The organism is Mariniflexile aquimaris (assembly GCF_042676825.1).
GTDB lineage: Bacteria > Bacteroidota > Bacteroidia > Flavobacteriales > Flavobacteriaceae > Mariniflexile > Mariniflexile aquimaris.
Genome location: NZ_JBHTIB010000037.1, coordinates 1 through 57,671 on the forward strand (window position 1 = coordinate 1; position 57,671 = coordinate 57,671).

Consider the following 57,671-nt stretch of genomic DNA (forward strand, 5'->3'; position numbering starts at 1 on the left):
TTAGCGCAAAAACATTCGAATTAAAAGTCTTAAGGTGAAGTTGAGCTATTGCTTCACAACGGTCTCGGCTATGAGTAGTTGCGTGGGTTAGTACTTAACTTTGCAAGTACGCACCAAACTGAAAATCCGCAAGGATTTTCAGAAGTAGGCGAGAACAAACAATTACTTATAGCCAATGTTGTGTGGCGTATTTTTTTTCAGATTTTCAAAATCCGAATTGGTTAATATTTTTATGTTACAATTTTTATTTTCGTTCAGTTCGTGTACTTTTTGGATTTTCGACCAACCAAAGTCAGCTCCGATAATAACATAATCGACTTTGCTTGTAATTCCAGATTTTATTATTCCGCCATTTTGTTCGATAAATTTTTTTGCTTCACTTCTGTCTGTCGTTATTTCTCCAGTAAAAATGAAACCTTTGTCTTTAATCTCAATTTTTTCGAGTTCTCCGTCTTTTAGAGAATAGGCTTGTACATAATCAAGATTTTGATTTTTAATTTCTGCTGTTTCTTTTTGTTGAGTTATTTTTTCTTGAATTTCTCCGAAACTCAAAGTTTTTATTAAACTCTCATAGTCAGGATAAAGTTTTGCAAGTTCTCCAAACACATAAGCACAAACTTTTGCATCTTGTTCAGGATTGTGTTTGTCAATATATTCAATGTCAAATTTTTCTGCGAGTTCAGCTAACTTTTTTGAATTTCCTGTTTTCTCTGCAAGTTGCATTGTGTCCAAATAGTTGATATTGAAATCTGAAATTGAATAGTGTTCAAAGAGATTTTTTAAAACACTCAAATCCATACTTGCGTTATGGAAAACAATTAAGTTTTGATTAAAATATTTTGAAAGTTCAAATTCCCAAAGTTCATCGAAAGTCATTGCGTAATCTACGTCTTCGGCTGTAATTCCGTGAATTCCAATATTTCTACTTGAGAATTTTTCGGTTTCTGGTGGCTTGATATGAAAACTTGTTTGATAAGCTATTCTGTCATTTTTTATGAAAACCAAGCCTAAAGCACAAGCACTAACTCTGTTTTGGTTTGCTGTTTCAAAGTCGATTACAATATGGTCAAATTTACCGCCGAAATATTCTGGAAAACTGTGAGGATTTTTAAATTCAGATGTTGATACTTTTTGTTTAATCGCTTGTTCGTATTGCGGTTTAAATTGAATTCCGTTTGCTTTTGCTTTCTCGTACCATTTTTGCAAATGAGATGCAAAAGTCAATTCCACAAAGTTGTAGAACAGAAATTCATTTTCCGTTTGAGGATTTATTCCGCTAACTGAAATTTCAATCGGATTTTCTATTTTTTCTTTCTTTTTAAACCAATTAAACATTGTTAAATTCGATTTTCGGTTTTTTGGTCAATATGACACACAACGTTTATGTGTATGGAAAGTTGCGTGCTTGTGTGCGAGGATTTTCCGAAGGAAAATCAGATGCAAGCGAGCAAAGCAACTCACATTGGTTAAGCTAAAAATAGCAATTTTTTATACACGGTGTTGTGGTTAGTGTTTTTTTATTCAATGGTATAGTTTTTCCAGTTTTCAATTACTTCTTTTCGTGTTAACGTGTCATTTTTAATATAGTAATCTAAAATTTGCATTTGATGTTCAGATTTATAGTCCAGTTGCATTTGTTTTAAAACACTATCAGCGCTTTTATTTTCGTTCACTAACTTTAAAGCTCCTGCAAATTCCAATGTCAAATTGAAATCACTTGAATCAGTTTTAAGTAAATTTTTGTATTGATTTACACTTTCTGTATATAGTTTGAAAGCGTTAACACTGTCCTTTTTCAAGTCGTAAACGAATCCTTTTGTTAATTTCCAATAAGGTTGATTTGGTCTAAGTTCGACCATTTTATTAATACAACTAAACATTCCATCTATGTCTTTTTTTTGGCTTAATAAACCATATTTGTTTTCATAAGCCTTGAAGTTATTTTTATCTAATTCGATGGCTAAATTCAGGAGCGTTAATGAGCTATCAATACGAGTTTTATTGTCCAAGTTATAGTCGGTAAAGACTACCATAGCTTGCTTAGTAAGTTCTTTTGATTTTTCATTTTTGTTACAGCTTATAACTGAAAAAATCAAAATTAAAATGAGTAAAGTTTTATTCATTTAGCAGGTTTTTGGACATTAACCACAACAATTGGATATAGACAATTGTCTATATCCTTCAAAAGGTACAATTGTTTATATCCACATTATAAAACTAAGATAGTAAATCTTTTATTTCCATAAACGATTTATTTGCTACATGTGTGTAAATTTCTGTCGTTTTGGTAGAACTATGTCCAAGTAATAGTTGTATATGTCTAATATCTGTTCCGTTTTCTAATAGATGAGTAGCAAAACTATGTCTTAGCATGTGGGGTGTTACCTTTTTACGTATTCCCGCTTTTTTAGCCGCTGTAGAAATAATATTTAATACACTTGTAACACTATATTTATCCCCTTTTTGACCTTCAAAAAGATATTTTTCGGGGCGGTATTCTTTGTAATATTTTTGTAAATCTTTTAAAATACTCGGGCTTAAAACCGAAATGCGGTCTTTATTTCCTTTTGCATTTTTTATAATTACAACCATTCGTTTACTATCTATATCGGTCACATTAAGGTTTAGCAGCTCAGCTCTTCTAAGTCCAGAGGAATATAACAGCCCTACAATACATCGGTGCTTAATGTTGTTGGTATTATTTATAATTTTAATAATTTCTTCTTTAGATAAAACCTCAGGTAATTGCTTTTCTTTTCTGGGTCTTTCAATAGAATAAAATCTATTAGGCATTCCGTGAACAATTTCATAAAAGAATTTTATACTATTAACGGCAAGATTAACATAGGAATTAGACTTTCCATCCTGTATGAGTTTTTGCAAATATTTTCTAACATCATTTTCATTTAAATTGATTGGGTCTATCTCATAATAGTGATTAATGAAAGATTCAAAGCAAGCCACATAGTTGCGAACAGTGTTGTCTGAATATCGTTTTAGTTCTAATTTTAGTAAATATTCTTCCGGGCAAAGTTTAAAGCCTTCTTTCGGCTTCCTTTTTCTGTAACGTTCTAAATTAAGAATAGGATTGTCTTCGTTTATAACTTTTTCAGTAAAGAAATAGTTGCCATTTACCCAAGCAACACCATGAAACGTCTTAAAAATTTGTTCCAAATTATTTTTATTATTTGGCAAATAGAACATGCCAAATTCTTGACTCCATGCAATATTTGGTAGCGTATCAACAAGTACTTGAATAACTTTGTTGGTCGTAAACTGAAGTCCAATACATTTTTTTTGCTCAACAAGCAAATGTTTCAAAGTGATGCTTTTCTGTAGTTCCATAAATATTTTTTTACTAATTTAAAGTATATAAATGATTTAGTCGTATCTTATTCGAATATGATTCGTATAAAATACGGTTAAATTTAATTTCATGAGAATTTATAAGGAATGTTTACATTGTGGTAAAGAATTAAAAGGAAGAACCGATAAGAAGTTTTGTGATCCACAATGTAAAAGCGGGTATCAATATCAAAAAGAAAAGCAAAATCCAGAACGGTTTTATAATAAGGTAGACAACCAACTGAAGCTAAATAGAAAAATACTAAAAGAATTTAATAAAGGAGGTAAGGTTACCGTAAGGGCTGAAGTGTTAAACGAATCGGGGTTTAATTCCAACTTTTTTACACATTATTGGAAAAACTCCAAAGGAGATGTTTACCTGTTTGCATACGAATATGGATTTTTAAAAAGAACAGAGAATACTGTTGAAAAATACATTTTAATACAATGGCAGGATTATATGGAAAAATAGTTTCTTGTTATCCTAAAATTTATTAATTTCATCAAATATTATTACTAACAAAAGTGAACATAAAACGGAACACGTTTTAGAACACGATTTTCAAAAATAACATCGGGAAAGCCCAGTGTTTGCGTTAACTACAAACCCTGATTAGAGCTCATAACCCGAAGGTTACTGGTTCGAGTCCAGTTCCCACCACTCGTAGTTCCACCAGTTTTTTTGTTGAAGTTCCTTTTAGATAAACGATAATTGATTTGCCTGTTGTTATTTAGAGAAGACTGAATTAGACGTTTTATACTTTTTGTAATCAAAGACATATATAGAAATCATCCCGAAAACTATCATTGATGTAGTTGTTTCAATAAAATGGGATATTCTAACCATTTCAGGGAATATCGGATTTGGCAAAATTATTTGAAATCCAAAGCCACCGAAAATGAGGGCAAGAATAATTGACTTCTTTAACTTTGAACAATTTAGCATGGTATAAAATATATATCCTGATAGCCCGAATAGTATTCCTCTAATAAAATGAACTATTACAAATTTAGGATCGCTAAAATTAATCCATAACATTGTAAAAAAATCTTTTAATTCAGAAGTGCCAGTGTAATAAATTCTTGTTGCCTCAAATTGCCATGCCACAAAATATCCGAATATATTATAAAGCAATATATAGATCCCACCTATTAACAAAAGGCGTTGAGTAAGCAACTTTAAATTCAATAAGTTTTTTCCGTTCTGGTCTGTTGTATTATTCTGTTTGTACAATAACGATAAGTAGGTTGAAAACAATGTAAAGGTTATAAAATACCTGAAAAATATTTTAACGTATTCATTATTATCAACAACCTTTAGTGAATCTAACCAAAAAGAGGATTCGATGAATCCCATAAGAGGAAATAATAAAAATGTTGCAGCAACCAATTTTATATAAACTGAAAGTTTACTTTGATTAGTGTTTTTTATCAATAACCAATAAGAATAGGAAATATATATGGAAAATGTAAGCAGTAAAGGGAAAAATAGTTCCATTTCTTTCGGGTTTATCCTTTCTAAAAGTGATTTAGAAACAGGAAGGATCGCAGTCGGAGTAATAAATAATAATATAAAGACAAGGACAATTGAAATAAATTGAATTGCAGAAATTAATTTTTTCATCATGATATTGGTTTTTTATTTTTTGTTAGCTTTCAAATAAACTTGGTAAGTAATTTAGGCACATTATTATTTCCTTTTTTCAATAAGATCTAATTATTCATTTTAAGGGCTTATTTTCTCTTTACATTATGCCTATTAATTTTTGGTAAAATAGATAGGGTAGTCATGATAATTTTGTACTCATTTTTAATCTTCAATTCTGCTCAAATTATATTTTACACTTTTGTATACCAACTCTCCGTATATAAATTCTCCATCAGGTTTTTGATAAATTAGTTGTGCCCTGCTTGGTAATAAATATCCATTTATCATTTTGTAGTCTTCAACCGGAGTTGCCCAAGGGTAACTGATGTATTTTTTACCATCTGTGTGGTAGCGGTCATTGCTAATGAAGTTTACAAGTTCACCTTTTTCATTGAAATAGAGCATAGCACTTATGCTGATACTTCCAATTTTAAATAGAACTTTTACCGAACTGTCATTTATCGTTTCCCAAGTTATTCTGCGGTCTATTAATGTTGCTGGGGCGAGTACACACATATCATTTAGTAGTGTGACCGTTTCTGCCTGATTCATTTTGTCTCCTTTGGAATCTACAACTTTAAACCAATGCAAAAGTTTGACTTCAAATGTCGCCGTTTCGGTTTGGTATAGATGTAATCCCGTTGCGGGTAGCCCCATTTTGCTTGCAGTCATATAAAAATAGCGAGATGGTTTCTGGTAAAAGTTATACTGCAAAGATTGTAAGGTCATAAACTCATCATTCGGTGCGGAACGCATACCCCCTGTAAATTCAGCCCTGAAATTCTTCACTTTAGGTTGTCCTACTGATTTGGTATAATGCAGATACTTCTGCACAACAATTGGCAAATGCGCTATGTCGGTTTCAGTCAGCAGTTCAGTGGAAAGCTGATTGTTTTTCTCGAAATCATCTTTAACACGACTGGTAAACTCACTATGTAGCAAATAAGAGCCTAAACCCACCAAGGCAACAATTAGGATGATCAAATTAGGAATTGTACCAAACCTAGCATCTTTCCAAAAGTAAAAGATTAATATTTGAGAAACGATCACAGCAATAATTGCTATAAGCCAAGCTTGTTTATTATTAATAAAGTATAGAATGCCATATATTAGGAATAAAATGGCCCCAATAATCCAAAACGTTCCTTCTAGTTTGGAAACGGGAAGTGTTAACTCTTTTATTTCTTGAAAATTAAATGCTTTTATAAATCCAAGCAAATGAATTAGTCCGTGCAGTAAAACGATTACTAAAAATATTGTTCTCATTGTCGTTCACTATTTCTTCATTCAGCATTATTTTTTAAAAATGTTCGTAATAAAACTATTGAAAGTCCTAAAAAGTAAATTGTTGTAAAAATCAATTTATTATTTCTGGCTAGCCAATTAGGTAGAAAAATATCGAAATTATCTTTTCTGGAATTTGAATATTTTCTTGCCATAAGGGTCAGTGGGCAAAACATTTTGAATACCAAAAGTACTATTCCCTCCAAGATTATCAATCCTATGCCAATCCAGGTATATGTATTAATGCTGTCGGAAATTCCAGAATATAAAATATAGAAGATCACGACTACAAAGAATAACCAGATTAAAGTATGTATCAATTTTATCGTGAAAAGTTTATTTGCTTGATTCATTTCTAAAGAAAATCAAATGATATACAACAATTGAATCTAGACACTATAGATACTCAAAAATAGAATCTTATTGGAAAATATTATATGATAAAAATCATGTATTTCGATGTAATCACTTAAAAATCAATATTGTAAATCGCTTAATAAAATGTGTTAAAGAATACCGTGTTAGTACTATTTTAAATTTGGAAGAAGACTCGTTAAGACCATTATACTTTTGAATTATAGGGTCACGTCTATTTGTAGCAATTCTATAAACGAGTCAACATTTAATTTAGACGCCTTATTAAAATAATCCCTTAGCCACTTATCACATATTTCTAAAAATACAATAACTCACATGGTTGAAAATAAAAAAAAACATTAGAATACTATTCATACAATATCCCCGAAAATTAAACTCGCAAAATATTTGCTTTCAAATTTGTCCGCATTAAAAATCGGGACCCCCTGAAGGTTTCCCCCAATTTTTCACTTGAAAATTTGAGACAAAATTTTGTCTTTCGTTTAAGTTGATCTCAAATATTGTTTAACTTAAAAATTTCCATCATGTATTTAGAAAATTTACAGCAAGATGACATTTTCGTGGCTACCCAAATGGCATCTTTAAAAGACTTAACAGGAATTCAGCCTCGAAGAGGATTGGAACATGCTATCCTTTCCAATGACAAAATTGTGAACATTGTGTCCAAGAGCTATGGGCACATTCCGAATGAACTGTTTTTCAAAAATGCAGAACAGATGCTTATAGATGCCAAGCTGAACTTCATGAAAAGGAGCGTTAATAGAATGGACCGAGCCTTCATCATGGATTTCATTATCGCTGACGGCAACCAGTTTTCATTGAAACATTCAGAAGATTTAATCCTACCCATGCTACGCTTTAAAAACTCCTATGACGGCAGTGAAAAAACGTCAGGGCATTTTGGATTCTATAGAAAGGTATGCTCTAATGGATTACATGTGTCTGAAACTAAAATAGAGTTTTCAATACGGCATACCAAAAACAGTACCGATCTTATTATGCCTAAGCTAAACCAATTATTCGATAGGTTTTTGGATAACGAGTTTTACAGCATAATGAACAAGTTCGATAAAATGAAAAGCGTCGAGATCATGGATACCGAAGCATTTGTTAGGGCCATTTTGGAAGAGACCAAACTATTTCGATATGAATGTAGCGATAAGAATGATAATCCTTCCAAGAGATCTCGTGAGGTGATAGATATACTTTCAAACGAAGCCATACTTTTAAATGAAGTCCCGAATCTTTGGTTGGGATACAACGCCTTTAATTCGGTACTTCATAATACTCTTAAAAAAAGTTTTTACCAACAGGAGAAATTGGACAGGCAACTGTTCGATACCGTATTTGCGATGACGTGAAAAGGTCCGACTTAGTAAAAGGTTGCTCCAGTACCTCATAAACTGGAGTATTTTACAATTGGTAACGAACTACTAAACCATTGCAGCACATTCCCCTACATGGCGCGAAGGGCTCCATTCCGGGAAAAGCGCTTCATTAAAAATCTTGGACACCATCCCGAAATTTTAGACCTACACTCTGTTCCTCCCGCCGCATAAGGCGGGAACACGTCGTTCCGGGTCTAAAATTTCGGAAAGGAGTCCGCCTGCGCAGAACACACATCAGCCCGTCGTTTTCAGAAATCACAACCCCATATTTTATTAACGCCAGTATCGGCAAAGTCTTCTCGGAACTTTGCTGGATTCTGCCTAAAAATATGGAGTCGCTCTTAAACATTTTAAGGGGTTTTATAATGGATGGCGCCCTTGGTTGTTTTTCGGGGCATCGAAAAACAGGCGGGACATAAGCACTCCTAATAAAACCTTATTTGCTTTTGTTGCTTAACAACCGGTACACCCCAACACAAACAGGTTTTAAAAGATTGCTAATGCCCCAGTGGAACTTGTCAAGCCTGTACAAGTTTTAAAAAAAAATAAGGTATCCACTTTCTTGAAAACCCAAGGGTTTTGCTACGTCGCAGACCCTCCTGATTTTGTTTTAAAAGCCTTGACAAAACCCACGCCATCCATTGGTTCGTTTCACGAGAGAAATTGAACAAAACGCCCCTTAAAATGGCATCCGTTTGCCATCCCATCGGGGAAATATAAACCATTTAAATTTTAACATCATGAGTACATTAAGAAACAAAGTACAGTTGATTGGGCATGTAGGGGCAGACCCCGTTATGACCAATTTGGAGAATGGAAAGAACCTGGTTCGATTTTCATTGGCAACCAATGAGACCTACAAAAATGCCAAGGGCGAAAAACAGTCCAATACCGATTGGCACCAGATCGTAGCATGGGGCAAAACTGCAGACATTATCGACAAGTATGTAAGCAAGGGCAAGGAAATCGCCATTGAGGGCAAACTGACTTCAAGAAGTTACGAAGACAAGGACGGGGAGAAACGTTACGTGACCGAAGTGGTAGCTAATGAAATCCTGTTATTGGGAGGAAATCAATAGGCCGGCCATGGAAGATAAAGAGGGTACTCCCTTTAACATAGTACCCTCTTTTTATTTGATTCATCATTAACACTAAAATTAGAAAACAATGAACAACAAAAATATAACATTACAGGAAAGCCTGCAACAATTTCATGGGAGTGAACAATTTTATCAATTGGCACTCATCCAAACACGCTTTACAGATGGTGTGCACTATTTGGCGGAAAAAGCAGCCTGCTTTTGGTTGGTAACCGATGCCTCAGTGATCGCCAAGAGCCTAACGGACATAAGCTATTTTATAACCATCGATTTTAAGCGCCTATCTAAAGCTGAACAGGAGGAGCAAGGCTGTGAAGCCATAATAACCTATGGTGATGGCAACGATACTATTTTGGAAACGCACCGCTATAACGTGACCGATTTTCCATTGGACACCTTACGGTTGTTCTTTGTAAACAATACCTTGATGCTACCCAGCGAATATTGAATTTAAAACATCCAATTATGATTTATTTGAATTACAATAATCTCGATTCAGAAACTCAGGAGCGTTTGTTAGCAAAATCGAAAGAGGAAGTGACATATAGACTTGGAGAGGACCTAAAACGCTTCGCAGAAAAACACCATTTAGATTTTGAAGCGCTGTTGCATGAAGAAGCCGTTAAGAACCTATACAGTTACACCTATGTGTTTAACATTTGATTGGGATTAACTAAAACAGGAACATAGTAATAAGGCCTTTTGAATATCAAAGGGTCTTATTTTTTTTTGTTTTCACCCGCCTATTTTAGAAAATCTGACGTCCGAATTCCAATATTTTAAGGAAATCATTTTTTTCAGTACCAAACCCCACCATTTGAAAGCAAACCCCGTTTGGGCGTCAGAAGACATTCCTATATCTTTAAATGAGCAGGAAATCAAAGAAAAGCAACTTGGTTATTAAAACTAAGTTGTTTGGAGATTTTGGTCCCTGCGGGACAAAATAGGAATAGCAAGAGGGTAACGCGCGATGCGACGTTACAGAAAACAGTATTTAGCGCAATCCCTTGCTATTAGCGGGATTGAAAGTTTTTAATTTGAGACCGTCATAACGTCTTTTTACTAAAAAACCGCCGCAGCCCAATAAAAACCACAAATTTTTTACTAAAAAATGGACAAAGGGTATGAAAAAGAGAAATTTGAAACCATCAAGATCAAAACTTCGGTGGTTAAACGCTTTAGAACCTATTGTAGAAACATTTCCAAATCGCAATCCATGACCTTGTACCACATGGTAAATTTTTTTGAAACCAATGGCATATCCCCAGAAGACGATTTAGGAGATACCATTTCAGCACTTAAAGGTCAGATCATTAAACGTTCCAATGCAGTGATTGCCATCATCAAGAACATTGAAAAGATACATCACAAACCGACTACGGCCATTTTGCAGTCCCTTTTTGAAGAAACCGCATCTATTGAAAAGGAATCTGACACTCTTTTTGATTTTGGAACACCTACGCTGATAACGGAAAACGAAGAACTGACCTATTACAAAAATGCCTATTACAGGTCTCAAGAGACCCACAATCAAATGAAACGGGAAACCAAGGAATTGCTCAAAAAAGTAAAATACGTCAAGAACAATTTTGGCATCGGGCATTATAGGTGGAACATCACCACGGACACTCTCGAAGCCTATAAGCAAAAACTAGACTGATTATGTACATTACCATAACACCACAAAAATTGGGCGATAGCTACGCAGAATCCGTAGCCGATTTCGTGGCCTACCTCGAAAAGGAAAACGAGGACAAATCCGTGGAGGACATCGAACCTTTTTTTAACCAATATGGAGATGCTATTTCCAGCAAACAGGTCATCCATGATATAGATGGCAATACCTCCAAACTCAAAAAGAATGAGCCCAAATTTTATTCCATTACCCTCAATCCAAGCCAGTATGAATTGAAGAAACTCCAAAACCATTCCGAAGCCTTAAAAGAATATACCCGGGAGGTTATGAAAAGCTATGCCGCTTCCTTTAACCGCGAGATCAATGGCAGACCAGTCACTGTGGATGATATAAAATATTATGCCAAGATTGAGCATGAACGTACGTATAAAGGAACCGACAAAGCCATTCAGGAAAACGCCCCATACCATAAAAAAATAGTAGCCTTGAAAAATGAGATACAACAAATAAAAAGTGGTAGGCAAACAGGGGACATTACAGAAAAGCAACAACAAATCAAGCAATTGGAAAAAGAAGCACCCCGTAAAATCAATGGACAGTTGATTGTTCAAGGCATGGCAAAGGAAGGTTCACAATCCCACATCCACATCATCGTCAGTAGAAAGGACCAGTCGAATCGTTATAGCTTATCTCCAGGAAGTAAGTATAAAGCTTCGGAGGTAAAATTAAACGGCAAAACCGTAAAACGCGGGTTTGATAGGGATGCATTTTATAAAAATGCGGAAACCACCTTTGACAAATTATTCGATTATAAACGCAACTATGTAGAAACTTATCAAGCGAGAAAAACCTTTGTAAAACAGCCACAGCAGTATTATATGAGTATTATGGGGTTGCCAGCGAATGAAAAGGCGATTGCTTTTAAAATGCTTGGTAAGGCTGGACTCAGTACACCCCTTATGAACATTCCAACCAATAAAGTTCAACTCGTAATGAAAGCTATAAAACAACTAAAACGTGGCATGGGCAAAGCCATCGAATCGGGTTCGATAGGGATATGATAATGATGATTCAACATATGTACATGTACATCTTTTTGGCAATGCTCCTAATAGGGTTGCTACTGTATGTATTGTTGGATAAAGACCATCAAACAATCCATAAAAAATATCGAGTTTATTTTAAATTGAAGTCTGGTAGATTAAAAATAGATAATGTTAAACGTGGGGTATCCATTATTGGATCTGCCGGTAGTGGCAAAACCGAATCTGTGGTCTATAACCTATTACAGCATTTTAGCAAACAGCAATTTTGTGGCATCATCCACGATTATAAGGATTTTGAACTCACTGAAATCGCGTATCCCTTATTCAGAAAAAACACAGAAATAAAGTTCTATACCATTTCGTTTGATACCATATATTACAAGGTCAATCCCATAGCACCTCGATACCTGCCTAATGAAGAAAGCGTCAACGAACTGTCACGGGTTCTTATTGAAAATCTATTGGAACAGGGTGAATCCATGAACGCCACCACACGCTTTTTTAACGATGCTGTGGAAGGCTTGTTGGCGGGTCTTATTTGGAAACTCAAAACCGACTACCCCAAGTTTTGTACTTTGCCACACCTTATTGCCATATTTCAAAGCATGGATACAAAAAAACTTGTGGCGTTTCTTAGTTCTAACTTAACTTCCAAAAGTATGTCCAGTGCTTTTATCAATGGCATCGAATCCGAAAAGCAAACGGCAGGAGTGAAGAGTACCTTGGCCAATGCCTTTAAGAAAATAAGCTCCCAAAAACTGTTTATGGTTTTGTCTGAAGATGAAGTGCCATTGAATATTAACCATGAAGAGAACCCATCCATCATTTCAATCATAAACAACCCCAAATACGAATCGGCTTATGCCCCCATAATTGCAACCATCATGCATACGGTCATCAAACAAATGAGTGTTAGAAACCAAAAGAGTTCCTTTGTGCTTATGGAAGAAGCGCCGACCATAAAACTGTTGAACATGCACCGCATTCCAGCAACGCTTAGAAGCTATGATATTGCTACCGTTTATGTGATGCAGGATAAAATACAAAATGATATGCTTTATGGTGATAAAGCCAGTAAAGCCATTTTGAGTAATTTATCGTATCAGTTCTTTGGAAAAGTGAACGACCCTGACACCGCTAAGTACTATGAACAGTTTTTTGAACTTATCAAAGTTCCAACCAGAAGTGTGAGCAGAAGTAGTGGGTTGACTCTGGAAAGCCGTATTACTAAGGGGGAAAAGGAAGTATCAAAAAGGCGTGCCAGCATCTTTTTTACATTAAAACAAGGTGAGTTTGTGGCTTTTGCGGATGGGAAGGATCGGAAGGTTAAATTTAAGTTGCAACGGATAGAAAAACATATACCAGATAGTAATAGCAAATATTCTGAAGAAAAATTGATTTTAAATTATGACAGCATATATCGAGAAATAGGATTACTGTTTTCGAAAAAACAAATTCCTCAAAAATAATAGTGCCTTGAGATAGTCTCTTTAGGAAAGTAAACATATCTATTTTTAAGTATAAGTTTCTAAAAAAAGTTCAGTATTTCAATCTGAAAAAATAAAAAAATAATATTGTATTGAAAAATTATTAACTTTAGTATTATTAATTAACTGAAAAACAATGGTTTGTGTCATTACTTAAAGCTGTATATGATAAAGTATTATTCAATCAATTTTTTTATTCCGTTAAGACTTTTAAAAACTCTCTTTAGTTTATTGTTTTTACTATTCACACTGCATGGAATTAGCCAGAATAATGTCTCTTCTGTAAATCCAGACTTGCTTAAATCAAAGTCTTTTGAGGAGCTAAAAAACTTATGTAATCAATCATTGGTAAATGCTGATTTTGAGAAATTATCTAGTTACCGAAGTCATTATCTTAAAAGAGCAAAAAGTTTAAAGAATGAGATAGAAACCGCTCGTGCTTATTACTACTTTATTAGTTGGGAAAATTTAGAGCAAGATTTACTTTACTGTGATTCGATAATAAGAATAACCAAAAACAGTAAGCATGAAGCTTACCCAACCAATGGATACTTGCTTAAAGCAGATTTATATTATAATAATTCAGAATTTGATAAAGCATTGGATAATTATATTATAGCCAATGATTGGGCAAATAGGAAACATTATAAACCACTGCAATTGGAATCTTTACTTGGAATTGCGGCTATTAAAAATGTTTGGGGACTACATCAGGAAGCTCTTGATATTTATAGGGCTAATTATTTGGAGACCTTAAAATTGCCGGATTATTTAAAAAATCATTATGATGATTATATATTATTAGCTAATAATCTCTCATTATCCTATATTAGAAATGATGAACCGGATTCAGCTTTAGTAGTTTCCGCCAATGCGATGAATTATGCAAGAAGCGTTGGAGATATGAATTCTTATTTTGATTTAGGAAAAGCTCATGCTACTGCAAATTTTTATTTAAAAAAGTATCCCAACACGCTCGATTCACTCCTGAAATTTTCGAATAACTATTCGGATATCGAACTTGCAGATAGTTATTATATGCTTGCAAAAGTGTATCAATATAAAAATAACCATAAACAAGCTATACTATATTATAAAAAAATCGATTCCATTCATAAAATTATTAACGACCCATTTCCAGAATTAAAAGTGGTTTATAATGAGTTATATAAATATGCATCAAAATGGGACGATAATGATAAGCAGTTATATTATTTAAATCAACTAATAACCGTTGATAGTATTTTGGATTTAAATTATACCAAGGTCAATGAAAAAATGCGGTTGGATTATGATATTCCAAAGTTTAAAGAAGAAAAACAAAACCTAGCAAAGAAATTAAAGGAACAACAACAACAATTGTGGTTATATATTATCCTTTCAATTTTGTTTTTGACAGTAATAATCACGTTTTATTATAGCCGTCAGCGGAAATTAAAAAATAGACTACACAAATTATTGCAAACAGAAGTTATAGAAACTTCTGAATTAATATTGGAAAAACCAAAGACCAATTCTTTGGAAATATCAGAAGATATAATTAGTGACGTTTTGAAAGAACTCACCATTTTCGAAAAAACAAAAGGATATCTGTCTAAAGACATTACTCTTTATTCTCTAGCAAAAGAATTTAATACAAATTCAACTTATTTGTCAAGTATAATCAATCAAGAAAAACAAGTCAATTTCGCAACTTATTTAAAAAATTTGAGAATTATGAATGCTATAAATGAATTAAAGTCAAACAGGGAATTTCTTAAGTATTCGATGAATGGACTAGCAGAAGAATTTGGTTTTTTCACGGCAGAATCCTTTTCGAAGTCATTTCGAGAAAAAACAGGCATAAAACCTTCCTATTTTCTTGATGAATTGAGAAGGGAAAAAAGAAAATAATATACACGTTATTTATAAATGACGTGTAACAATATATGGATTGAACAACATGCTTTTATACATTTAAAAAATTATTAACCCATTTAATTATAAAAATAAGATGACGACAACAGAAAAAAAGACATTTAAGCTAAGTAAATATTTGAAACAGAAAATTAAAAATTCTGAGTCTATAATTGGAGGAGCGAGCGGTCCTATCGATAGGGATAAAGTTAAAAAACCAGATTGCAGATATAAATAAGATTCTTTAGCTAAGCTTAAAATGCGTATTATCAGTTTTGAGCTTAGCTAAATTAAATTAAGTTTTAAAATATGAAATTCATTAAACTCCTATTATATTTTATAGTTTTTCAAAGTTGTGTACAAAATATATCAAAACAAGATTTTAAGGAATACCCTAAAACAAAAACAAGTTCCGAAACGGATGATTATTTTGGAACCATAATTAAAGATGAATTTCGTCATTTAGAAAATCTGCAAGACACGACTGTTTTAAATTGGTTTAAAGCACAAGATGATCATGCCGAAAAGTTTTTAAGCAAGTTAGAGAACCAAGAACGTATTGCTACTCAAATACGAAGCTATTACTCAAAAGACAATTCTATCTATTCAAAAGTTAAATATGCCGATAATGGATTTGTCTTTTTTCTTAAAGCAAATAATAAGAACAGTATTCAGAAATTATTTTATAGAACGTCATCATATTCAAATGATATTGAACTTTTAGACCCGACGGCATTCCAAAAACAATTGAATAGAGAATACAACATTAATTATATCCAACCATCTTGGAATGGAAATCATGTATTGGTGTCCTTGTCCTATGATGGCATTTCGGGATCAAGCCTAATTATTATCGATGTTTTAAATAAAAAACTATTGCCTGAAGTCATCACTCATGCTGAACCAGATTCTTACTTGGGTGTTTCATGGCTTCCTAATTCCAGTGGCTTTTTATATTTATATATACCAGTATTGGATCCTAATGATGAAAACTATATGCTAAATTCCAGTACTGTGCTTCATAAATTAGGGGATGATCCAAACAAGAGACGTATCGTTTTTTCATCAACTTCAAGTTCACAAATAACTAATGAAGATTTACCAATCGCAAGAATTCTATCAAAGAATGATAACTATTTAATTGGTTATAAAGCTTCGGTTGAAAATTATTGGTCAGCTTATTATGCTAAGATTAGTGATTTGGATAAAGAAAGTATTGATTGGAAACTATTGTATTCATTAGATGAAAAGATTTATGCCGACTATGGTTATTTTTTGGGTGATGAATTCAAATTCATTTCAGGAAAAGAGGCTGATAATAGAACGATTTCCAGTTTTAATTTGAAATCTAAAGGCCCAAAACAAACCAACATTTTAGTCCATGAAAAAAAAGATGAAGTCATAACTTCCTTATATGTAGCCAATAATAATTTATATTATACCACCTCAAAGTTTGGGGTAGAAGCATTTTTATATGAGTACAAAGGAAATCATGAAGAGAAAATTAAATTACCATATATCACAGGTACTATTGAACTTAATAGCAGCTCGAATGAAAGTGAAAATCTATATGTGAATATGGATGGATGGACGAAAGACTTCACACGATTTATCTACAATAATGGACTATTTAGTTTAGATCCTTTATCGAATCATCAAACTTATTCTGAATTTAATGATTTTCAAGTAAAGGAAATTCAAGTAGAATCTTTTGATGGTGTTCAAGTACCTATGTCATTAATTTATAGAAAAGACATGAAGTTAGACGGGTTGAATCCAACCTTTATTTATTCTTATGGTGCCTATGGAGAATCTATGACACCATTCTTTTCTCCCATATTTTTAAATTGGGTGCAAAATGGGGGTGTGTTTGTTGTTCCACATATTCGTGGTGGCGGTGAAAAAGGTGATTCTTGGCATGAACAAGGGATGAAATCAAAGAAGTCAAATTCATGGAAAGATATTATAGCATGTACAGAATATCTAATCCAAAATAAATTTACATCTAAAGAAAAAACGGTGCTTTACAGTAGCAGTGCTGGAGCTGTTGCAACTGGTATGGCTATGGTTGAACGCCCTGATTTGTTTAAGGTTTTTATAGCCGATGTTCCAATGTTAAATCCACTAAGAAGCGAGGAACGCACCAATAATGCTTCTAATTATTTAGAATATGGTACGGTAAAGGATTCCACAGAATGTATGGCGCTTATTAAGATGGATCCTTATGTGAATTTAAAACCTAATGTAGACTATCCGGCATCGTTAATTATTTCGAGTTTTAATGATGCACGCATTGATCCTTGGATTCCAGGAAAATTTGCAGCTAAACTACAAGCATATTCGACATCCAAAGCTCCAGTCTTTTTAGATATTATATATGATGCAGGTCACGAAGGAGGAGATACCATGGAAGAACGCATTAAAGAGTACTCTAGAATATTTGCCTTTGCATTTTGGCAAACAAACCATACGTTAAAAATCTAAATATTAATCTGGTGTTCCCATCTTATAAACAATTAGATACGAAAGACTGTGGAGCAACCTGTTTAAAGATTATTGCGAAGCATTATGGAAAATCCATTTCCATCGAAGAACTTCGAAATCTTTCTGAAACAACCAGAACAGGAAGTAATCTAAAATTTTTGGCTCATACAGCTGAAGCAATTGGTCTAAAATCGCTTCCGGCTAAAATTAGTTTGAGGGAATTAGAAGATGCACCCTTACCCTGTGTTTTACATTGGAACAAGAACCATTTTGTGGTACTTTATAAAATAAAAAAGAACACGTTTTATGTTTCAGATCCTGCACAAGGATTGGTAACTCATCACAAGTCTAATTTTATAAAACATTGGATAGGAAATAATGCTAAAGATAATGATGACGAAGGTGTTGTTTTGTTAATGGAACCATCTTTGAATTTTAATAAAAATCAATTTGACGATAAAAAAGAACCATTGAATATTCCTTTTTTATCTCAATATTTAGTGCGCTATAAATCTTTTTTATGGCAATTGTTATTCGGACTAATTGCAGGAAGCATTTTACAGCTCATTTTTCCCTTTTTAACACAAAGTATTGTAGATGTTGGAATCCATAACCAAGATATACATTTTGTGTATTTGGTTTTGATGGCGCAATTGTTTTTGTTTATAGGAAGAACAGCAGTTGAAGTCATAAGAAATTGGATTTTATTGCATTTGAACTCTAGAATTAACATCTCTATGGTTTCAGATTTCTTTATAAAGCTCATGCAATTGCCCATTGCCTTTTTTGACACAAGACTTACTGGTGACATACTTCAACGTTTAGACGACCATGAACGCATTGAAAAATTATTGACTTCATCTTCATTGCAAGTCTTGTTTTCTTTAGTAAATCTTATCGTATTTGGGTTTGTGCTCATTTATTATAATATCAATATTTTTCTTATTTTTTTGTTTGGTAGTTTAATATATCTAGGTTGGATTCTATTGTTTCTTAAGAAGCGCAAGATATTGGACTACCAAGAGTTTTTAGAAACAGCAAAAGAACGGGGCAAGGTTATTGAACTGATCAATGGCATGCAGGACATTAAATTACATAATGCCGAAAAACAATTCAGATGGGATTGGGAACATATTCAGGCAAAACTATTTAAAATATCAATTGTAAGAATGACTTGGGATCAATATCAAAATATTGGTTCAGGATTCATAAACGAATTGAAAAACATTTTAATAACAGTATTAGCGGCTAAATTAGTAATAGACGGTGAAATCACACTCGGTATGATGTTGGCGGTAAGTTATATTGTTGGTCAACTAAACGCTCCAATTGTTCAATTGATTGATTTTGTTAGAGATTTTCAAGATGCAAAAATTTCTATAGAACGGCTATCTGAAATCCATACAAGAGATGATGAAAAACTCACAAGAAATATCGATATGTCAACGTTTAAAACTTCGGATATAAAGGTTAATAATATAACCTTTAGATATCCAGGAGTTTCATCCGCAACATTGAAGAACTTAAATTTAATGATTCCACACAATAAAGTGACTGCTATAGTAGGAGTAAGTGGCAGTGGAAAAACGACCTTGATGAAATTATTATTGAAGTTTTACGAACCCCAAGAAGGCACTATAAAAATTGGTGACTTATCACTTAAAACCATTCCCCATGATTATTGGAGAAACTACTGTGGGGTTGTTATGCAGGAAGGGTATCTTTTTAGTAACACCATAACAAGAAATATAACTATGGGTAATGATGATATTGATAAAGGCAAGTTATATGAATCAGTAAAATTGGCCAATATTCAAGAATTCATTGAATCCTTACCACTTTCGTATAATACGGTTATTGGTGCTGAAGGCGTTGGACTTAGTGCAGGTCAAAAACAACGTATTCTTATTGCCAGAGCTATTTATAAGAATCCTGAATATTTGTTCTTTGATGAAGCCACATCAGCATTAGACGCCAATAATGAAAAAGTGATTATGGAAAATTTAAAACCCTTTTTTAAAAATAGAACAGTTGTCATTATAGCGCACCGGTTAAGTACAGTAAAAGACGCAAACCAAATAGTAGTTTTAGAGGACGGTTGTATTAAAGAAATAGGGAATCATAAGACATTGATAGATGTTAATGGTTCCTATTATAAATTAGTCAAAAATCAATTGGAATTGGGGACATAATTATGGATGATCCATTCAAAAATATTAAGTTAAGAAACGAGGATATCAACGATATACTTAGCCAAGTTCCATCAAAATTGATTCGTTGGGGAAGTTTTATGTTTTTGGCGCTAATCATACTCCTTTTATGTTTGTCATGGTTAATTAAATATCCCGATGTCATTACAACAAAAGCTTATGTTACTACAGTAAACCCGCCTCAGAAAGTGTATGCCAAAGTAACTGCTAGGATAGATGCTATTTTAGTTTCAAATAACCAGAAAGTAATTAAAAATGAGGTGCTTGCGATATTGGAAAATACTTCAAACAACCAAGATGTATTGTTTTTGAAATCTATTATAGATACCATCACGATTAGTCAAAATCAGGTTGTATTTCCATTTGATAGATTACCAATTCTTTTACTTGGCGACCTTGAAACACCTTATTCAAATTTCGAAAACAGTTATTATAAATATATATTGAATAGGGATTTCAAACCCCACTCAAATAAAATAACAGCTAATATGTTTTCTTTGATTGAAGGACGTAATCGAATCAATAATCTTGTGGAACAACAAGCACTTAAAAACAAAGAACTGGATTTTATAAAAACAGATTTAGATAGGCATGAACAGTTATTAAAAAAAGGAGTTATCTCACAACAAACTTTTGAAAAGAAACAAATAGATTACTACGCTTCATTACGGGACTATCAAAATACAAATCAAATAATTTCTCAACTGAGACAATTGTTAAGTGATTCAAAAACGGCTACTAAAGATATCCAGTTTGATATGCTTAGGGATGAAACTCAGTTGCTAAAACAGGTACTTCATACGTTCAATCAACTTAAAAAAGCCATTATAGATTGGGAGTTAAAATATGTTTTAAAATCAAATATACAAGGAAGGGTTTCGTTTTTAGAATTTTGGGATACGAACCAAACAGTTGTTAAAGATGATTTGGTGTTTACCATCTCCCCAGCTATTAGCACGCACTATGTAGCTAAACTGAAAACACCAAAGTCCAATGCAGGAAAAATCAAAAAAGGGCAGCTGGTGAACTTGAAGCTCGATGATTTTCCAGACTATGAATTTGGCGTTATTCGAGGTCATGTAGATCATATATCAAACATATCAGATGATAAAGGCACTTATATTGTAAATGTTATTATTCCGAAGGAATTAAAAACATCTTATAATAAGCATATCGAATTCAAACAAGAGATGCAGGGAAGTGCCGATATTATTACTGAAGATTTACGGCTTTTGGAACGTTTCTTTTATCAGTTCAGGAATCTTTACTCCAGATAATCAATTAAATGCTTTAAGATAAATCTAACTTAGGATACTTTTATTAAAAGCTAAGTGTATTCGTATTCATCGTTATTTATAAATTACCACTTTTTATTTATAAATGCCATATTAAAGCATTTTTTAGAATGCCAATTTCTAACGAATTTTATCAAAAGTGTTCAAAAGAATACAAAACGATATCATTTGAATGATTAGAAATTCTGAGTAAAATGGATCATCCCTCAAAAGTAGAAAACTTTAAGCACCAACTAAGTGCTGTTGAAAATTCAAATACTTCAACCTTAAAAAAATCACAGGAAGCCATTATGCTATGCCGTGATTTATTAAGCGGACTTAAACAGGATATAAAACAGAACCCCTTTAATTCCATTGCCGATGAGATTGGATTCTTTAAGGAAACCAAACAAATTCCCCTGTCCAATTTGATATACCATCTGGAGATCTACGCTTTTGAAAGCCTGTTTTTAAAAGCAACTAAAAAAATGCAACAGAAGCTGCTTGAAAAAGCCCAAAACAAGGCACATCGGTTCTTTATAGACCATCTGGATTTCATGAATTATATCGAACAAGGACAAACGCATTTAGACTCCCATTATTTTACTAGAAACCATTCAAGCCATTTAAGTATGATGCAAGCGCAAGATTACTTTTTCGATATGGATTTTAACACTTCCCACGACCTGTTGTTGGGAAAAACAAACGCCTTCAAAAGGTTTTCGAGCTATTTAGCTAACCATAACACCTGCAATGGAAATTCCATAGGTCCAAAGGAAACTCAATTAAAATGGACATCCTCTAAAGTAGCATTAACGGAATTGATTTATGCCCTATACCATAGTCACGTTATCAATTATGGGAACAGTGACATCAAAGATATCGCTATGGTATTACAAAATAGCTTCAATTTTGAGCTGGGGGACTTTTACAAAACCTACTCTGATATCAGGGGGCGGAAAAATGACAGGACCAAGTTTCTGGACGAACTCTCAATTTCGCTGGTAAGCGCAATGGAACGTCGTGATTCCTAATTTTTCACCCAGTTTAAATGTTAAAAAAACACCGTACTCGGGTTCACCCCCTGCTTTTTGTTATTTGACCAAAAGAGTCATTCATTTTAGGGGTTTTTGGTTAGACAGAACCCATTTGAAAGTACCAAAATACATCAAAACACGCTAAAAATCAAAATGTTAAATTTTCACCCGACCTCGGGTCAACTCGGGAATAAAATACAATCAAACGCCACATCTTTGTCAAACGAAAGTCAAATCGAAGCAAAGTCGTCATTTAAAAACGAAAACCTTGGCGGCTTTGTTTTTTTAAACAAGAAAAATTATGGCAGCAACAATTATTACCACAGACGACCTTCGGGAGTTCAAAATGGAACTGCTCGATGACATTAAGAAATTACTAAGCAATAAATCTGGCCAGATGACCAAAAAATGGTTAAAATCACCAGAGGTCAGAGAACTGTTAGGCATCTCTCCAGGAACATTACAAACCCTAAGAATCAACGGCACATTGCCATATACCAAAATGGGAGGTGTCCTGTATTATGATTATCAGGAAATCATGCAAGTTTTGCAGAAAAACAAGATTCACAATAAATTCTGAGTCTGTATTGGAATCCATGAATTATATCAAGCATCTTAATAGTGTTTTGGAAAGGTTTTCTAATGATAATCGCTTAAATCCTTCGCATATAAGTCTGTATATGGCACTCTTCCAGATTTGGAACAATTATCATTTCAAATCAGGGTTTTATATCAATCGTGCCGAAGTGATGGATCTATCAAAACTAGGCTCAAAAACCACTTACCATCGTTGCATCAAGGAACTGAGCAGTTGGAGCTATCTGTTGTACAAACCATCCCATAATCCGTTTCGAGGGAGTCAAATTAAGATGTTCGTTTTTGGGACAAGCGATGAACTACCTTTGGACCTCTCCCGTACCAATATCGTGACAACCAATGGACAAGCGCTGGTATCTAAAGATAAACATATCAAAACAGGAATAAACAATACAAACCTATCAAAACAAAAAATTAAAAATAAAAAAGTTTTTGAAAAAGGAAGCAAACAAAACACAACTGTGCCATATCAGGACAACCTAAGGACAAGTTCAGATAAAAATTACAACGAGCCTTTATGAATACCACGAATCCACATATCATCATAGAAGGCCCCAATGAGTATACTTTAGGGGAACTTAAGGGCAATGTAATCGTTTATAATTTTAATGAAATTCTTAGGTATCTGAATGCCAAAGGGAAGTTGCTTTTTGGAACTGATTTTAAAACAGTCATTGACGATAGGGACGTCCTGTTTAAGCTATGTAATTATTTTATCAAGGACGAAGCAAACTGTAAAAAGTTGGACATTGACATTCATAAGGGCATTCTTTTAACCGGACCTGTTGGCTGCGGTAAAACAAGTTTGATGAAACTGCTCAGGCATATCGTACCACATCAAAAAGCCTATAAAATAATCCCCACCAGAAATATTGTGTTTGGCTTTAATCATGTGGGGTATAAGACTATCGAAGATTATGGGAGCACCAATTACTTTTGTTTCGATGATTTGGGTGTCGAACCCATTGGAAGGCACTATGGAAAGGATTGTAATGTGATGGGTGAAATCCTGTTGTCTCGTTATGAATTTTTTTTAGATCATAAGGTTAAAACACATGCGACATCCAATCTTAATGCACAAGAATTGGAGGAACGTTATGGGAATCGCGTACGTTCCCGGATGCGGGAGCTATTTAATTTGGTAGCCTTTGATAAGGGAAGTCATGATAAGAGGAAATAAAGTAGGACACTGACATAACACCGACACAACACCGACAATTTTTCGTGTTTGCTAACAGATGTAGGTACAAAATAATATATCAAGAGCTCAATAATTTAAATGTTACACTTTTAATTTAAATAAGGGCAATTATTGCCTTTGAATAAAAAACGAGAGTAATTTTTCGTTATATTTACACGCGTATTAATATCAAAGGTATTTTGTGCCTTCGTTCAAAATCGAAAATATGGAAGATAAAACAGCCTATAATCCAGAAATACCATATAATAAACTACCTAGTCTTCCACCAAAAAAGGAGATAGAAAGTACAACCATACTTAAAAAAACGATTACAGCAAGTAGGGCATTATCAGAATTAAAAGGAGCCATTACCAACTTGCCTAACCCCATATTATTTATTGATACCATAAATTTACAGGAAGCAAGGGCGAGTTCTGCAATAGAAAACATCATAACTACCCAAGACGAGCTATTTAAGGCCTCAATTGCAGATAAAAAAAACGACAATCTAGCAACTAAAGAAGTGATTCACTATAAGGATGCTTTATGGTTTGCTGTGGAAGAAATAAAGAAAAGACCAATACTTACAACCAACCTCTTTGTAGCTATTATGCGCATTATTAAAGAGAATGAATCTGGTATAAGAAATGCTCCAGGAACACAATTAAAAAATCCTAGAACGAATAAAGTGATTTATACGCCACCTGAAGGTGAATACATCATTAGGGAAAAGCTAAAAAATCTAGAGGATTTTATTCACGCAGAAGATAATATGGATCCATTGATAAAAATGGCAGTTATTCATTATCAATTTGAAGCAATACACCCATTCTTTGACGGAAATGGTCGTACAGGTAGAATAATACTATTACTGTACCTGAAATTAACCGAATTAATGGATTTGCCCGCATTGTATTTAAGCAGTTACATCATTGAACATAAAAACGACTACTATAAAAATCTCAGAAAGGTAACAGAAGAAGGCAATTGGGAAGACTGGATACTGTATATGCTCGATATGGTGGAGCAAACAGCCTTAAAAGGAAGGCAGCAAATATCGGAAATTCAAAAGCTAATGAATGCCATGGGATTGGATATTCAAGAAAAGCTCCCAAGGGTCTACTCAAAAGATTTAATGGAGCAGCTATTTAGACTTCCTTACACAAAAAGAAACCAATTGGAAAAAGCAGGATTAGGTAACTTAAAAACCGTTGGTAATTATCTCAAAGATTTAGAAAAAGCAGGTTTTTTAAAAAGTGAACAAGTGGGTAAAGAAAAACTATACCTAAATTTTAGACTTTTAGAGGTTTTGAAAGGGTAAGAAATGGTTCTTTTATTAATTAAAAGGGTAGTTAAGTGGGTAGAAAACAGCTATCATAATAGAACACGTATAGAAACTCTTGACTATAAATCAATTATATGCTGCCCTATGTGGGTAGAAAGGTGGGTGGTAAATGGATAATATGAAAATTTATTTAGCATTTCCATAAAGCAAAGAATCTAAAATTATATAACCTAGCTTAACTTTCAAATTATATTCAGTATCAAGCACTTTGGCTTTATTGCACATTTCTAATAATTTTGAAAGAGTGCTTGTTTCATTGTTATTTTTTTTTCTGGTTATTATAGCTAGAATTTTTGTTCTTAATCCTTCAGGATTTTTAATGGCTTTTACATTATTTAGCTCATTAATGAAGTTTCTATTAAATGGCTTAAACTATAAAAAGATTGTTATTTCAATTATAATTAGTGTATTTGTATGAAATAACAATCATTTAAATGATGGATGAGAAAAGTAAATGCCATTTCCAATACAGACGAACAACTTCGTAATCATGGTTTTATTCTAACAAGTCTAGGGTAGGTTTTGTCTCCAGCCTACGATTTAACCCATCCAAAGATAAAGATGGGTTGGCACTCAATACCGGCACAGATAACAATGCACTGGATTATAATTTGGCAAAAAGTGTAGGGACATTTTATCGTCTAGGAGAAGAGTAAATGGATAGCATAATAACTGAAGTTAGAGCTGTTGTTTCAACTTGGAAAAATGAAGCTGATAAAACAGGAGTAACCAAAAGAGAATAAAGTTTAATGGCTAAAGCGTTTAATGTTTAATATTTCAGATCATTTTTTAAGTAAAAGAATAAATTCTTTGATCGCAGTTTTAATTATCTCTTTTAAACTCTTCACGATCTCAATAAACAATTTTTCCATAATTCATTTTAAATAATTAAAAATACCAACCAGAATAGCCAAAGCCATAGCCCTAATATTTTCAGGCTTCAAAAAATAATCAGCTTCATCTTTATTGGTCACAAACCCCAATTCAACAAGAATAGTTGGACAAAAATTAGTCATTTCGCGTAAGACTTGAAAATCAGCAAACTTTACCCCACGTTTTTCAAACCCTAATTTACTATTGCTTTCATTTATAACTGATAACCCCAAAGCAATTGATTGTCTAATATTCAATTTTTCAGAATTATGCACATAAACTTCAATACCTTTGGAATAAGTTGGAGATGCATTACAATGCAAAGACACAAACACATCCGCCTTTAAAGCTTTAGCCAATCGACTTCTATCAGAAAGTGCAATAAACGTATCAGAGTATCTGGTCAAATAAATATCCATTCGATCATCTAAAATCGTTTTATTAAGCCTAATAATCTCCTTGGCAACATTTAAAACCACATCCTTTTCTTGGATGCCATTTATGCCAATGACACCAGAATCTTTTCCACCATGCCCCACATCAATAACAATTCTTTTTCGTCCATCCAAATTTTGACCAAAAAGGAAGCACATTTTTAGCATCACTAGAAGAAATACGACGTTTTTGAGCTTCATTTTCAAGTCAGTTTTCATAATTAGGTGTCTTTTTCGCATCCAAAATCATAAGATTTAATGCTCTTTAGTTGCAATTAAAAACAATTAAAACTAAATAATATTTTTTATATAAAATATTGATATTCAGTTGTTTAAAAGTAAATATATTGTAATTTTCATAAATCAAAACTATTAAAAACTTAAACTTTAATTCTTATGAAAAAATCAATCTATTTAACCTTGCTATTGGGTTTTATTTCAATTTCCATTTTTGCGCAAATTGGAGGCATTGAAGATTCTGTAAATGATGTTTCCGACACCATTAGAACCATTTTCCCCATCATTTTGGGTGTTATTTTCTTGGTAGGTTTCCTATTCAATGCCGGTCATTTCTTTGGAGAGAATGCCGATCTAAAAAAAGGCATCACTCGCGTATTGGTATTTGTACTCATTGCCGGCGCCGTGGTAGGCATCTTTACCTATTTAATTGGAATCGTAGTCTAAGTTGCTAAGCAACATTATATAATAAATCACGCAGCTGTGAAAACCTTTAAAATCTATAAAAACATCAGAAAACGTGCGATGATCATGGGATTGCCCATTTCATTGTTTGCACTGATGATGATCGCTATAATAGGATCCCTATTATTTATCATCTTTTCTTTTAGTTTTTCGGTCATTATTGGGGTGTTTCTTTTTAACGGCATATTGTATATCGCATTGACCCACTTTACAAAGAACCCATCTCTGTTGCATTTTAAAAAAGTGTTTCCACAAACCATTAGTAATAAAAAACAAAACCACTTGTATTATGAAGGCCATTAACCTTGCTGCATACCATCCCATATTGGACATTCAAGATCATATCTTGTTTGCAAACAATGGCAATGTGGTTTTATGTTATAAAGTAGAGTTGCCAGAAGTATACTCACTGTCAGAATCCGACTTTGAAGACATGCACGGGGCTTGGTTTCAAGGGTTTAAATCCTTGCCAACAAGTACCATTATCCATAAACAGGATATTTATCAAAAGAAACTCTATGAAGCAGATCAACTTCCCAATGAAAGCTTTTTAGAAAAGGCTACGCATGATTATTTTAAAGGAAGGGAATACATGCAACATAGTTGCTATTTGTATGTTGTCATGCCCTATAACAAAACTCTGAATGCCAACAAATTCAGCAATCCTTTCAGAAGCATAGAAAAAGGGATTCACAAGCAAATGGATCATAATGTCCAGGAGTTTATTAACTCTGTAAACGATGCAGTATCCTTTATCAATAACAGCCGAAAGTTGGCATTGATACCATTGAATCAAACCGACATACTAACTATTACGGCAGCTTACTTCAATGGATTCAATGAAGGTTTTGACACCGATATTCAACTTAAGAAATCCGAAATTGAAATCGGTGAAAACCATTTTGATGTATTGGCGGTCAATAGTGAACTCTGTTTTGGGGATATCGTACAGAGTAGCAAAACCAATGATAAGTTTACTTCAGACGATTTTGTGTTCCATCAAGGGTTTATCGATGGCTTAGGTTTGAACCTTAATGAAAACCATATCATCAACCAAATCATCTATTTGGATGATAAGCACAAATGGCGAAAACTGCTGGAGAAGAAAATAGAGGAACTCAACAAAAGCTCCAATTTCGGTACGCAGAACAAGGTGGTCTTAAAAAAAATCGAAGACATTGTAGATCAGATTAATGCGGATGATTCCTCACGAATTATACGAGGGCATTTGAACATCATTTTTTGGTCTCAAGAAGCCCAAGAGCTCAAACGCATAGCATCAAAGATAAAAGCCGAGTTTAAGGAACTCGATATCATACCGTATTATCCCAGAGGAGAAGAACGGAAGCAATATTTCCTAAATAGCTTTTGTTGTTTTGCTTCCAACTTCTCCAATGTGGATTTGTATGTGACCGATTTAAAGCACGCTCTGTGTTTATACATCAATAACACCAATTATCGCTCCGATGCTAAAGGCATCATTTTCAATGATAGACAGCATAATATTCCGGTACTTAAAGATGTTTGGGATGAGCAAAAGAAGCGCATCAAAGCCAGAAACTTTGCCATTTTCGCTCCAACGGGAGAAGGAAAATCTTTTCTGGCCAACAATATCCTACGGCAATACTTCGAGGCCGGCGTCCGGCTGGTGATTATCGATTTGGGAGGTTCCTATTCCAAGTTTGCCAAATTATATCCTAAGGACCATATTATTTTGAAATATGAACAAGGTAAAAACCTGGGCATTAATCCTTTTTATATTTCCGCGGAAGCTGATTTGACACCAGAACGATTGGAAGATTTGACGATGTTTCTTTTAGAGCTTCTGGCTTCAGGTAAAGTGACCACCAAAGCGGAACAAGTGGCCATGAAAAAAGTATTGTTACAGTATTATGCACAAACTCGGGAAGCACATTCACTAGCAACATTATATCAATTTGTGGATGGTGAAAAGGAGACGCTGATAAAGAAGTTGAACATTCAAGAAGAACATTTTAGTGTTTATAATTTTCTACATATTCTATCGGAGTATGTGGGTGACGGCCTTTATAGCTTTCTATTCAATATTAGCGAAGACCAAACCTACAAGATAGAGGACAAGCGATTGATAGTCTTTGAACTCGATGAAGTCAAGGACAACAAGGAAATCCTATCGGTGATGTTGAAGCTTATTAAATCGGCCATCCAACGTACCATTTGGCGAAACAAAGCCGAAAGAGGCATCATTTTATTTGATGAGTTTGCCAAACAATTGAAGTTTGATAATGTACTTGAAAGTGTCGAATTCTATTATCAGGCCATTCGAAAACAAAACGGGGCGATAGGTATTATTCTGCAATCCATAAATCAATTACCCAATAATTCCACATCGGCCAGTATTTTGGAAAACACCCAGGTTATTTACAGTCTCCGAAACGAAAAAGGGTATGAAGAACTTCAAAAGCGACTGAGTCTCTCTAGCCATGATCTGAACCAATTGAAATCCATACGGAACAACTTAACAGGCTCTAGGAAGTACACCGAAATGTTTATAAAAATAGGGAAGGAGAGCAACATTTTTAGATTGGAAGTACCTAAAGAAGTGTATGCAGCTTACCTGACAGATGGTAATGAATCAGAGACTATCATGAAACTCTTTGATGAACATCAAGATATGGAAAAAGCCATCAACATATTTATTAAGCAGCAGCCTTAGGCTGTTTCACTATTAGCACTTTAAACACTAAAAAAATGAAAAACAGCACCGTTACCATCACATTGATACTAACCGTCATCATGTTATTGCCTGCACGTGCCACGTGTCAGGGGATGCCGGTTTATGATAATACCAACTTTATAAGTTTGGCTAAGTCACTTGTAGAATCGGCAAAACAAACCTCGCAGCTTTTAAAGTCTGTTGAGTTTTTAAAACAACAAAAAGAAAACATTGAAAAGGTAAACAATGTAATTAAACAACTCAAAGCCGTCAAGGAATTGACCAAGAACAACCAGAAACTCTTTAATATGGTTCAAAATGATTTAAGGGACATTCTAAACTCTCCATATATCAAATCTGAAGAAGTGGATCGCATTTCAGAATCATTCAATAGTATTATAGAACAATCCTTGGATGACCTCGATTTTATAGGTCAGATTTTGGCAAGCGATACCATGAAAATGACCGACGCGGAGCGTGCCATGTTTTTAAAGGAAAAAGAACAACAATCCAAGGAAATGGTTGCAGAAATAGAACAAAAAACCAGACTGTATAAAGAAATTATCTCTTTTAGAAGCATGCAGGATAAAATCAATAATAGAGAAACCAATTATTAAACATGGCAGGTATTTTTTTAGGCATAGGATTGGAATATGTGGATGCTGTGTTTACCACGATCAAGAACAGTGATTTTTCACAGTATACGATTACAGGCATGAAAACCTTGGCGATTTTGTTCTTTCTGATCAATATCCTAAAAAAATATAATGAAGGCATTGCCAATAATGATGGTTATACCTGGGGACTGACCCCCACGGAACTTGCTAAGAATTTTGCGGTGGTCATACTAGTTATTTTCTCAACACAAGTGTTAGGTGTTTTTGATTCCATATTGGTGGCCATAGAGACCCAATATAGAGATACGGCTCCAGCACTCCTTCCATTGCAGATGCAGGATGTGGATTTGGAACAGGATGTGAGTGCTTTGGAAGCCGCCAGTAAAGCCATGTCTTTGCTTTATGAAGCACTGGTGACGCCCTTGTTCGGATTGAAGGTTATTGCCTTTATCATAGGTCTGTTCCTATGGTTGTTGGATCTGTTCATTTACCCATTGTTTCTGGCAGAACGCTACTTTTTATTAGGGATTATGCAAGCCTTTTTTCCATTGGTCATCAGTTTGGCGGTCTTTGAAAAGTTCAGAGGGCTGGCTTACAACTTTTTTAAACTGTATGCAGGTGTCTATATGTTAGTGCCCGCCTTTTTTCTAGTGAATGTCTTTATCAATAATCTATATACAGAGGTGAACACCAATTTTTGGTCGACGCTGTTTGGAACGGACTGGGGCAGTCAATTCTTTGCTCCCGTTATTCAATTGGGATCCATAGGCTTTGTGGTCCTGCTGAAGTTCAGGCTGTACCGAAAAGCTATAAGCTTCACACTAAGACTCTTTACGGGAGGCTAAATTATAAAACAAATGCAATTCAAATCAATAAATGAAAACACCTTATAAAAACATATATAACGTATTAAAGTTAAATCGCTTTATCGTTTTGGTGACCGTTATAGGCGCCGTACTTACAGGTATGACCTCTGTATTCATGGTTGTTAAATTGCATAAGGAACTGGTCAACAACGCCTTTGTAGTGAATACAGAGGGAAGTGTCATTCCTTTAAAACTGGTCAATCAACAGGAAAATTTGGAAGTAGAGGTCATGGCACATTTGGAACTGTTCCATACCTATTTTTATAATATCGATGCTTCAAATTATGAAAAAAACCTAGAAAAGGCACTATGGTTGGGCAACAGTTCAGTGGATGCTTTATATAGGCAGAAAAAAGCAGATGGTGTTTATAATCGTTTGCTCCAGTACTCATTGGTCCAAAAGGTATTGTCGGTCGAATCCAAATTGAAACTACAAAAAGAACCCTATACATTTGAAACTCTAACGGTATTTGAGGTGAACCGAGGAACGATAACGGACACCTATGAACTGGTCACTACGGGAAACCTGATCCATGTGGATAGAAACTTTCCGAAGAATACCCATGGACTGTTGATTACCAATTTTTTTGAAAACAGCTTACGAAAAATAGAAAGCCTATAAACACATTTAAAAACCAGAAAAAATGAAACTAGAGAAAAATAAAATCTTGATTATTGGCGTCATTATTTGCATCATCCTATTTATTGGGGTTTATGCCTCGATAGTATTGGGAGCCGATGAAGCACCTACCTTAGACAGCAACCAGATTCCTGTGCCAAGGTTAAAAGATGGACAAAAGGAATATGATTCGAAATTGGATGCCCTCAATGATCTAAAGGAAGTCAAGCAGACCAATGCACCAAGTATCTATGATGAACGCTTATTGGATTCTACGGGTATTTATGACCCAGATTTATTGGAAAAGGATAAGATGCGCATGGTGGATAGTATTTATAGCCAAGGGCGTATCAATTATTCTGAAAACGCATATAGAAATGAACCATCTAAAGTGCCTTTTAAGGTTGTCGAGCCAAAAACAGATTGCGTAGTATTAGAACCTATTATCTCAGTCAAGGAATTGGGATTAGAACATCAGCTCTTTTTTGCCTCAGATCCCAAAGAAAATAGAACTCAATATAAAGCCAATTCGATACCCGTCATTGTGGACGGTACACAAACCGTTAAAACAAATTATAGATTGCGAATGCGTTTAATGAAGGATGCCATTATCAATAATATCAAAATACCAAGAAATACTCCGGTGTATGGATTTGTGAGTTTTCAACCCAATCGAACTATCATTGAGATTGAAAATATTAACCATCAACCCACGAAGCTAAAAGCTTTTGACCTTCAGGATGGAAGCGAGGGTATTTATGTGGAGAATAGTTTTAAAGCTGATGCAACTCGTGAAGTTGTAGATGATGTGGTTCAAGATATAAATATAGCAGGCGTGCCACAAATTGGAGGCGTTAAGAAAATATTCCAACGCAACAACAGAAATATAAAGGTAACGGTTTTGAATAACTATCAATTAATTTTAAAAACTCAATAGTCAATTAAAATATACACATTTATGAAAACATTTATTATATATACAATACTCGTTTGGTCTTTGGCTATAAATGCCCAACAACCTCTGGACACGATTTTTGCTAATGACCAAATGAATGTCGCACTGTTTTTTCCAAATCAAATTCGTCAAGGAATTACTGGAAAAGACAATTTTGTGTTTACTTACAATAGGGAAAAGGAGCAATATTTTGGATTGTTACAGGCAAAGTCTGGAGAAGAAAGCAATTTATTGATCATTACAAAAGATGGTCTAGTTTACTCTTATATTTTAAAATACTCAAAGCAATTATCGAAGCTGAACTATTTCATTTCTGAAGACGAAAGTATAGGCAATGAAAAGCCTAAGTTCAATGATTCATTATATGTTGCAGATACTTTAAATAATAAAGATAAAGATCTTTATTACAAAAAGTTTTCGGAGTATCTATTAAAATCAAAGAGTTCTTCAATTACAACAAAAAGAAAAAAAGGTATTGTATTACGACTTTTAAAAATGGTTTATCACAAAGAAGAAGTGTACTTGGTTATAGAAATAAAGAACAATTCTGGTATAGATTTTGAAATTGATTACTTGAATATCTCAAGAGTGCAGGGTAATAAAAAACGAAAGGCTTCTTACCAAAGTTTAGAGCAAGAGGTCATTTATAAACACGACATGCCAAAAGCTGTCGTAAACAATAATGCCAAGCGATTGGTTTATGTACTTCCGAAATTTGTATTAGGTGAGAATGAGAAGTTAATTATTCAAGTCCAAGAACTTAAGGGTAGGAGGAGAATTACCTTAATGACCAAGTTATAAATTTAAGGTATTTCCAATATCTTATTGATTAAATTTAAGTCTTTTTCTTAAAGCTTTCATATCATCACTTACTTTCTTGTCTAATATTTTTGCATAATGCTGGGTCGTTTTTAATGATTTATGACCGAGCATTTTACTTACCGATTCAATTGGGACGCCATTACTTAATGTAATGGACGTTGCGAAGGTGTGTCTCGCCAAATGGAAGGTTAGGTTTTTGGTAATTCCACAAACATCGGCAATTTCCTTAAGGTAGGCATTCATTTTTTGGTTACTCAAAACGGGTATTAAAAATTTACTATTCATTATATCGGGATGAGAACTATACTTATCTATAATGGCATCAGCTATGGGTAAAATAGGGATGTTGCTCCTTGTATCGGTTTTTGTTCTTTTGGTTTTTATCCAGCGCTCTCCATCCATTCCGATAACAATGTCGTTACTTGATAATTTTTTAACATCGGCATAAGCCAATCCAGTGAAACAACTGAAAATAAATATATCTCTCACTAATTCTAAGCGTGAAATATTTACATCCTTTTCTATTATTTTTTGAACTTCCCACTCGCTTAAAAATTCACGTTCTACTGTTTTCCAATTAGCTTTCCAACGAAAAAAAGGATCTTTGGTTATCCAATCATTTGCATATGCTATTCTTATTATTTTTTTGAAGTTAGTGAGGTATTTAGTAATGGTGTTTTGGTTAGCAGTAAGCTCTATTTTTAGAAAATACTCAAACCCATTTATGAATTTCAAATCCACATCCTGAACAAAAATATCATTCAAATGGTATTCTTTTTGGATATAGCACTTTAAATGTTTACATGTTCTTTCATAACGTTTAAAACATCCCGAGGAATAATTTTTCCCAACCAATTTTTCTATTTGGTTATTATGCTCGTTGAAAATTGTTATAAGTGTTTTTCTTTCACTGTTTTTGTTTAGGAAAGTATTTTTTATCATTAAAGAAGTAAAAGGTTTACCTTCTATTAAGAACTTTTCCTGAATTTTATAGATTTTGACACTGATGGCGTTAATGTATCTGTTAATTCCAATGGCTTGTTCATTATTACCGTTCATTCTTCCTGCAACAGAGTTCCATTTTGCTGGGTCAATTTTTCGCTGTATGCTTAATTCACTGCGTTGGCCGTTAACCGTAATTCTAAGATAAATGGAAACTTTTCCGTCCTTACTTATGCTGTTTCCTTTTGGGAAAAATAATAATGAAAATCTATCATTCATAATTGAATCTATTTATATGATTAAGTTATATAATTTTTGGTCAAAAACAAAGTGTAATATGTTAAAAATCAATAAATTAACATTTATTCGGTGCGTGGTTTTTTAAAATTCAGAACACGCACCGAATAGCCCACTTTTTAGATGGTATTATTTGATATCAATTGAAGACAATAAAAATGAAAAAGCCTGAAAACATTATGTTTTCAGGCTTTTTGAATAATTCTAGAAGTGTTCTAGTGACCGGGCTGGGATTCGAACCCAGGACCCTTTCATTAAAAGTGAAATGCTCTACCAACTGAGCTACCAGGTCTTGTTTTTTATTAACTACTAACGTGTTGTTGTTAGCGGGTGCAAATATAAAATCTATTTTTAAAAAAACAAGGCTTTTTTTAAAGAATTTTTTGTTTTTTTGTGTCGCGGATACGTATGTTTTTAATAATCAATTTATAGCGAGAAAATGATTTTAGTTTTAATTGGGTATATGGCTTCAGGAAAGTCGACTTTTGGAAGGATTTTAGCAGAAAAGTTACACTATGAATTTATTGATTTGGATGATTATATTGAAAAGAACGAAAAATCAACGATTAGTGATATTTTTAAAATAAAAGGAGAAATACATTTTAGAAAATTAGAAACACAGTATTTAAAAGAGTTATTAGAATCAAAAAAAGATTTGGTATTATCTTTAGGAGGCGGAACACCATGTTATAGCAGTAATATGAATTTGATACTAGAATCTAACGACGTAAAAAGTATTTATTTAAAAGCTTCCATACCCACTTTAATGGCTCGATTAAAAAATGAGAAAGGTAAACGCCCTTTGGTGGCTCACATCGAAACAGACGACATGCTTGCAGAATTTATAGGAAAGCATCTTTTTGAGCGCTCACCGTTTTATAGTATGGCAAATGTTACCATTACTACAGATAATAAGTCTTTAAAGGCTATTATGGAAGAATTAGTTTTAGAGCTATTCTAAGGTAACTTCAAACTTCTTACCATCTAAAACCACATTTACGTGTTCGTGTAGCGATGTAGAAAAGGAAATCCCTTTAAAATCGGCTTTCACTGGGTATTTTTTGTGATTTCTATTTACCAATACGGCAGTTTTAAATTTTTTAAGCGGTACATTTAAAAAATGTTTCACACCATAAATTAAAGTGGTTCCAGAATTTAAAACATCATCAACAAGTACTAAAGACTTATTTTGGTAATCTTCTGCTGCAATCGAGGTTTTTATAGGGTTCTGTGGATTTCTTTTATCCATAATCACTTTACAAAGTATCGGATTGATATCGGATATTTTTTGAAGTTCCTTTTTTAATTTCTTAGCAAAAATATAACCATTGCTATCAATCCCAGCTAAAATAACTTCCTTTTCATCTACATTGCTTTCGTAAATTTGAAAGGCTATACGTCTTATTTTATGATTAATTTCGTTGTGGTTTAATATCACATTATCTGTAACGTCCATGTTCTTGCTGTATTGAATTAAAGTATAAAATTACTCATTTTATCTGTAACTAGTAATTTTCTAAGTTCTAAATATGTTAATCGAATTATTACTCTTCAGAATCAATTTCTTCAAAGTTATCGGTAGCGCCATCAGAAGTAACGTCGGTAAACCCGTCAATATCGCGTCTGTCTTTTTTAGTTGGCCTGCCCACACCTTTTTTTCTGTAATAATCTTTAGAATATTTTAATAATTCTTGTGCTTCAAATTGCTCTTTTGGCGTGGTATCGGTTCTGTAAATATCAACTAAATTGGCGCCAACACGACTTTCAGGAATATCATTTACAGTTAGTTTGTAGTTAATCTGGTCTTTTCTAAGTTCGATAACATCCTGAGCATACACCTCTCTGCTGGGTTTAACAATGTCTTGGTTTACTCTAACATGGCCTTTTTTACAAGCGGTAGTTGCTAGTGTTCGTGTTTTATAATATCTAACACACCATAAAAATTTATCGATTCGCACAATATTTTTGTTTTATTTACATTCAAATATAAGTTTTATTCATTAAAAAAGGACTTGACGTTAATATCAAGTCCTTTTTTATCTAAATATGAAAGTTAAAGAAAATTATCTAATAAGATAAAGAAACAGAACTAATTTCATCATTCCAATTACGACCCCAACTAGCCCTACGTAAGTTTTTTAAATTTGATATTTGAAGTAAAACACTACCTCTCGCGTCTAGAACAAATGATCTCCCTCCGAAGTTAGAGTCTTCATAGCAGCGTGCATAGCAGCTAGAAACTCTTATTGAGCTTATTTTGTCATTAGGATTATTTCCAATAAATTCATTACTACCACAAATATTCAGGAAACTTCCTTGGAAAACTTGCCACATACTTATATTTGAGAAATTTTGTAATCTTTCTGAGTTCGTTCCATACTCAAAATAACATCCATTTGGTATTGATGTATGATTGCCATTAGAATAAATAGGAGGGTAATTTGAATGCCATGTAACTTCATTATTGTAATCACTATTACTATATATTCTTAATGAGTAAGGAGAATCATAAGGATCCAAAAGTTTTGTAGATGTATTTTTATTCATACTTACTACTGGGCTTACATAAGCTAATAAATCTTTTTCATTTTCAAATAAAATAAAGTTAGTGTCATCTAATACATAAGTAATTAGCGATTCATTTATTTCATTGATTTCATTTAATAATTGAAATGAATCATTTTCAATAGGTACTAATTCACCACTTTTTTCATCTTTTGTCAATGAAATAGTGAGTATTTGGTTTTTGTATGTAAAAAAATGTCTTTCAACAATTTTATTTTCAATATTAATTGATGAAGTAGTTTCATCAGTAGAATCATTGGAGCAAGATAAATTAAGAAGAGTTACCATGAATAGAGTAAAAAGAGTGATTTTTTTCATTTGTAAGTTATTTTAATTATTTATTATGTTTTATATCTTACAATATTAGTAAAAAAAAGTGTCAATTATCTAAAAAAAGTAATATTTTTATTATAAAATTAAAATAGAATTTTGACTTGCGCAAACAATCTTTTGCTTATAGCTTTTTCCTAAATAGTCAAAAAGATTATAATTAATATTTTTTTATGTACATTAATTGTCTGATTAATTTACTTTTGTCAAAGCAAATAATAATATAATATTAGAATAAATGAAATTAAAAGAAATAACTCTATTTGTTTTATGTTTAACATTAGGTTTTATATCGTGTAAAAAAGATGATGATTCTGAAACGCTTACTATAGAGATAAGAGATCGTGCAGAGCAACAACTTGCAGACATGGAATCTTTAAACGATTATTTAGCAACTCATTATTATAATTCAGACGAAATAGCATCGCTTTCTAATCCAGGTATAAAAGATTTAGTTTTTTTTAAGCTTGAAGAAGGTGAAACAGTGCCAGTAGGCTCTACTTTATTAAAGGATGCCCCAGGTTTAGAAAAAAAATCGGTAACCTACGCAGAAACCGAATACGAGTTTTATGTACTAACCATTAATCAAGGCGGTGGCAGTGATACGCCTACTTTTGCAGATAATGTAAATGTAGTTTATGAAGGATTTACCTTAGATGACGCTGTTTTTGATAGTGCTGTAAACCCTGTGACTTTTGATTTAACCTCGTTGATTCCTGCATGGAGAAAAGTGTTGCCGCAATCATTTTATACGGCAGAAAGTTATGTTGAAAGTGGTGATGGAACCGTTGAATATGTAAATAAAGGTGTAGGGGTTATGTTTATACCTTCTGGTCTTGCTTATTTTTATAATGCTTCAACAGGTATTGATGCCTATTCTCCTTTAATTTATAAATTTGAATTACTTAAAACATCTCAAAACGATCATGATGGCGATGGCGTGCCAACTTATCTGGAAGATTTAAATGGAAATGGTGAATTAACAGATGATAATACCGATGGAGATACAGATAATTTTGGTAATCCGATTAATAATTACTTGGATCCAGACGATGATGGTGATGGTATTTTTACAATCAACGAAGATATTAATAACGATGGCGACCCTACAAACGACGATTCAAACGGAAATGGGATACCTAATTATCTAGACAAGACAGATAAAATAAGAAAGAGCTAAACGTTTTTAAAAACAAACAAAAAACCTCGCCATTTAGCGAGGTTTTTGTTTTAAATAAACTTTCTATTTTTAAAGTAGTAGCGATAAACTTAAAATTAATTGGTCGGGTCTGGTGTCTAATCTACTTGTTCCAATACCGTTATTATTTAAAAAAGTAGCTTCATTATCATTAAAGCCTCTTTCGTATCTTACATCAATACCAACGCTATTAAAGTTTAGGCCAATTCCAAAATTTACGCCAACAGAAAATTCGTTTTCAACATTATTAATAGAAATACCATCAAATTCAGTATCTAAAATATATTGAAACGCAGGGCCACCAAAAACACTTATTGGTCCGAGTACTTTTACCCCGAATAACATAGGAGCATCAATTTTTTGCATTTCAAAAGTATCATCGTTGTAATCGCTTTTTGTGCTGGTATACATGACTTCTGGTTTAAAATAAAAACGATTCCCTATTTTTCCAAATAGACCAAAATGATAGCCAACGTTGCGATCTGGGTGTTGTGCATTGTCACTAATAGATTCAAAATAATCACCATTAGCGTTATAATTTAAACCTCCTTTAAAGCCAATTCCCGTAGAGGTTTGCGCCATAATTGATGTAGGAATTAAAGCCATAAAAAATAAAATAATAAATAAATGTGTGTGATTGTTTTTTAAACTTTTCATAATTATTCGTTTTAAGATTTGGTTTATGATATCAAAAACGCTGCCAAATGAAATTTATTACACATATTATTAAAATCAAATTTTGTTTTCCAAATATCACTTTTTGTAAATAACAGCGTTTAAACCAGATATAATTAAGATTAAATTCAAATTAAAATTAAAAAAATATGTAGGTTTGCCAACTGAATATTTTCTTTTTTAAATGAACCTTCCATAACTAAATTTAGATGCTAGAAGGAATGATCATAAGGTAGCTCCATGTGGCCATTTAAAAATAATAGAAACAACACATGAAATTCGAATTAAACGCAAAAGACCCGCAAAGTAAGGCAAGAGCAGGTAAATTAATTACAGATCACGGAGTTATTGAAACACCTATTTTTATGCCAGTTGGTACTGTGGCAACGGTAAAAGGGGTGCATCAGCGTGAGCTAAAAGATGAAATAAACCCAGATATTATTCTTGGTAATACTTACCATTTGTACTTAAGGCCTCAAACAGATATTATTGAAAAGGCTGGCGGACTTCATAAGTTTATGAATTGGGATAGAAATATTTTGACTGATTCTGGAGGATATCAAGTGTATTCTTTGTCTTCTAACAGAAAAATAAAAGAAGAAGGTGTAAAATTCAAATCGCATATCGACGGGAGTTACCATGTGTTTACACCCGAAAATGTTATGGAAATTCAGCGCAGTATTGGTGCCGATATTATAATGGCTTTCGATGAATGTACGCCATATCCATGCGATTATAATTATGCAAAACGCTCTATGCATATGACGCATCGTTGGTTAGATAGATGCATCAATCATTTAGAAAAAACACCTTTAAAATACGATTACAATCAAGCCTTTTTTCCAATAGTTCAAGGAAGTACGTATAAAGATTTACGCCAACAATCTGCCGAATATATTGCGAAAGCTGGCGCTGTTGGAAATGCTATAGGAGGACTTTCGGTTGGTGAACCTGCTGAAGAAATGTATGCCATGACCGAAATTGTAACCGAAATTTTACCCGAAGACAAACCACGCTATTTAATGGGAGTGGGAACACCCATCAATATTCTAGAAAATATTGCACTAGGTATCGATATGTTTGATTGTGTGATGCCAACAAGAAATGCCAGAAATGGGATGTTGTTTACGGCTCATGGAACCATCAATATTAAAAACTTAAAATGGGCAGACGATTTTTCTCCAATCGATGAGTTGGGCATTACTTTTGTTGATACCGAATATTCGAAAGCCTACTTAAGACACTTGTTTTCAGTAAACGAATTACTTGGAAAACAAATCGCTACAATTCATAATTTAGGGTTTTATTTGTGGTTGGTTCGTGAAGCAAGAAAACATATATTAGCAGGAGATTTTAGAACATGGAAAGACCAAATGGTAAAACAAATGGATAATAGATTGTAAAAAGTTAAAAGTTAAAAGTTAAAAGTTAAAAGTTAAAAGTTAAAAGTTAAAAGTTATTTCAATTAACTAAAAACCAAAACGCCTCTCCTTTGGAGAGGTTGGGAGAGGATGAAAATACTAGACTGGTACATATTAAAGCGCTATTTGTTTACATTTTTTATGATGTTACTCTTGTTTATTCCTATTGGAATAACGGTGCATCTTGCAGAAAAAATTGGTAAAATACTTGAAAACGAGGTGCCTATCGGCGAAGTACTTGTTTATTTTTATGATTTCACTATTTATTTCGCGCATTTACTTTTTCCGCTGTTTTTATTTTTATCGGTAATATGGTTCACCTCTAAACTAGCCAATAATACCGAAGTTATTGCCTTTTTAAGTTCGGGTGTGTCCTTCACCAGATTTTTAAGACCTTACTTAATAGGAGCAACTATTGTTGGTATTTTGTCTATTGTTTTAGGTTTGTTTTTAGCACCAAAAGCCAGTGAAGGGTTTAACGATTTTACCTATAAATACTTAAAAAAAGGAAAAACAGCTTTCGAAGAAACTAATTTAAATGTATTTAGACAGATAAACGACAAGGAAATTATATATGTAAGTAGTTTTGATGTTGGAAATAAAATTGGGCGCGATTTTACTTTAGAGCATTTTGAAGGGAACAAGTTAAAGCATAAAATAACGGCGAGTAATATTAAGTACATTGAGGAAGATACAACGTATCGATTAACCAATTATGTGAAACGTATAGTAGGTAGCGATATTGATAGTTTAGAAATTCAACCTACCAAAGACACCCTTTTTGCCTTTGATGCAGACGATTTAATCCCTGTTATATATGCCGCCGAAACTAAAATGTATGGCGATTTAAAACGCTTTATTGCCAAAGAAGAGGCGAGAGGTTCATCAAACGTAGGGCGTTTTAAGTTAGTGTTATACAGAAAATGGAGTTTGCCAGTATCGGTGTTTATTTTAACCATTATTGCCGTTGCGGTATCTTCTATTAAGCGTAGAGGCGGTATGGGTGTTAATCTTGCCGTAGGTATTTGTATTGCCATGGTTTTTGTGTTCTTCGATAAAATATTTGGGGTAATGGCAGAACAATCAGACTTTCCACCATTAATAGCCGTTTGGTTTCCTAATGTTATTTTTGGTATACTAGCCATTTATCTCTTGCGTAATGCTAAACGTTAAGTTAAAAAATCATTTACACCTTCACTTTTTAGTTTTTATAGCTGGATTTACTGCTATTTTAGGTGAAATAATTACCATAAGTGCCGTATCATTAGTCTGGTACCGCATGTTAATGGCATCTGTTTTAGTATTTATTTATATTAAAATTGCAAAGGTTAATATTAATATAAGTCCTAAAGCGTTACTCCGATTGTTTATTGCAGGTGTTATTATTGCGTTGCATTGGATTACTTTTTTTGGAGCGATAGACGCATCAAATGTATCAATAACACTCGCCATGTTTTCTACGGGTGCTTTCTTTGCATCCTTAATTGAACCCGTTATATATAAAAGACGTATAATTTGGTACGAAATACTCTTTGGAATCATAGTCATTATAGGTGTTTTTATAATTACTCAAAGTGAAATGAAATACATCACGGGGATTATATTAGGGATATCATCAGCGTTTTTATCTTCCTTATTTGCTGTACTCAACGGGAGTTTTTTAAAAAAGCATACAGCCACGGTAATTTCATTTTATGAGTTTCTTAGCGGTGTTTTATTTATTTCAATTTATATTATGATTTTTGGAGATGGGTTTTCAAGTAGTTTTTTTAATGTAAGCTATTCAGATTTAGGGTATCTTTTTATATTGGCATCCATCTGTACTGCCTATGCTTTTATCGCTTCTGTTCATGTTATGAAGGTAATAAGTCCATATACAGTAGTGCTTAGTTATAATTTAGAGCCCATCTATGGTATAATTTTAGCCGTTATTTTGTTCCCGGAAAAGGAGCAAATGAGTGCTTATTTTTATTATGGAGCGCTCGTTATTTTCACCACCATTTTGCTAAATGCCATTCTAAAAAACATAAGATTCTTAAAAAGAAAACGTTCTTAGCTACAAATCATAATTAAAGTTTTTATATTTGTACACTAACTTAGATTAATAGCCAAAAATAAAATTCTTATGGAATATTTAGAATTTGAACTTCCAATAAAGGAACTTGAAGAACAACTTACTAAATGCCAAATCATTGGCAAAGAAAGTGAAGTTGATGTTACAGAAACTTGTTCTAAAATTGAAAAAAAATTAGTTGAAACTCAGAAGGAGATTTATAAAAATTTAACACCTTGGCAACGAGTTCAACTATCACGTCATCCTAACAGACCTTACACATTAGATCATATTAATGCTATTTGCGGGGAGTCTTTTTTAGAATTGCATGGCGATAGAGGCTTTAAAGACGATAAAGCTATGATTGGTGGTTTAGGTAAAATTGGCGATCAAAGTTTTATGTTTATTGGCCAGCAAAAGGGATATAATACCAAAACACGTCAGTACAGAAATTTTGGAATGGCTAATCCAGAAGGCTATAGAAAAGCGCTTCGTTTAATGAAATCTGCCGAAAAATTTGGTATTCCTGTTGTAACCTTAATTGATACTCCGGGTGCATTCCCTGGGTTAGAGGCTGAAGAACGTGGACAAGGAGAGGCAATAGCTAGAAACCTTTTTGAAATGACACGACTAAAAGTGCCTATTATTACGGTTATAGTAGGTGAAGGCGCTTCTGGAGGTGCTTTAGGTATTGGTGTTGGTGATGCGGTACTTATGCTAGAAAATACTTGGTATTCTGTAATTTCTCCAGAATCTTGCTCTTCTATATTGTGGCGTAGTTGGGAGTATAAAGAACAAGCAGCCGAAGCTTTAAAATTAACGGCTTCAGATATGAAAAAATTGAAGCTGGTTGACGAAATTATAAAAGAACCACTTGGTGGAGCCCACCGCGATAGAGAAAAAACATTTTCAACGGTTAGCAATGCCATTGTTAAAGCTTACGAGTCGCTTAAAAACTTATCACCAAAAGATTTGGTATCTCAACGTATGGAAAAATATACAGAGATGGGCGTATACAAAGATTAATACGGTCAAAACCATAACAAAGTAAAATCTGAAGTGTCATACTTCAGATTTTTTTTATGCTTATTGACAATATTTTTAAGTTATTAACAGTTAAATTGTTAACTAACTGTGAACAACCATAATACAATTTTTCATTAAAAACACATTCATTTTAGTTACTTTCGTATTCATGAAACAACCCGAACAAATAAGAGGATTTAAAGTTGATAAAAGTACATTAATTAGTCTTGAGAAAGGCAAGATTCCACCTCAAGCTATTGATTTAGAGGAAGTTGTACTTGGAGCGATGATGATTGATAAAAAGGGGGTTGATGAAGTTATTGATATTTTAAGTCCCGATGCGTTTTATAAAGAAGCCCACCAGCACATATTTGAGGCGATTTTTCAGTTGTTTGAAGGAAGTGAACCGGTAGACTTATTAACCGTTTCTACACAACTTAAAAAAAACTCCAAATTAGAACTTGCTGGAGGCGATTTTTACCTTATTTCCTTAACTCAAAAAGTGTCTTCTTCGGCGCATATTGAGTTTCATGCACGTATTATTTTGCAGAAATTTATTCAACGTAGTTTAATAAAAATTTCTAGCGAGATTATTGAAGATTCGTATGATGAAACAAAAGATGTTTTCGATTTATTAGATAAAGCGGAATCAAAATTATACGAAGTTACCCAAGGAAATATAAAAAAGTCTAGCGAAACCGCTCAAGAATTGGTAATTCAAGCCAAAAAGAAAATTGAAGAAATTTCAAATAAAGAAGGTTTAAGTGGTATTCCAACAGGGTTTAATAAATTAGATAAATTAACCTCTGGTTGGCAACCGTCCGATTTAATTATCGTGGCGGCGCGTCCTGGTATGGGTAAAACAGCATTAACCTTATCTATGGCAAGAAATATTGCGGTAGACCAAAATATACCTGTAGCATTTTTCTCTTTAGAGATGGCTTCAGTACAATTAATTACGCGTTTAATTTCCAGTGAAACGGGCTTATCTTCAGAAAAATTACGTACTGGTAAACTCGAAAAACACGAATGGGAACAGCTTAATGTGAAAGTAAAAGGGCTGGAAAAAGCACCCTTGTTTATTGACGATACACCATCACTTTCAATTTTTGATTTGCGTGCAAAAGCCCGTAGGTTATCATCGCAGCATGGTATAAAATTAATCATGATCGATTATTTACAGTTAATGACAGGCGGTAGTAGTCATGGCGGAAACCGTGAGCAGGAAATATCTATGATTTCTAGAAACTTGAAAGCATTAGCAAAAGAGTTAAATGTACCAGTTATTGCATTATCACAGTTATCGCGTGCGGTTGAAACCCGTGGAGGTAGTAAACGTCCGCTGTTATCAGACTTACGTGAATCTGGTGCCATCGAGCAAGATGCAGATATTGTTAGCTTTATTTACAGACCCGAATATTATAAAATTGATGAATGGGATGATGAAGAACGCTCGCCAACTGAAGGGCAAGCAGAATTTATTGTCGCAAAACATAGAAATGGTGGTTTAGAAAACATCCGTTTAAAATTTATCGGGCATTTAGGTAAGTTTGATAATTTAGATGATTTTGACTCGCCGTTCGAGTTTCATTCTAAAATGAACGCTGCAGCTAACGATGATACCTTTAAAACAGATAACTTTAAGGCAAGTCCAGACCAGGCTTTTGGCAGTTCGTTTAATGAGGATGATGATAACGATGTGCCGTTTTAAAAGGTAATCTTCTGTTAAAGACATGCTATAACGAATAAAATTTAAGTATATTTCAGCTTAAATAATAAAACTTTTTATTGTTATTTATGTTAAATAATACCAAAGGTTTGATTAAAGTATTACTTCGGTCGTGAAAAAGATATTTCTCGTTTTTATATTTACGTTTTTTGGTTTGCAAGCTTATGCATCGTACATCCTGATTCCCATGGATGCTGATAGCCAAAAAAATCATTTAAAAGCATACGGTATAACCTATTGGATCCTATCTAAAGAACTAAAGGTGAAATGGTTGCTGAATTATCGTGGTGGTTCTTTTTTATTGCCTGATACTCAAGAAATACAACGGGAATGTCAAATACGTGGTGTGTCGTTCGAAATACTTTCGGATGCTAAAACGGAAAATATTTTAGAAGAAATTAGCAGTCCCAGTCAAAATATGGAAGCGGTGGTTTTAGAGAAAGCACCGAAAATAGCTGTTTATACACCGTACGGTAAAAAACCCTGGGATGATGCCGTTACTATGGCGTTACAATTTGCCGAGATTCCCTACCAAACGATTTATGATGAAGAAGTTTTAAACGACGGCTTATTGGCGTTCGACTGGTTGCATTTACATCATGAAGATTTTACAGGGCAATTTGGAAAATTTTACGGTGCTTACAGAGCGGCATCGTGGTATATTGAAGAAAAAAAGGAGGCCGAAAAATTAGCTGCAAAATTAGGCTATAGTAAGGTGTCTGAAGAAAAGTTGGATGTAGCATTAAAAATTAGAGACTTTGTGATTGGCGGAGGGTTTATGTTTGCCATGTGCAGCGCTACCGATAGTTTTGATATCGCATTATCTGCCGAAGGTGTAGATATTTGCGAACCCATGTTTGATGGCGATGGAAGTGATTCTGGCTATCAAAACAAGATAGACTATAATAAAACCTTCGCGTTTACCAATTTTATTTTAGAACGAAATCCGATTGTTTATGAATTCTCTTCTATAGACATGACTCAAAAACGTGTGATTCCAAAAACGGCCGATTATTTTTCGTTGATGGAGTTTTCTGCGAAATGGGACCCGATTCCAACAATGTTATGTCAAAATCACACCGCATTAATAAAGGGATTTATGGGACAAACTACCGCCTTTACTAGAGATGAAATTAAAGCGAATGTATTGGTTTTAGGTGAAAATAAATCCAATGGAGAAGCTAAATATATACATGGAATTAAAGGAAAAGGCTTCTTTACGTTTTATGGTGGTCATGACCCCGAAGATTATGAGCATAAAGTGGGCGACTCTAAAACCGAATTAGATTTACATCCAACCTCTCCAGGTTATAGATTAATTTTAAATAACATTTTGTTTCCAGCAGCTAGAAAGAAGAAACAGAAAACCTGATTTCCTTAATCTTCATTATCCAAAACAAGTATTCTTCTAAAGGTATAAATATAACCATCGGCTCCAGTGCCATTGGTAGTTATATTTTGGTCTATGATGAGCTGGGTTTCAGAAATATCAAGGGATCCATATTCATTAGAGTTAATTGAAAGAAACAACATGTTATTGTCGCCAGTAATCAATGTGTACGGGTATGTTCCTGTATCTAACCCATCTTCAACATCAGTACTATTGGTATTAGTAACTTTTAATGTGTTTTCTGTTTCATCAAAGAACCAAACAATTTTATTTAAATCAAAATCATTATTTACCCCAGCAAATCCGCCACTCACGTTAACAAGGTGCCAATATGTTTTATAGACTTGTGGATTGTAATTTTCGTCGTTGTTAAGTGAACAGTTGGTTAACGTAATAAGGCTTAAAAATGTAATTAAAATTGAATGTTTCATAGCGTAGTTTTAGGATTGTATTTGTTAAATAGATGCTTTAAAGTCTAAAAGGTTGCTTCATAAAATTGAAAAACATGCTTTAAATGCGTGGTAAAATACTAAATTTAGCATTGTTATAATTAAGATTATACTATGAAGTTTTATCAAAAGCAAATTCAATTAAAGCCATATCAACGAGGATTTCATCTCATTACAAGCGATGTTTTAGATGCAATGCCAGAAATAAATCAGATACAAATAGGGCAATTACAGGTGTTTATTAAACACACATCTGCAAGTTTAACTATTAATGAAAATGCTGATTTTACTGTTCGAACCGACTTTGAAAGTCATTTTAACAAGATGGTTCCTGAAAATGCGCCATATTACAAACATACTTTTGAAGGAAGTGATGATATGCCGGCACATATTAAAGCGTCGTTACTTGGTTCGTCTGTACAAATACCAATTACCAACGGGAAGTTAAATTTAGGTATGTGGCAGGGAGTCTATTTATGTGAGCACAGAAATTATGGTGGATCTAGGGAACTGGTAATTACAGCCTTTGGAGAATAAAAAAAATCCGGTTCGTAAGAACCGGATTTTTAATATATTAAGCGAATATAATAAGTTTGACAATAGGCGAAAACGCCTTATTTTACTTTCTCTATTACGGCTTTAAAAGCCTCAGGGTTATTCATAGCTAAATCTGCTAAAACCTTACGGTTTAATTCAATATCATTAGCTTTTAATTTTCCCATAAATTGAGAATAAGATAATCCATGTATTCTAGCTCCTGCGTTAATACGCGCGATCCATAATGCACGGAATGTTCTCTTTTTGTTTCTACGGTCTCTATACGAATATGACATCGCTTTTTCAACCGCATTTTTTGCTACTGTCCAAACGTTTTTACGACGTCCGAAGTAACCTTTTGCTTGTTTTAGAACCTTTTTTCTTCGGGCTCTTTTTGCTACAGAATTTACTGATCTTGGCATAATTATTAATTGTTTTTTGTAGTAGGCGGTTAATTTAGTTGCTGGTCTTTGGTTATTAGTTGTTAGAAACTTTTAACTTTTAACTTTTAACTTTTAACTTTTAACTTTTAACTTTTAACTCTTTTTATTGCCTAACTCCAGGGTTTATAATTTATTTTAACCGGTTAAAATAGATGTTACTTTAAACGTAACATGATTTTAACATTATTCTCATCCGCCTTATCTACTAATGTATCATGCGTCAAAGCGAGCTTACGTTTTTTAGACTTCTTTGTTAAGATGTGACTTTTAAAAGCGTGCTTTCTTTTTATCTTACCAGTACCAGTTAGCTTAAAGCGTTTTTTGGCACTAGATTTTGTTTTCATTTTAGGCATTTTCTTTTCCTAGGTTTTAATTATTTCGCTTAATTATGTTTTGCTGTCCCGAAACTTCGGGATTTTTCAGCATCTTATTTATATAAGATATTCTTTTATTTTATTTTTTTGGTGCAATAAACATGGTCATACGTTTACCTTCCAATTGTGGCATTTGTTCTACTTTACCATATTCTTCAAGGTCTTGTGCTAATCTTAGTAATAAGATTTGACCTTGTTCTTTAAATATTATCGAACGACCTTTAAAAAATACAAAAGCTTTAAGTTTTGCGCCTTCTTTTAAAAATTTTTCGGCATGTTTCTTTTTAAATTCATAGTCATGATCATCTGTCTGAGGACCAAAACGTATTTCTTTAATAATAACCTTAGTCGCTTTTGCTTTTATAACCTTGTCACGCTTCTTTTGTTCGTAAAGAAACTTTTTATAATCCATAACTTTACAAACAGGAGGATCTGCGTTTGGAGAAATCTCTACTAGATCTAGTCCTTGCTCGTCTGCTATTTTTAAAGCATCTCTTGTAGAATAAATACCAATTTCAACATTGTCCCCAACTAAACGAACATTGGGTACATTAATTTTAGAGTTAATTCTATGTTTGTCCTCTTGTGAAACCCTCTTAGCGGGTTGCGATTTTCTTCTAATTGCTATGGCTATATATGTTTAAGTTAAACTTATTTTTAAAACGATTTTAACGTTTTGTTTATTTCTGTTTTTATAATTTTCGAGAAGTCTTCAATAGAAATCATTCCTAAATCTTCTCCACCGTGCTTACGCACAGTAATCTTGTTTTCTTTTTCCTCTTGTTCCCCAATAATAATCATAAAAGGGTGTTTTTGCATCTCAGCTTCCCTAATCTTCTTACCAATGGTTTCATTTCTATGGTCAACAAGGGCGCGAATTTCGTCATTTTCTAGCAAATTTAAAACTTTTTCAGCGTATTTTTCATATTTCTCGCTAATTGACAGTATAATAGCCTGAGTTGGCATCAACCAAAGCGGGAAATTACCAGCTGTATGTTCTAATAAAATAGCAATAAAACGTTCCATACTTCCAAAAGGTGCCCGGTGAATCATTACAGGTCTGTGTAATTCGTTATCGCTTCCTTTGTATGTTAAATCGAAACGCTCTGGTAAATTGTAATCTACTTGTATTGTTCCTAATTGCCATTGTCTGCCAAGAGCATCTTTAACCATGAAATCTAATTTCGGACCATAAAATGCTGCTTCTCCAGTTTTAACAGTATAAGTTAGGCCTTTATCAATGGTCGCACTCATTATAGCTTTCTCAGCTTTCTCCCAGTTTTCTAGGCTTCCTATATATTTATCAGGATTTTCAGGATCTCTTAAAGATACTTGCGCTGTAAAATTCTCGAAACCTAACGACCCAAATACATACAGTACCAAGTCAATTACATTTTTGAACTCTTCGTCCAACTGTTCTGGAGTACAGAATAAATGAGCATCGTCTTGTGTAAAGCCTCTAACACGAGTTAATCCGTGGAGTTCACCACTTTGCTCATATCTATATACGGTACCAAATTCAGCATAACGTTTCGGTAAATCTTTATAACTCCATTGCGCATTATTGTAAATTTCACAATGATGCGGACAATTCATCGGTTTTAATAAAAACTCTTCGCCATCTTTTGGAGTGTTAATCGGCTGAAAACTATCGGCACCATACTTCGCGTAATGTCCAGAAGTAACATAAAGTTCTTTTTGGCCAATATGCGGTGTGATTACCATTTCGTAACCTGCCTTTTTTTGAGCGGCTTTTAAAAAGTTTTCTAATCGTTCGCGTAAGGCGGCACCTTTTGGTAACCAAAGAGGTAAGCCTTGTCCAACCTTTTGAGAAAATGTGAATAACTCTAATTCTTTACCAAGTTTTCTATGGTCGCGCTTTTTAGCTTCTTCTAATAACTCTAAATACTCCGTTAAGTCTTTTTGCTTCGGAAATGAAATACCATAAACACGCGTTAATTGCGGATTATTCTCATTACCTCTCCAATAAGCACCAGCAACTGAAAGTATTTTGGCTGCTTTTATAATGCCAGTGTTTGGTATATGACCGCCACGGCATAAATCGGTAAACGTAGAATGGTCACAAAATGTAATGGTGCCATCTTCTAAGTTTTCAATCAGCTCTGTTTTAAACTCGTTGTTTTTATATAATTGTAATGCTTCAGCTTTTGTTGCAGAACGCATTTTAAAGTCGTGTTTCCCGCGCGCAATATCCAGCATTTTATCTTCAATAGCCTTAAAATCTTTTTCAGAAATGCTATGGCCGCCAAAATCAACATCATAATAAAATCCATTTTCAATAGCAGGTCCAATGGTTAGTTTGGCTCCAGGATATAATTCTTCAATGGCCTGAGCTAATACGTGCGCCGATGAATGCCAAAAAGCTGTTTTGCCTTCCGTATCGTTCCAAGTATATAAAACCAAACTACCATCGGTAGTTAATGGTGTTACAGTTTCTACAGTTGTACCATTAAAACTTGCCGATATAACATTTCTAGCTAAGCCTTCACTAATGCTTTTCGCAACATCCATTGGAGTAACGTTTTCATCAAACGTCTTCACACTGCCATCTGGTAATGTAATATGTATCATATAAAAATTTGAAATTCGCTTGCAAAGATAATAGTATAAACATAGACATACAATATTATAGTGAGGTATAATTTGATAAAATCTTTTATAATAAGATTAAATTTCTTCAGATAGATTTAGTTTTTGTTGATGGTGATTTTTCTTTTATCATAACTGGTAGTTTGGTTATTTATGTATGGGAACCATTTTCTTTTAGTTGTTTTAAAAATTTATTTCATAAATAACAAACTATATAAAACGTATTATTAACGTTAAATAGAATTCATTGAATATTATGAAGGGATTGTCTTAAAAAATTAATAATACAATAAAAATTTGCTTATTTAGTAAATTTTAACAGACTTAAATTGAAAGTAACTGTATTTCTTATTTATATTTGAAAAATAATAAGCGTAAAAAATACGTTTAAAAAAACAACCAAGCTAAATAAGGATATTATGAAACCAAACCAATTTCATTTTAAAACAACAACCTCACTTTCTTTAGTACGTACTAAAAATAGTCGCGTATCAGCATTTAATGGTGCTATCATTAAGACCTTCTTAATGAGTATATTAACAGCAATGAGTTTTTTTGAGCTTACAGCGCAAACGATTGAGAAGAATTTGCCTGAAGTTGATAGTATTATTAATGATGACTATAAAGCATTTACGGCTGGTGCACATATTAAGAATATGCATTTGTGGCATGGGTTTGTTGTGCACCCCGGAGCTATGATAGCTACTAACCTAGAATTTAATTCTAAAGATAAAAAATTCACATTCGGTTTATGGGGTGGTGCAAGTTTTACAACGGTTGATGTGATAAATAAAAACACAAATGAACCGATAAGTGCGCATTATCAAGAGTTTTCTATTTATACAAAATATCGTTTTTCCGATAAGTTTTTTATTGAAGCTGTTACGCATAACAACTACACAGGTGTGGAAGAGCGCGGTGATGTGTTACATTATTGGAGTTATGATAAAACGCAAGGATATAATTTTGTTGATCTTAACTTTGGATACAATATTACACCAAATACACTTTTATATTTAGCTACCATTATTAATGGTGGTTCTGGCGATTACGAAGTGCAATCGGACGGATCTTTAAAAAACTCATGGACGCATTATTTTGAAGTAAGCAGTAAGGTTTGGGAAAAGGGAGATTCTAATTTAACTCTTTTTGCAGGTGGCGCATGGTCGTTCACAACAGATAAAACTTTTTATACAGAAGGTGCGGGAAATGTGATAAACGTTGGCGCTACCTTTAGTAAAAATGTTAAATTAGGTAATTATAATTTACCTATTGGTGTAACTGCCATGTGGAATCCGGAGAAAGAAAAAACCGTACTTCAAGTAGATTTTACTATATTTTAAACAACCAATAAACTAAAACATAGAAATTAACTAATATATTAATTATGAAAACAACAATATTAAAACCATTAATGGTACTTGCTTTAATTTTCAGTTTGTTCAGTTGTGTTGAACAAACTAATACTACAAAAGCAAATGTAAATTCAGAAGAAGAAACAGGAGACATATTCGAAAGCGCGATCGATCTTTCTGGTAAAAAAATAGGCTATTGTACGCCTACCTTAAATGCTCCTTATTATCAGGCATTATTGCAAAGTATTCAATCAACTACAGAAAAAAATGGCATGATATTTATCGCTGCAGATGGACAGGATGATATTACCAAACAGGTTGCTGCAGTAGAAGATTTAATTACCAAAGGTGTTGATGCTTTACTGTTGAATCCTAAAGATCCAGATGCGTTAGTTGGCGTTACTAAAGCGGCAAAAGCGGCTGGTATTCCTGTATTTATTATAGATAGTTCTATAAATCCTGATGCTGAATTTGTAACAACCATACAGTCTAACAATCTAGCAAATGGCGAATTAGCAGGTGAGTGGCTTGCCAAAAAATATGGAAGTAAAAAAATGAATATTGCCTTATTAAGTGGTAATGCAGGAAACCCGGTTGGAAAGACACGTAAGCAAGGTTTGCTACAAGGTATTACTGAAGAACAATTAAGAAGTTTGGGGTATATCGATTTAAATATAAAAACACAAGCTTACACAGATTGGTCGTATGCGGGTGGTTTAAAAGCTATGGAAGATATTTTGGTAGCGCATCCAGATATTAATGTGGTAATTACAGAATCTGATGTTTGCGTATTAGGTGCGATTAAGGCTATTGCCCAAGCTGGTAAAACAGACGATATATTAATTGTTGCTGCTGCCGATGGTCAAAAAGAAGCCATTAAATACATTATGGAAACAAATTTCTACGGATGTACAGCAATGAACAGTCCGGTACAAATTGGTAAAAATGCTGTTGGTTACGCCATTCAATACATGAATGGTAAAAGAGATTTTCCTAAAACATCATTTACTCCGCCACTCTTAATTACTAAAGAAAATGCGGAGAAATACTACAATCCTAAAGCTTTATTTTAACCTTAAAATTAATTGATATGCAAAATTCAAAACAAGAATACCGCTTAGAAATGACGGGAATATCAAAGAGTTTTGGTGTTGTTTCGGTTCTAGAAAATGTAAACCTTAGGGTTAAACCAGGAGAAATCCATGCACTACTTGGTGAAAATGGCGCCGGAAAATCTACGTTGATGAAAATACTTAGTGGAGTTCATCAGAAAGACAGTGGAAAAATAACATTAGATGGCGTAGAAATTAATCCAAAAAACACGCACGACGGACAAGTGTTAGGTATTAGTGTGGTTTATCAGGAATTATCTTTAGTTAATGATTTATCGGTAGCCGAAAATATTTATCTACATAAACTAGGCGCGAGCAAATTTTGGATGAACTGGAAACAACTCACAGCCGAAGCTCAAGAATTAATAGATTCTTTAGGCTTTACAATTAATGCATCGGCTAAAGTTAGAAGTTTGAGTATTGTTCAAAAGCAAGTAGTCGAAATTGCAAAAGCACTATCAGAAGACACAAAAGTTTTAGTATTAGATGAGCCAACAACGGTTTTTGGTCCTATCGATACACAAAAATTATTCGATAATCTTTTCAGATTGAAGAAAAAAGGGGTTTCTATTATTTATATCTCCCACCATCTAGAGGAAATTTTTAAAATAGCCGATTCTGTTACGGTACTTAGAGATGGTGTAGACACCGGAAGTATGGCTGTTGCAGATACCGATACTGATGGTGTTATTCGACTTATGATAGGCAGGGAGTTAAAAGATTTATATCCTGCACGTCATGCCGAAATAGGTGAAGAACCCATTTTTGAAGTAAAGAATTTAACGGCCCGAGATACTATTGTTCATGATGTATCATTTTCGGTGCGTCCTGGAGAAGTTTTAGGAGTAGCAGGTTTGGGTGGTAGCGGAAGAACCGAAATGGCTAAACTTATTTTTGGTGCTCATAAAAAGAAGTCCGGTACTTTATATCTTAATGGTAAAGAAATAAAAACCGACACGCCTGTTTGTGCAGTTGGCCATCAAATAGGTTTTGTTTCTGAAGACAGAAAAGAAGAAGGTGTTTTTTTACCGCTATCTATTAGACGAAATATTAGTATGACGAATTTTAATCCTATTTCAGGTAGATTAGGTTTTATAAATATAGATCACGAGTATAAAAATGTTTTAGAACTCATTGAAAAATTAAAAATTAAAACGCCTAGTTCTGAGGTTAATGTTAAAAACTTAAGTGGCGGAAACCAGCAAAAAGTAGCCTTGGCTAAATGGTTAAGTATTAAAAGTAAAGTGATTTTAATTGACGAGCCTACCCGAGGAGTTGATGTTGGAGCTAAAATAGAAATTTACAACCTGATTAATGCGGTAGCTCAAAAAGGAGTTGGTGTTGTGGTCATTTCTTCAGATATGCCAGAAATAATGGGAATTTCAGATCGTATTCTTGTTATGCACAAAGGAACAATTTATGGTGAATTGGCAAAAGAAGACTTTTCAGAAGAAAACATTTTACGCTACTCTATAGGGCAGCCACTTAAACAAGAACAATTAAACTAAAAAAATAAAATCATGGCATTAACATTAAAACAACAATTAAGTACTCCAGCAGGTATACTTCAGTTTATTGTAAAACACAACACAATAATAATATTTTTATTGTTGGTAATATTTTCAGCGCTTATATCAGATGTGTTTTTTACATCGGTGAACCTTTCAAATTTATTAAAACAAGTTTCTGGCATTGGTATAATTAGTATAGGTATGTTACTTGTAATCCTCACGGGAGGTATCGATTTATCTGTCGGCTCCATGGTGGCTTTATTAGCGGTAACTTTTGCACTAATGGTTAACGTGTTTATTTTACCGGTAGCCATTCTAATAACCTTAGTTATTGGTTTTGGTTTGGGTAGCATTTCCGGTTATCTGGTGGCCTACCAAAAAATGGCGCCGTTTGTGGCGACCTTAGCTTTAATGACTATCGCTAGAGGTTTAGGGTTTATCTATTCTAAAGGATCTCCAATTACTTTTAAAACTCCAGGTGGCGAATTCATGTCCAATTTTGCTAATAATTCAACTATTGGAGTGCCTAATATTGCAATCGTATTCTTCATCATCGTTCTGCTAGCAATTGTTATGTTACGCTATAATGTATTTGGAAGATTAATTATTGCCATTGGGAGTAACGAACAGGCATCTAGATTATCAGGACTTAAAGTAAACAAATACAAGTTTTTAGTATATGCGATATCTGGTGCATTAGCGGCTACAGCTGCTATAATTGTAGCCTCTAGAACAAATTTAGGCTCTCCAAATATGGGTATGGCTTGGGAATTAGATGCTATTGCCGCAGTGGTAATTGGCGGTGCTAGCTTAAATGGAGGAAAAGGTACCGCCATTAACACCCTAATGGGAGTGCTAATTTTAGGTTTAATAGGAAATATTTTAAATCTGTTAAATGTACCATCATATCCGCAACAAGTAGTAAAAGGTGCTATCATCATTTTTGCTGTATTACTTCAAAGATTTGAAACCAAATAAAATATTATTAAAATGACAAATTATAAATTAAATAACTTGAATCTTTCAAAATTAAAAGAGCAAGTTTCCATTCCAGAATATAACAGATCCAATATAAAAACAGGTATTGTACATGTAGGTATTGGTGGTTTTCACAGAGCGCATCAAGCCTATTATACCGATGAGTTATTACATGATGAATCTGTAAAAGATTGGGGTATATGCGGTGTTGCTTTGTTAGATTTTGATACTAAAATATATAATGTTCTTAAGGAACAAGACGGATTGTATACCCTTATTGTAAAAGAATTAGATGGTACACTTACAAAAAGAGTAATAGGTTCTATTGTGGAGTATTTGTTTGCACCAGAAAATCCACAAGCGGTGATTGAAAAAATGGCGAGTCCAGATGTTAAAATCATATCCCTAACCATTACCGAAGGTGGCTACAATTATAATGAATCAACAAAACAATTCGATTTTAATAACCCATTAATTCAATATGATTTAGAAAATCCTTCAAGCCCAAAAACAATTTTCGGATATTTAACTCAGGCCTTAAAATTACGTAAAGAGCGTAAGTTAAAAGGACTTTCTGTACAATCATGCGATAATATTCAGGGTAACGGACATATGACTCAAAAAATGTTGTTGAGTTATGTGGCCAAAGCAGAACCAGAATTAGTGGATTGGATAAATTCTAATGTATCTTTTCCTAACGCCATGGTGGATAGAATTACCCCAGCTACAAGTGCTTCCGACATTTCAAACTTAAAAGA

The 57,671-nt window shown here is 33.6% G+C and carries 54 protein-coding genes and 1 tRNA gene (1 of these 55 running past the window's edge); 38 read left to right on the top strand and 17 right to left on the bottom strand.

Annotated elements, in window-relative coordinates:
* Positions 1-162: 162 nt before the first annotated feature.
* From ACFQ0I_RS16545 to xerA, 3 genes are all read right to left on the bottom strand, one after another.
* On the bottom strand, positions 163-1,335 hold the full coding sequence (locus tag ACFQ0I_RS16545; protein ID WP_379944087.1) for an exonuclease domain-containing protein: 1,173 nt from the start codon (positions 1,333-1,335) through the stop codon (positions 163-165).
* Positions 1,336-1,517: 182 nt separating this feature from the next.
* Entirely contained in the window at positions 1,518-2,123 is a 606-nt protein-coding gene (locus tag ACFQ0I_RS16550) for a tetratricopeptide repeat protein (protein WP_379944088.1), read from the bottom strand.
* A 94-nt stretch (positions 2,124-2,217) separates the two neighbouring features.
* Positions 2,218-3,345: a site-specific tyrosine recombinase/integron integrase gene (xerA, locus tag ACFQ0I_RS16555; protein ID WP_379944089.1), complete on the bottom strand. Its 1,128-nt coding sequence runs from the start codon at positions 3,343-3,345 to the stop codon at positions 2,218-2,220.
* Positions 3,346-3,436: 91 nt separating this feature from the next.
* On the opposite strand from xerA, the gene ACFQ0I_RS16560 reads away from it, so the two are divergent.
* Positions 3,437-3,817, top strand: a complete 381-nt coding sequence (locus tag ACFQ0I_RS16560; RefSeq protein ID WP_379944090.1) for a hypothetical protein — start codon at positions 3,437-3,439, stop codon at positions 3,815-3,817.
* Positions 3,818-4,072: 255 nt separating this feature from the next.
* On the opposite strand, the gene ACFQ0I_RS16565 is transcribed toward ACFQ0I_RS16560, so the two are convergent.
* Together ACFQ0I_RS16565 and ACFQ0I_RS16570 are read right to left on the bottom strand one after the other, a co-directional pair.
* A complete protein-coding gene (locus ACFQ0I_RS16565; RefSeq protein WP_379944091.1) occupies positions 4,073-4,972 on the bottom strand; it encodes a hypothetical protein in 900 nt (299 codons plus the stop codon).
* A gap of 183 nt (positions 4,973-5,155) precedes the next feature.
* Complete coding sequence (locus ACFQ0I_RS16570) at positions 5,156-6,259, bottom strand: DUF6544 family protein (protein ID WP_379944092.1); 1,104 nt, start codon at positions 6,257-6,259, stop codon at positions 5,156-5,158.
* Positions 6,260-7,227: 968 nt separating this feature from the next.
* Here ACFQ0I_RS16570 and ACFQ0I_RS16575 point away from each other — a divergent pair.
* The 16 genes from ACFQ0I_RS16575 (at position 7,228) to ACFQ0I_RS16650 (ending at position 25,311) form a co-directional block, all read left to right on the top strand.
* Positions 7,228-8,016: a DUF932 domain-containing protein gene (locus ACFQ0I_RS16575; RefSeq protein ID WP_379944153.1), complete on the top strand. Its 789-nt coding sequence runs from the start codon at positions 7,228-7,230 to the stop codon at positions 8,014-8,016.
* Between the two features lie 767 nt (positions 8,017-8,783).
* Complete coding sequence (locus tag ACFQ0I_RS16580; RefSeq protein ID WP_379944093.1) at positions 8,784-9,122, top strand: single-stranded DNA-binding protein; 339 nt, start codon at positions 8,784-8,786, stop codon at positions 9,120-9,122.
* A gap of 88 nt (positions 9,123-9,210) precedes the next feature.
* A complete protein-coding gene (locus tag ACFQ0I_RS16585; protein ID WP_379944094.1) occupies positions 9,211-9,591 on the top strand; it encodes a DUF6876 family protein in 381 nt (126 codons plus the stop codon).
* Between the two features lie 17 nt (positions 9,592-9,608).
* Entirely contained in the window at positions 9,609-9,806 is a 198-nt protein-coding gene (locus tag ACFQ0I_RS16590; protein WP_379944095.1) for a hypothetical protein, read from the top strand.
* Between the two features lie 448 nt (positions 9,807-10,254).
* The gene (locus tag ACFQ0I_RS16595) at positions 10,255-10,803 is read left to right on the top strand and encodes a BfmA/BtgA family mobilization protein (RefSeq protein WP_379944096.1); all 549 of its coding nucleotides are present in this window, start codon (positions 10,255-10,257) and stop codon (positions 10,801-10,803) included.
* Between the two features lie 2 nt (positions 10,804-10,805).
* On the top strand, positions 10,806-11,840 hold the full coding sequence (gene mobB, locus ACFQ0I_RS16600; RefSeq protein WP_379944098.1) for a MobB family relaxase: 1,035 nt from the start codon (positions 10,806-10,808) through the stop codon (positions 11,838-11,840).
* A complete protein-coding gene (locus ACFQ0I_RS16605; protein ID WP_379944099.1) occupies positions 11,837-13,294 on the top strand; it encodes a type IV secretory system conjugative DNA transfer family protein in 1,458 nt (485 codons plus the stop codon). The genes mobB and ACFQ0I_RS16605 overlap by 4 nt, the downstream gene beginning before the upstream one ends.
* Before the next feature lie 183 nt (positions 13,295-13,477).
* Entirely contained in the window at positions 13,478-15,205 is a 1,728-nt protein-coding gene (locus ACFQ0I_RS16610) for a helix-turn-helix domain-containing protein (RefSeq protein WP_379944100.1), read from the top strand.
* Positions 15,206-15,517: 312 nt separating this feature from the next.
* On the top strand, positions 15,518-17,692 hold the full coding sequence (locus ACFQ0I_RS16615) for a prolyl oligopeptidase family serine peptidase (RefSeq protein WP_379944101.1): 2,175 nt from the start codon (positions 15,518-15,520) through the stop codon (positions 17,690-17,692).
* Positions 17,693-17,694: 2 nt separating this feature from the next.
* Positions 17,695-19,884: a peptidase domain-containing ABC transporter gene (locus tag ACFQ0I_RS16620; protein ID WP_379944154.1), complete on the top strand. Its 2,190-nt coding sequence runs from the start codon at positions 17,695-17,697 to the stop codon at positions 19,882-19,884.
* Positions 19,885-19,886: 2 nt separating this feature from the next.
* Entirely contained in the window at positions 19,887-21,179 is a 1,293-nt protein-coding gene (locus ACFQ0I_RS16625) for an HlyD family secretion protein (RefSeq protein WP_379944102.1), read from the top strand.
* Between the two features lie 212 nt (positions 21,180-21,391).
* Complete coding sequence (locus tag ACFQ0I_RS16630; RefSeq protein ID WP_379944103.1) at positions 21,392-22,210, top strand: RteC domain-containing protein; 819 nt, start codon at positions 21,392-21,394, stop codon at positions 22,208-22,210.
* Between the two features lie 304 nt (positions 22,211-22,514).
* Complete coding sequence (locus ACFQ0I_RS16635) at positions 22,515-22,793, top strand: helix-turn-helix domain-containing protein (protein ID WP_379944105.1); 279 nt, start codon at positions 22,515-22,517, stop codon at positions 22,791-22,793.
* 100 nt (positions 22,794-22,893) lie between these two features.
* Complete coding sequence (locus ACFQ0I_RS16640) at positions 22,894-23,331, top strand: hypothetical protein (protein WP_379944106.1); 438 nt, start codon at positions 22,894-22,896, stop codon at positions 23,329-23,331.
* Positions 23,328-23,990 carry an ATPase gene (locus ACFQ0I_RS16645; RefSeq protein WP_379944107.1) on the top strand — a complete coding sequence of 221 codons (663 nt, stop codon included), beginning with the start codon at positions 23,328-23,330 and terminating at the stop codon, positions 23,988-23,990. The genes ACFQ0I_RS16640 and ACFQ0I_RS16645 overlap by 4 nt, the downstream gene beginning before the upstream one ends.
* Positions 23,991-24,216: 226 nt before the next feature.
* Positions 24,217-25,311 carry a Fic family protein gene (locus ACFQ0I_RS16650; RefSeq protein WP_379944108.1) on the top strand — a complete coding sequence of 365 codons (1,095 nt, stop codon included), beginning with the start codon at positions 24,217-24,219 and terminating at the stop codon, positions 25,309-25,311.
* 899 nt (positions 25,312-26,210) lie between these two features.
* Here the strand turns inward: ACFQ0I_RS16650 and ACFQ0I_RS16655 are convergent.
* Complete coding sequence (locus ACFQ0I_RS16655) at positions 26,211-26,861, bottom strand: N-acetylmuramoyl-L-alanine amidase family protein (RefSeq protein ID WP_379944109.1); 651 nt, start codon at positions 26,859-26,861, stop codon at positions 26,211-26,213.
* A 177-nt stretch (positions 26,862-27,038) separates the two neighbouring features.
* Here ACFQ0I_RS16655 and ACFQ0I_RS16660 point away from each other — a divergent pair, with 177 nt between their 5' ends.
* The 7 genes from ACFQ0I_RS16660 to ACFQ0I_RS16690 all read left to right on the top strand — a co-directional run bounded on the left by ACFQ0I_RS16660 (position 27,039) and on the right by ACFQ0I_RS16690 (position 33,897).
* Positions 27,039-27,326 (top strand): hypothetical protein, encoded by a 288-nt coding sequence (locus tag ACFQ0I_RS16660; protein ID WP_379944110.1) that lies wholly within the window; start codon positions 27,039-27,041, stop codon positions 27,324-27,326.
* Positions 27,327-27,633: 307 nt separating this feature from the next.
* Complete coding sequence (locus ACFQ0I_RS16665) at positions 27,634-30,039, top strand: TraG family conjugative transposon ATPase (protein ID WP_379944112.1); 2,406 nt, start codon at positions 27,634-27,636, stop codon at positions 30,037-30,039.
* A 35-nt stretch (positions 30,040-30,074) separates the two neighbouring features.
* Complete coding sequence (locus ACFQ0I_RS16670) at positions 30,075-30,656, top strand: conjugal transfer protein (RefSeq protein ID WP_379944113.1); 582 nt, start codon at positions 30,075-30,077, stop codon at positions 30,654-30,656.
* Positions 30,657-30,658: 2 nt separating this feature from the next.
* Positions 30,659-31,501, top strand: a complete 843-nt coding sequence (locus ACFQ0I_RS16675; RefSeq protein ID WP_379944114.1) for a hypothetical protein — start codon at positions 30,659-30,661, stop codon at positions 31,499-31,501.
* A 31-nt stretch (positions 31,502-31,532) separates the two neighbouring features.
* The gene (locus ACFQ0I_RS16680; protein ID WP_379944116.1) at positions 31,533-32,144 is read left to right on the top strand and encodes a conjugal transfer protein TraK; all 612 of its coding nucleotides are present in this window, start codon (positions 31,533-31,535) and stop codon (positions 32,142-32,144) included.
* 22 nt (positions 32,145-32,166) lie between these two features.
* Complete coding sequence (gene traM / locus ACFQ0I_RS16685; RefSeq protein ID WP_379944117.1) at positions 32,167-33,078, top strand: conjugative transposon protein TraM; 912 nt, start codon at positions 32,167-32,169, stop codon at positions 33,076-33,078.
* 21 nt (positions 33,079-33,099) lie between these two features.
* Positions 33,100-33,897: a DUF4138 domain-containing protein gene (locus tag ACFQ0I_RS16690; RefSeq protein ID WP_379944118.1), complete on the top strand. Its 798-nt coding sequence runs from the start codon at positions 33,100-33,102 to the stop codon at positions 33,895-33,897.
* Between the two features lie 21 nt (positions 33,898-33,918).
* Here ACFQ0I_RS16690 and ACFQ0I_RS16695 read toward each other — a convergent pair whose 3' ends face one another.
* Both ACFQ0I_RS16695 and ACFQ0I_RS16700 read right to left on the bottom strand, forming a co-directional pair.
* Positions 33,919-35,139 (bottom strand): site-specific integrase, encoded by a 1,221-nt coding sequence (locus ACFQ0I_RS16695; RefSeq protein ID WP_379944120.1) that lies wholly within the window; start codon positions 35,137-35,139, stop codon positions 33,919-33,921.
* A gap of 237 nt (positions 35,140-35,376) precedes the next feature.
* Positions 35,377-35,449 (bottom strand) — tRNA-Lys (locus tag ACFQ0I_RS16700).
* A gap of 147 nt (positions 35,450-35,596) precedes the next feature.
* On the opposite strand from ACFQ0I_RS16700, the gene ACFQ0I_RS16705 reads away from it, so the two are divergent.
* A complete protein-coding gene (locus tag ACFQ0I_RS16705; protein ID WP_379944121.1) occupies positions 35,597-36,118 on the top strand; it encodes a shikimate kinase in 522 nt (173 codons plus the stop codon).
* Here the strand turns inward: ACFQ0I_RS16705 and ACFQ0I_RS16710 are convergent.
* From ACFQ0I_RS16710 to ACFQ0I_RS16720, 3 genes are all read right to left on the bottom strand, one after another.
* Positions 36,110-36,613 (bottom strand): phosphoribosyltransferase family protein, encoded by a 504-nt coding sequence (locus tag ACFQ0I_RS16710; RefSeq protein ID WP_379944123.1) that lies wholly within the window; start codon positions 36,611-36,613, stop codon positions 36,110-36,112. The genes ACFQ0I_RS16705 and ACFQ0I_RS16710 overlap by 9 nt on opposite strands.
* Before the next feature lie 88 nt (positions 36,614-36,701).
* A complete protein-coding gene (locus ACFQ0I_RS16715; RefSeq protein WP_379944125.1) occupies positions 36,702-37,115 on the bottom strand; it encodes an RNA-binding S4 domain-containing protein in 414 nt (137 codons plus the stop codon).
* 109 nt (positions 37,116-37,224) lie between these two features.
* Complete coding sequence (locus tag ACFQ0I_RS16720; RefSeq protein ID WP_379944127.1) at positions 37,225-38,040, bottom strand: hypothetical protein; 816 nt, start codon at positions 38,038-38,040, stop codon at positions 37,225-37,227.
* 250 nt (positions 38,041-38,290) lie between these two features.
* Between ACFQ0I_RS16720 and ACFQ0I_RS16725 the strand changes: the two genes are divergently transcribed.
* Positions 38,291-39,232 carry an FKBP-type peptidyl-prolyl cis-trans isomerase gene (locus tag ACFQ0I_RS16725; RefSeq protein ID WP_379944128.1) on the top strand — a complete coding sequence of 314 codons (942 nt, stop codon included), beginning with the start codon at positions 38,291-38,293 and terminating at the stop codon, positions 39,230-39,232.
* Positions 39,233-39,301: 69 nt separating this feature from the next.
* On the opposite strand, the gene ACFQ0I_RS16730 is transcribed toward ACFQ0I_RS16725, so the two are convergent.
* The gene (locus tag ACFQ0I_RS16730; protein WP_379944129.1) at positions 39,302-39,907 is read right to left on the bottom strand and encodes an outer membrane beta-barrel protein; all 606 of its coding nucleotides are present in this window, start codon (positions 39,905-39,907) and stop codon (positions 39,302-39,304) included.
* A 290-nt stretch (positions 39,908-40,197) separates the two neighbouring features.
* Between ACFQ0I_RS16730 and tgt the strand changes: the two genes are divergently transcribed.
* From tgt to ACFQ0I_RS16760, 6 genes are all read left to right on the top strand, one after another.
* Positions 40,198-41,328, top strand: a complete 1,131-nt coding sequence (tgt, locus tag ACFQ0I_RS16735) for a tRNA guanosine(34) transglycosylase Tgt (protein WP_379944130.1) — start codon at positions 40,198-40,200, stop codon at positions 41,326-41,328.
* Positions 41,329-41,436: 108 nt separating this feature from the next.
* Complete coding sequence (locus ACFQ0I_RS16740) at positions 41,437-42,519, top strand: LptF/LptG family permease (protein WP_379944131.1); 1,083 nt, start codon at positions 41,437-41,439, stop codon at positions 42,517-42,519.
* Positions 42,506-43,402, top strand: a complete 897-nt coding sequence (locus tag ACFQ0I_RS16745) for a DMT family transporter (protein ID WP_379944132.1) — start codon at positions 42,506-42,508, stop codon at positions 43,400-43,402. Before ACFQ0I_RS16740 ends, ACFQ0I_RS16745 begins: the two co-directional genes overlap by 14 nt.
* Before the next feature lie 69 nt (positions 43,403-43,471).
* Positions 43,472-44,425, top strand: a complete 954-nt coding sequence (locus ACFQ0I_RS16750) for an acetyl-CoA carboxylase carboxyltransferase subunit alpha (RefSeq protein WP_379944133.1) — start codon at positions 43,472-43,474, stop codon at positions 44,423-44,425.
* Positions 44,426-44,594: 169 nt separating this feature from the next.
* Entirely contained in the window at positions 44,595-46,136 is a 1,542-nt protein-coding gene (dnaB, locus tag ACFQ0I_RS16755; RefSeq protein WP_379944134.1) for a replicative DNA helicase, read from the top strand.
* 205 nt (positions 46,137-46,341) lie between these two features.
* Positions 46,342-47,526 carry an asparagine synthetase B gene (locus ACFQ0I_RS16760; RefSeq protein ID WP_379944155.1) on the top strand — a complete coding sequence of 395 codons (1,185 nt, stop codon included), beginning with the start codon at positions 46,342-46,344 and terminating at the stop codon, positions 47,524-47,526.
* Positions 47,527-47,531: 5 nt separating this feature from the next.
* Here the strand turns inward: ACFQ0I_RS16760 and ACFQ0I_RS16765 are convergent, their stop codons facing one another.
* Positions 47,532-47,975 (bottom strand): hypothetical protein, encoded by a 444-nt coding sequence (locus ACFQ0I_RS16765; RefSeq protein ID WP_379944135.1) that lies wholly within the window; start codon positions 47,973-47,975, stop codon positions 47,532-47,534.
* 132 nt (positions 47,976-48,107) lie between these two features.
* Here ACFQ0I_RS16765 and ACFQ0I_RS16770 point away from each other — a divergent pair, with 132 nt between their 5' ends.
* On the top strand, positions 48,108-48,530 hold the full coding sequence (locus ACFQ0I_RS16770; RefSeq protein WP_379944136.1) for a secondary thiamine-phosphate synthase enzyme YjbQ: 423 nt from the start codon (positions 48,108-48,110) through the stop codon (positions 48,528-48,530).
* Between the two features lie 77 nt (positions 48,531-48,607).
* On the opposite strand, the gene rplT is transcribed toward ACFQ0I_RS16770, so the two are convergent.
* From rplT to thrS, 4 genes are all read right to left on the bottom strand, one after another.
* The gene (rplT, locus tag ACFQ0I_RS16775; RefSeq protein ID WP_379944137.1) at positions 48,608-48,952 is read right to left on the bottom strand and encodes a 50S ribosomal protein L20; all 345 of its coding nucleotides are present in this window, start codon (positions 48,950-48,952) and stop codon (positions 48,608-48,610) included.
* A gap of 176 nt (positions 48,953-49,128) precedes the next feature.
* The gene (gene rpmI, locus ACFQ0I_RS16780; RefSeq protein ID WP_132219486.1) at positions 49,129-49,326 is read right to left on the bottom strand and encodes a 50S ribosomal protein L35; all 198 of its coding nucleotides are present in this window, start codon (positions 49,324-49,326) and stop codon (positions 49,129-49,131) included.
* Positions 49,327-49,426: 100 nt separating this feature from the next.
* A complete protein-coding gene (infC, locus tag ACFQ0I_RS16785) occupies positions 49,427-49,975 on the bottom strand; it encodes a translation initiation factor IF-3 (RefSeq protein ID WP_379944156.1) in 549 nt (182 codons plus the stop codon).
* 29 nt (positions 49,976-50,004) lie between these two features.
* A complete protein-coding gene (gene thrS / locus ACFQ0I_RS16790; RefSeq protein ID WP_379944139.1) occupies positions 50,005-51,939 on the bottom strand; it encodes a threonine--tRNA ligase in 1,935 nt (644 codons plus the stop codon).
* 437 nt (positions 51,940-52,376) lie between these two features.
* Here thrS and ACFQ0I_RS16795 point away from each other — a divergent pair, with 437 nt between their 5' ends.
* The 5 genes in view from ACFQ0I_RS16795 to ACFQ0I_RS16815 are tightly spaced (at most 44 nt apart) and all read left to right on the top strand, a layout consistent with a single transcriptional unit that may run on beyond the window.
* Positions 52,377-53,300, top strand: coding sequence for a hypothetical protein (locus tag ACFQ0I_RS16795; RefSeq protein ID WP_379944141.1), 924 nt, complete (start codon positions 52,377-52,379; stop codon positions 53,298-53,300).
* 44 nt (positions 53,301-53,344) lie between these two features.
* Positions 53,345-54,385, top strand: coding sequence for a substrate-binding domain-containing protein (locus tag ACFQ0I_RS16800; protein WP_379944142.1), 1,041 nt, complete (start codon positions 53,345-53,347; stop codon positions 54,383-54,385).
* Positions 54,386-54,402: 17 nt separating this feature from the next.
* Positions 54,403-55,932, top strand: a complete 1,530-nt coding sequence (locus ACFQ0I_RS16805; protein WP_379944143.1) for a sugar ABC transporter ATP-binding protein — start codon at positions 54,403-54,405, stop codon at positions 55,930-55,932.
* Positions 55,933-55,944: 12 nt separating this feature from the next.
* Positions 55,945-56,913, top strand: coding sequence for an ABC transporter permease (locus tag ACFQ0I_RS16810; RefSeq protein WP_379944145.1), 969 nt, complete (start codon positions 55,945-55,947; stop codon positions 56,911-56,913).
* A gap of 12 nt (positions 56,914-56,925) precedes the next feature.
* Positions 56,926-57,671 carry the beginning of a mannitol dehydrogenase family protein gene (locus ACFQ0I_RS16815; protein ID WP_379944146.1) on the top strand. The gene runs 751 nt beyond the window's last position, so the window shows 746 of its 1,497 coding nt (coding positions 1-746); its start codon is at positions 56,926-56,928; its stop codon lies off the right edge, out of view.

What these genes read in the sequence shown, in the direction of transcription:
- ACFQ0I_RS16545 (WP_379944087.1), bottom strand. Translation starts at nt 1,335, where the DNA reads ATGTTTAATTGGTTTAAAAAGAAAGAAAAAATAGAAAATCCGATTGAA.
- ACFQ0I_RS16550 (WP_379944088.1), bottom strand. Translation starts at nt 2,123, where the DNA reads ATGAATAAAACTTTACTCATTTTAATTTTGATTTTTTCAGTTATAAGC.
- xerA (WP_379944089.1), bottom strand. Translation starts at nt 3,345, where the DNA reads ATGGAACTACAGAAAAGCATCACTTTGAAACATTTGCTTGTTGAGCAA.
- ACFQ0I_RS16560 (WP_379944090.1), top strand. Translation starts at nt 3,437, where the DNA reads ATGAGAATTTATAAGGAATGTTTACATTGTGGTAAAGAATTAAAAGGA.
- ACFQ0I_RS16565 (WP_379944091.1), bottom strand. Translation starts at nt 4,972, where the DNA reads ATGATGAAAAAATTAATTTCTGCAATTCAATTTATTTCAATTGTCCTT.
- ACFQ0I_RS16570 (WP_379944092.1), bottom strand. Translation starts at nt 6,259, where the DNA reads ATGAGAACAATATTTTTAGTAATCGTTTTACTGCACGGACTAATTCAT.
- ACFQ0I_RS16575 (WP_379944153.1), top strand. Translation starts at nt 7,228, where the DNA reads ATGGCATCTTTAAAAGACTTAACAGGAATTCAGCCTCGAAGAGGATTG.
- ACFQ0I_RS16580 (WP_379944093.1), top strand. Translation starts at nt 8,784, where the DNA reads ATGAGTACATTAAGAAACAAAGTACAGTTGATTGGGCATGTAGGGGCA.
- ACFQ0I_RS16585 (WP_379944094.1), top strand. Translation starts at nt 9,211, where the DNA reads ATGAACAACAAAAATATAACATTACAGGAAAGCCTGCAACAATTTCAT.
- ACFQ0I_RS16590 (WP_379944095.1), top strand. Translation starts at nt 9,609, where the DNA reads ATGATTTATTTGAATTACAATAATCTCGATTCAGAAACTCAGGAGCGT.
- ACFQ0I_RS16595 (WP_379944096.1), top strand. Translation starts at nt 10,255, where the DNA reads ATGGACAAAGGGTATGAAAAAGAGAAATTTGAAACCATCAAGATCAAA.
- mobB (WP_379944098.1), top strand. Translation starts at nt 10,806, where the DNA reads ATGTACATTACCATAACACCACAAAAATTGGGCGATAGCTACGCAGAA.
- ACFQ0I_RS16605 (WP_379944099.1), top strand. Translation starts at nt 11,837, where the DNA reads ATGATAATGATGATTCAACATATGTACATGTACATCTTTTTGGCAATG.
- ACFQ0I_RS16610 (WP_379944100.1), top strand. Translation starts at nt 13,478, where the DNA reads ATGATAAAGTATTATTCAATCAATTTTTTTATTCCGTTAAGACTTTTA.
- ACFQ0I_RS16615 (WP_379944101.1), top strand. Translation starts at nt 15,518, where the DNA reads ATGAAATTCATTAAACTCCTATTATATTTTATAGTTTTTCAAAGTTGT.
- ACFQ0I_RS16625 (WP_379944102.1), top strand. Translation starts at nt 19,887, where the DNA reads ATGGATGATCCATTCAAAAATATTAAGTTAAGAAACGAGGATATCAAC.
- ACFQ0I_RS16630 (WP_379944103.1), top strand. Translation starts at nt 21,392, where the DNA reads ATGGATCATCCCTCAAAAGTAGAAAACTTTAAGCACCAACTAAGTGCT.
- ACFQ0I_RS16635 (WP_379944105.1), top strand. Translation starts at nt 22,515, where the DNA reads ATGGCAGCAACAATTATTACCACAGACGACCTTCGGGAGTTCAAAATG.
- ACFQ0I_RS16640 (WP_379944106.1), top strand. Translation starts at nt 22,894, where the DNA reads ATGGCACTCTTCCAGATTTGGAACAATTATCATTTCAAATCAGGGTTT.
- ACFQ0I_RS16645 (WP_379944107.1), top strand. Translation starts at nt 23,328, where the DNA reads ATGAATACCACGAATCCACATATCATCATAGAAGGCCCCAATGAGTAT.
- ACFQ0I_RS16650 (WP_379944108.1), top strand. Translation starts at nt 24,217, where the DNA reads ATGGAAGATAAAACAGCCTATAATCCAGAAATACCATATAATAAACTA.
- ACFQ0I_RS16655 (WP_379944109.1), bottom strand. Translation starts at nt 26,861, where the DNA reads ATGAAAACTGACTTGAAAATGAAGCTCAAAAACGTCGTATTTCTTCTA.
- ACFQ0I_RS16660 (WP_379944110.1), top strand. Translation starts at nt 27,039, where the DNA reads ATGAAAAAATCAATCTATTTAACCTTGCTATTGGGTTTTATTTCAATT.
- ACFQ0I_RS16665 (WP_379944112.1), top strand. Translation starts at nt 27,634, where the DNA reads ATGAAGGCCATTAACCTTGCTGCATACCATCCCATATTGGACATTCAA.
- ACFQ0I_RS16670 (WP_379944113.1), top strand. Translation starts at nt 30,075, where the DNA reads ATGAAAAACAGCACCGTTACCATCACATTGATACTAACCGTCATCATG.
- ACFQ0I_RS16675 (WP_379944114.1), top strand. Translation starts at nt 30,659, where the DNA reads ATGGCAGGTATTTTTTTAGGCATAGGATTGGAATATGTGGATGCTGTG.
- ACFQ0I_RS16680 (WP_379944116.1), top strand. Translation starts at nt 31,533, where the DNA reads ATGAAAACACCTTATAAAAACATATATAACGTATTAAAGTTAAATCGC.
- traM (WP_379944117.1), top strand. Translation starts at nt 32,167, where the DNA reads ATGAAACTAGAGAAAAATAAAATCTTGATTATTGGCGTCATTATTTGC.
- ACFQ0I_RS16690 (WP_379944118.1), top strand. Translation starts at nt 33,100, where the DNA reads ATGAAAACATTTATTATATATACAATACTCGTTTGGTCTTTGGCTATA.
- ACFQ0I_RS16695 (WP_379944120.1), bottom strand. Translation starts at nt 35,139, where the DNA reads ATGAATGATAGATTTTCATTATTATTTTTCCCAAAAGGAAACAGCATA.
- ACFQ0I_RS16705 (WP_379944121.1), top strand. Translation starts at nt 35,597, where the DNA reads ATGATTTTAGTTTTAATTGGGTATATGGCTTCAGGAAAGTCGACTTTT.
- ACFQ0I_RS16710 (WP_379944123.1), bottom strand. Translation starts at nt 36,613, where the DNA reads ATGGACGTTACAGATAATGTGATATTAAACCACAACGAAATTAATCAT.
- ACFQ0I_RS16720 (WP_379944127.1), bottom strand. Translation starts at nt 38,040, where the DNA reads ATGAAAAAAATCACTCTTTTTACTCTATTCATGGTAACTCTTCTTAAT.
- ACFQ0I_RS16725 (WP_379944128.1), top strand. Translation starts at nt 38,291, where the DNA reads ATGAAATTAAAAGAAATAACTCTATTTGTTTTATGTTTAACATTAGGT.
- ACFQ0I_RS16730 (WP_379944129.1), bottom strand. Translation starts at nt 39,907, where the DNA reads ATGAAAAGTTTAAAAAACAATCACACACATTTATTTATTATTTTATTT.
- tgt (WP_379944130.1), top strand. Translation starts at nt 40,198, where the DNA reads ATGAAATTCGAATTAAACGCAAAAGACCCGCAAAGTAAGGCAAGAGCA.
- ACFQ0I_RS16740 (WP_379944131.1), top strand. Translation starts at nt 41,437, where the DNA reads ATGAAAATACTAGACTGGTACATATTAAAGCGCTATTTGTTTACATTT.
- ACFQ0I_RS16745 (WP_379944132.1), top strand. Translation starts at nt 42,506, where the DNA reads ATGCTAAACGTTAAGTTAAAAAATCATTTACACCTTCACTTTTTAGTT.
- ACFQ0I_RS16750 (WP_379944133.1), top strand. Translation starts at nt 43,472, where the DNA reads ATGGAATATTTAGAATTTGAACTTCCAATAAAGGAACTTGAAGAACAA.
- dnaB (WP_379944134.1), top strand. Translation starts at nt 44,595, where the DNA reads ATGAAACAACCCGAACAAATAAGAGGATTTAAAGTTGATAAAAGTACA.
- ACFQ0I_RS16760 (WP_379944155.1), top strand. Translation starts at nt 46,342, where the DNA reads ATGGATGCTGATAGCCAAAAAAATCATTTAAAAGCATACGGTATAACC.
- ACFQ0I_RS16765 (WP_379944135.1), bottom strand. Translation starts at nt 47,975, where the DNA reads ATGAAACATTCAATTTTAATTACATTTTTAAGCCTTATTACGTTAACC.
- ACFQ0I_RS16770 (WP_379944136.1), top strand. Translation starts at nt 48,108, where the DNA reads ATGAAGTTTTATCAAAAGCAAATTCAATTAAAGCCATATCAACGAGGA.
- rplT (WP_379944137.1), bottom strand. Translation starts at nt 48,952, where the DNA reads ATGCCAAGATCAGTAAATTCTGTAGCAAAAAGAGCCCGAAGAAAAAAG.
- rpmI (WP_132219486.1), bottom strand. Translation starts at nt 49,326, where the DNA reads ATGCCTAAAATGAAAACAAAATCTAGTGCCAAAAAACGCTTTAAGCTA.
- thrS (WP_379944139.1), bottom strand. Translation starts at nt 51,939, where the DNA reads ATGATACATATTACATTACCAGATGGCAGTGTGAAGACGTTTGATGAA.
- ACFQ0I_RS16795 (WP_379944141.1), top strand. Translation starts at nt 52,377, where the DNA reads ATGAAACCAAACCAATTTCATTTTAAAACAACAACCTCACTTTCTTTA.
- ACFQ0I_RS16800 (WP_379944142.1), top strand. Translation starts at nt 53,345, where the DNA reads ATGAAAACAACAATATTAAAACCATTAATGGTACTTGCTTTAATTTTC.
- ACFQ0I_RS16805 (WP_379944143.1), top strand. Translation starts at nt 54,403, where the DNA reads ATGCAAAATTCAAAACAAGAATACCGCTTAGAAATGACGGGAATATCA.
- ACFQ0I_RS16810 (WP_379944145.1), top strand. Translation starts at nt 55,945, where the DNA reads ATGGCATTAACATTAAAACAACAATTAAGTACTCCAGCAGGTATACTT.